The sequence below is a fragment of the Trinickia diaoshuihuensis genome (assembly GCF_003390925.1).
GTDB classification, from domain to species: domain Bacteria; phylum Pseudomonadota; class Gammaproteobacteria; order Burkholderiales; family Burkholderiaceae; genus Trinickia; species Trinickia diaoshuihuensis.
This window is the reverse complement of sequence record NZ_QUBS01000087.1, coordinates 1-56,007: the sequence shown is the minus strand read 5'-3', so window position 1 is coordinate 56,007 and position 56,007 is coordinate 1. Positions and strand designations below refer to the sequence as shown.

The window sequence follows — 56,007 nt, the reverse complement described above, 5'->3', positions numbered from 1 at the left end:
CTTGCGGCCGGCGACGGCCGCCACCGGCAATACGCAAGAGCGCACGGCAACGCCGTCGAGGTGCACCGTGCACGCGCCGCATTGCGCGATGCCGCAGCCGAACTTCGTTCCGGTCAGGCCGACGACGTCGCGCAATACCCAGAGCAAAGGCATGTCGTCGGGAACGTCGGCGGTACGGACATCGCCGTTGATAGTGAGGGTGACCATTCAGTTTCCGGGACGGTTAAAGGGAAGCCGCGTGCCGCGCGTCTACGACTGGATGAACGCGAGCAGATCGGCGTTCACACGATCGGCATTGACCACGCACATGCCGTGCGAGCCGCCCTCATAGACCTTCAACGTCGCGTTCTTCACGATCTTGGCCGATAGGCGGCCCGAATCGTCGATCGGTACGATTTGATCGTCGTCGCCGTGCAGAATCAGCGTGGGCACGTCGATCTTCTTCAGATCTTCCGTGTAGTCCACTTCCGAGAACTCGCGGATGCATTCGTATTGGCCATGGATGCCGCCGGTCATGCCCTGCGCCCAAAACGCGTCGATGGTGCCTTGCACGACTTTCGCGTCCGGCCGGTTGAAGCCGAAGAATGGGGTCGCCAGATCGCGATAGAACTGCGATCGATTCTCGGCCACCCCTTTGCGAATCGAGTCGAATACGTCGAGCGGCAAGCCGCCCGGGTTGGCATCGGTCTTCAGCATGATCGGCGGTACGGCGCCGATCAGCACCACCTTGGCGACGCGTTTCGTGCCGTGACGGCCGATGTAGTGCGCCACTTCGCCGCCGCCCGTCGAATGCCCGACGAGCGTCGCTTCACGCAGATCGAGCGTATCGAGCAGCGCGGCCAGATCATCCGCGTACGTATCCATGTCGTTACCGGCGAACGGCTGGCCCGAGCGCCCGTGCCCGCGCCGATCGTGGGCGATCACACGGTAGCCCTGCCGCAACAGGAACAGCATCTGCGCATCCCATGCATCGGCGTTGAGCGGCCAGCCGTGCGAAAACACGACCGGGCGGCCCGTACCCCAGTCCTTGTAGAAAATTTGCGTGCCGTCTTGCGTGACGATGGTGCTCATGATGATCCCTTGGTGGATGGAGTCGATACGGGTTGGAGACGTCGTAGCTCGGACGCCGGCGAACGAATATCGCCGCTGCCGAGCCTATCGATCAGTGCCCCGGGTAACGCTCCGTCAGGTTGTTCGTCAACGAAACGACGCCGTCGAGACCTTGTACGCTCGTTTGCGCGAGCTGGATCTGCTGGCTTTCCGGCACCGTGCCCACGAGCGTGACCGCGCCCTTACGGGCGAGCACTGTGATGTCGGATACGTCGAGACCCTTCGTGTGCGTCAAAGCCACCCGGACCTTCTTTTCGAGCGCGCGATTCGCCGCGCGGTCGGCCTTGCGCTCGGGGCTCCGGAATCCGGGTTTGGACACATGCTGTTCGACCGGGGGCGTGTAGCCCGAATCGGCCGCTTGCGCCGTGACGCCGAATGCAAGCGCGCTTAAAGAAAGAACGGCTACGAGGGTCTTTTTCATTTTTTACTCCACTTGGGTTGGTGATGATCGACCGCGGCAAAGAACCGCAAATCTCAATGCTCACGATAAAGACTTTTCGAGCCGTGTCCCAGCCGTCGAACAAGAAAACAGTTTTAACGATGGACACAAGATTCGAGCCGCATCGCGATTGCTCGCCGACGCGACGGCTATACCGCGGTATAGGTCGACCAAACTCATTGGCTGCGGCTCCCCGTGCGGGAAGACGATTCTCGGCGCGGCGATGGCTCGGTATATTCGTCCAACCCGACCATGAGGAGAAGTGCGAAATGCCAGAGAAGACCTTGACCACCGCGGCCGGCGCGCCGGTGGAGGACAACCAAAATTCGATGACGGCCGGCGCGCGTGGCCCGATCGTGCTGCAGGACGTTTGGCTGCTCGAGAAACTCGCGCATTTCGATCGCGAAGTCATTCCGGAGCGCCGCGTTCATGCGAAAGGATCGGGGGCATTCGGAACGCTCACGGTGACGCATGACATCTCCCGCTACACGAAAGCGAAGGTATTCGCCGCGGTCGGCAAGCAGACGCCGCTGTTCATGCGCTTCTCGACGGTCGCCGGCGAACGCGGCGCGGCCGACGCCGAGCGCGATGTCCGTGGCTTCGCGGTGAAGTTCTACACGGAGGAAGGCAACTGGGACATCGTCGGCAACAACACGCCCGTGTTCTTCGTCCGCGAACCGCTCAAGTTCCCCGACTTCATTCACACGCAAAAGCGCGACCCCCATACGAATTTGCGCAATAACGTCGCCGTCTGGGACTTCTGGTCGCGCCATCCGGAATCGTTGCATCAAGTCACCATTCTGATGAGCGATCGCGGGATCCCGAAGAATTATCGGCAAATGCACGGTTTCGGTTCGCACACGTATTCGTTCATCAACGCGGCGGGTGAACGCTTCTATGTGAAGTTCCACTTCAAATCGTTGCAAGGGATCGAGAACTATACCGACGCCGAAGCCGCGCAAGTGATAGCTCAGGATCGCGAGAGCGCTCAGCGCGACCTGATCGCCAACATCGATCAGAAAAACTTCCCTCGCTGGAAATTTCAGATCCAAGTCATGCCGGAAGCCGAAGCGGCTTCGTACCGCTACAACCCGTTCGACATCACGAAGGTATGGCCGCACGCCGACTATCCGTTAATCGACGTTGGGATCGTCGAACTGAACCGTAACGCACAGAACTACTTCGCCGATGTGGAACAAGCGGCTTTCACGCCCGCGAACGTCGTGCCGGGAATCGGCTTCTCGCCCGATCGACTGCTTCAGGGACGATTGTTTTCATACGGGGATACGCAACGTCACCGTCTCGGCGTCAACCATCATCAGATTCCGGTGAATGCGCCGCGCGTGCAATGTCCGCACACGTTCCATCGCGACGGCGGCATGCGCGTGGACGGCAACCAAGGCGGCAACGTCAATTACGAGCCGAATCGCTTCGGCGACTATGCGCAAGACCCATCGGCCGCCGAACCTCCGCTTGCGGCCGGTGCCGTCGAGCGCTACGACCACCGGGACGACGACGATTACTACAGTCAGCCTGCGCAGCTCTTCCGTCTTTTCGACGAGGGGCAGCGCGCGCGGCTGTTCGGCAACATCGCGCGCTCGATCCGAGGCGTTCCGCAGTCGCTGGTCGAACGCGTACTCGAGCATTTCGAGCGGATCGACCCGGCATACGCCGAGGGAGTACGCCGGGCGATCGCGCAAATCTAACGATTCCCGGCCTGCTTCGCATGCGCGGCCTCGCGCCGCGCCGTTCAATCACAGCTTAGACAATGAAATGAGCGATCTCCGAAAATACGAGTATCTGTTTCTCGGCGGCGGCAAGGGCGGAAAGTCGCTGGCCATGGACCTGGCTCGCGCGGGCAAGCGCGTGGCGATCATCGAGCGCGGCATGATCGGCGGCTCTTGCATCAATGTCGCCTGCATCCCCACAAAGACACTGATCCGCAATGCGGGCCGTCACCACGACTGCGCATCGCACGGTCCCAGCGATGCGCGCGGCGCCGACATGATCGCGGTCGGTCACAACGTTGCATCGGTCGTGAACGCAATGGTCGAGATGAACCGGCAGGCGTTCGATGCGTCCGGCTTGGACCTCGTGATCGGCACGGGCCGCTTTGCCGGCCCTCGCCAAATTCGCGTTCATGCGGAAGACGGCACCGAGCAGCTATTCGAGGGTGAAAACGTCTACATCAATACCGGTACCATTGCCGTCGTTCCCGACGTCCCGGGCTTACGCGATCTTCGCCCGTTGACGCACGTCGAAGCGCTGAAGCTGACCGAGCTGCCGTCGCATCTGATCGTGATCGGCGGTGGATATATCGGGTTGGAAATGGCGCAGGCCTTCCGGCGGCTGGGCAGTAAAGTGACGTTGATCCACGACGGACCTCGGCTCGCGATGCGCGAAGACGAGGACATCGGCGCCGAAATCCTGCGCGCGTTCGTCGACGATGGAATCGATGTGAAGCTCAACGCGCGGCTGACCGAGGCGAGCGGCGCTCACGGTACCGCGGTTTCCCTCACGCTCGACGATGGCACCATCGTCGAAGGAACGCACATTCTCGTCGCCACGGGCCGCAAGCCCGTGACGGACGATATCGGCCTGGAGCTTGCCGGCGTGGCGCGCGACGCGCATGGGTTCATCGAGGTGGACGATACCTTGAAGACGAGCGCCGAGCGCACGTGGGCCATCGGTGAAGTGGCGAGAACGCCGATGTTTACGCATGCCTCGTTCGACGACTATCGCGTCCTGAAGGCCGGGATCGAGGGGCGCGTAAGAAGCACGCGCTCGCGCACGGTGCCGTACGCGCTTTTCATCGACCCCGAGCTAGGGAGAATCGGCCTCAGCGAAACCGAGGCCAACGCCCGTGGGCTGCGTTTTCGCGTCGCGAAGCTGCCGATGGCGTCGGTGCCGCGCGCGCGAACCAACGGCACGACACGGGGATTCATGAAGGCGCTCGTCGATTCCGATTCCGCCCGCATCATCGGCTTTGCGATGCTCGGCTCCGGCGCGGGCGAAGTCACCACGGCGGTTCAAATGGCGATGCTCGGCGATCTGCCCTACACGGCCGTGCGTGACGCGATCATCGCGCACCCGCTGATGTCCGAGGGGCTCAATCTCTTGTTTGCGACGTTGAAGTGATGTCTCGTCTTCCGCAAATATATCCCGTCCTGAACGACGCCGAAGTCGCGCGCATCTCGCGCTTCGGCGAGACCCGCCATTGGGGTGACGGCGCCCGCATTTTCAGTATCGGTGACCCCGGTTTCGGAATGTATGTGGTCCTCGGCGGCAAAATCAAAGTCACTCGACGGGACGCGTTCGGCCGCCGGATCGTAATCAACGAACAGGGCACCGGCCATTTCATCTCCGAGGTCGGTCAGCTTTCGAGCGGACGCTGCCTCGTCGATGGCGATGCCGTTGGCGACGTGCAAGCGATCCATGTGCCGCCTGTGAACCTGCGTGCGCTCTTGATCGCCGAAGCCGAGCTTGGCGAACGCATATTGCGCGCGCTCATTCTGCGGCGGGTCGGGTTGATCGAAGGCGGCAGCGGCCTTGTCGTCGTAACCAATGAGAACAACGCGCGATTGACCGCGTTGCGCAGCTTTCTCGCCCGCAACAACGTGCCGCATTCCGTCGTCGATACGGCGTCCGACGCCGACATCGCGCAATACGTCGGGCAATGGGCTGCCGACGAATCCGACTATCCGCTCGTGCTGAGCCCGGACGGCACGATCCTGCGGGCACCCGGTGAGTCGGAGTTGGCCCACGCGCTAGGCTGGTTGCCCGAGTTCGAGCCGGACGAAGTGTTCGACGTCGCGGTCGTCGGTGCGGGCCCCGCGGGCCTGGCAACCGCCGTCTACGCCGCTTCCGAGGGGTTGCGCGTCGCGGTGTTCGACCACCGGGCGCCGGGCGGACAAGCGGGCGCCAGCGCGCGCATCGAAAACTTCTTCGGCTTTCCCACCGGCATTTCGGGTCACGCGTTGACCGCGCGCGCGTTCGTCCAAGCGCAAAAGTTCGGTGCCCGAGTAGCGATACCCGCGCACGTCGAGTCGCTCGATTGCCGCACCTCGCCGCTGCGCCTCAATCTACAGAACGGCACGCGGATCGATGCGCGCACGGTAGTCATCGCATCAGGCGCCGCCTATCGGAAACCGCAAATCGAGGGGCTGGAGCGATTCGAGGGACGAGGCGCCTATTATTGGGTGTCGCCCGTCGAAGCGAAAGCATGCGCCGGGAAAGACATATTGTTGGTCGGCGCCGGCAACTCCGCCGGGCAAGCCGCGGTTTATCTGGCCTCGCACGCGCGACGCGTAAGTATGCTCGTTCGGGGCCCCGACCTCAAATCCAGTATGTCGCAATACTTAATCGATCGTATCGCCTCTTTAGAGAACGTCGACGTCCAGTTCAACACGCAAATCGTCGCGGTCGACGGCGGGCAAAACATCGAATCGGCGACGCTCTCTCGCGACGGACAACGCCTCATCCGCCAGACCGAACATGTGTTCTTGTTTATCGGTGCGTCGCCCAATACGGGCTGGCTCGCGGGATGCGGCGTGGCGGTCGAACGCAGCGGCTTCGTGCTGACGGGACGAGCAGCCGCGCCGCAGGCCAGCGAACACGAAACGAGCATCCCCGGCGTGTTCTGCGCCGGCGACGTTCGCTCAGGCTCGACGAAACGAGTCGCGGCGGCTGTCGGCGATGGGGCTGCCGTCGTTTCGCAAATCCATCAGTACCTTGCTCGGGCAAGTACGCAAGCCTAACGCGATCTCGCCGACCGCTCGAAGCGTACGCGGCCCGCCGACCGCGCAAACCGCGTACGCCTACGGTGCTCAGAACCCTTCGAGCACGATTTTTCCCAACGCCTTGTGGCTTTCGATCAACGCGTGCGCCCGACGCAAGTTCGCGGCATCGATCGTCCCCATGTGCTCGCCAAGCGTCGTCTTGAGCAGGCCGTCATCGATCAGCGCCGCGAGCCGATCGAGCAACGCATGTTGATTGATCATGCTCGCCGTGCGGAACATCGAGCGCGTAAACATGAATTCGAGGTGCAAGGAAATCGATTTGCGCTTGAGCGGCATCGCATCGAGCGTTGCCGGATCGTCGATCAACGCGAGATGACCTTCGGGCTTGAGCAGCTCGATCAGTTGCGAATAATAGCTATCGGTATGCGTCAAGCTGACGACATAGTCGATTGGCCCGATTTCCGCCGCGGCCAGTTGCGGTTGCAAAGGCCGACCGTGATCCACGACGTGGTGGGCTCCCAATTCGCGTACCCAGCTCTGCGTCTCGGGTCGCGATGCCGTGCCGATCACCGTCAAGCCTGTCAGCTTGCGCGCAAGCTGAACGAGCATCGAGCCGACACCGCCGCCGGCACCGATCACGAGCAGCGTTTCGCCGTTGCCGCCGCCTTCTTCGATGCCCAAACGGTCGAACAACAGCTCCCAAGCCGTGATGCCGGTAAGCGGTATCGCCGCGGCTTGAGCCGCGGGCAGCGACGTCGGCCGATGACCGGCGATACGTTCGTCGACGAGTCCGAATTCGGCATAGCTGCCGGGGCGAGTAATGTCCCCGGCATACCAAACGCGATCGCCCGCTGCGAAGAGTTCGACCTCCGCGCCAACCGCCTCGACAGTGCCGACCGCATCCCAGCCCAGCACGCGGGGTCCGTTTGGCTGCACGCCGAGACGCAGTTTAGTGTCGACGGGATTCACCGAGATGGCTTCGATCTTCACCAGCAAATCGCGCGGGCCGGGCTCCGGCTTCGGCAGTTCCACGTCGTACAGCGCCTGCGGATCGTCGATAGGCAGGCCTGCTTGTGCGTAAACAACGGCTTTCATCGCGTCTCCATTGTGAAAGGAAATATCGCTTAGCTCAGCGTGATCTCGTGCAGATCGATCGACACGACGAGCGGCTCGGGCATCGCCTGTCCCTCGGGGGTTCTCGGATAAATGCGGCGCTTCGTGGGAAAGCGGACACCAGAGACGGTCGTATAGTCGCTGACGTAATGCGCGCCCGGCGTGTTGCCCGCGATCTCGACGTCGTAGTCGAGACGGCGTATCAAGTTGTCCGGGCCGACGTAAATCGTCTGCGCCTTGCTGAATACTTCAAGGTTTTCGGGGTACCGCACGCGGATCTTTCGCCATACCTCACCCTGCTCTTGCCATAGGCCGTCGTCTTCGCAATGCACACCCTCCCATGCGAGCACGAACGGCGCGTTCAGATACGTCCACATGGCACAGCCGGCGAAGAACGCCAGTTGCAACGGGTCCCAAGGCGTCTCGAGCGTATGCCCGCTGAACGACTCGCGCGGCTGCACGCGTTCCTCGATGACGCGTCCGGCTCGATCGAGCAGCGCGATACGCTCGCGCGTGAAATCGCTGCGCGCGGCGAGCGAACCGAAAGGCGCGTGCGAAGCCCACTGGCGGTCCGTCGCGACGGTGACGGTCGTGTTCTCCAACACACCGGCTTGGCCCTTTAGGCCCCATAGCGCACCGCCCTGTACGAGCCGCGCGCTCACGGTACGGAAATTGCGCCACTGCGCGAGACCGCCATGGGCCCCGATGATCGATTCCGCGATTGCGTTCATGCGTTCACTCCGGCGTTGTCGGAATTCATGACCAGTACGGCGCGAAAGCGTACGTCCGCGCGCATCATGCGGTCGTAGGCGGCTTGCGCCTGCTCGAGCGGAAACGTCTCGATCAGCGGACGAACGTTCTGCAAGCGAGCGAAGGCCAACGTTTGTTCGTTATCGGTGACGGTGCCCGTCAACGCGCCCACGACCGAACGACCGCCGAAGACGAGGTCGACCGCCTTGAGCGCGATCGGCTCGCCCGGTACGGCCACCACCACGAGCTTGCCTCGGGCGGACAGCCCCGCCACCGTCTCGGCCATGCCCGCGCCCGTGGGCGCCGTGCCGAGCACGACCTTCGCACCGCCCAATGCACGCAGCGCGGCGGCCACATCCTCGGCTTGCGCATCGATGTAACGATGGGCGCCCAATTGCAGCGCAAGCTCGGCCTTGTCCGCGCCGCGCGCGATCGCGACCGTGTGAAAGCCCATCTTGTTGGCGAATTGCACGGCAAGATGCCCAAGCCCGCCCAAGCCATGAATCGCCACCACGTCGCCGGCGCGCGCGCCCGCGTTGCGCAGCGCGTTGAACGTGGTCAGGCCCGCGCAAAGCAGCGGCGCGGCTTGCGCCGCGACAAGATCGTCGGGTACGCGGACCAGCCCGCGCGCCTCGGCCACCATCAGCTCCGCGTAGCCTCCATCGGTCGTCATGCCGGTAATCACGGGGTTTTCGCAGTTGACGATGTCGCCTTGCCGGCACGATGGGCAGGTGCGATCCTCTCCCGCTAGAAAACCCACGCCGACTCGCTGGCCGATGTGCCAACCTTGCACGCCGTCGCCGAGCGCCTCGATGCGCCCCACCACCTCATGGCCCGGCACACGCGGTGCGACGCCGCTCGGGGAGGCGGGACGCTCGACGGTCGCGCTATCCGAGTGACAGACGCCGCAGGCCTCGACGCGGATACGCACTTGTCCGGGCGCCGGCTCCGCGACGGGCAGGTCGACCAATTCCAATTGGCCCGGCGCTTTGACTACGGCCGCTCGATAGGTTGATCGAATCGTCATGGCTTGCTCGCTACTCCAAATAAACGCAGGATGAACCGATAGCGGCCGCCATCGGCGCCGATCGCATCGGTAGGAAAACTTCTTTTCATTCGCACTCCTAATTTTCTGCTCGATGAACCGGCAGTCGAAGAACTTTCATTACGGAGGATCGGTCGCCTTAAGCGCTAACGCCGACGAACGCGGCGATATGTTTCGCGCTGGCTTGCGGATACTGCAGATGAGGGCCATGCCCCGTGCGCGGCAAAGTCACGAGATGGAGCGTCGGAAGCTGGGCGTTCAATGCGTACCAATTCTCGACCGGGAACACGATGTCGTGATCGGCGCCCAGGTGAAGGACTGGAATCTGCGTCGATTTAAGCGCTTGGAGCACGGCGTCCGCCGGAAACATCGGATTGCGCGGACGGTCGCCGAGCTGCTCGGCCGCCCACTCCAGCGGCACCGAGGGGCTAAGGTCGTGCTTGCGCTCGCTCGTGCGCTTCAGCGATTGCTCGGCCGCCGCGCGGCTGGCCGGCGAAGCAGGCTCGAAGAATACCGTCACGAGATCGTCGAAGTCGTTTTCACGCCGAGCGAGCGTATAGAACAATTGCTCGCCTGGTTTGACGAGCGGCCCCGGCGGCGTCGTCGCGATCAGCACCGCATGCGAGACGAGCGCCGGCGCTTTGGCCAATACGATTTGCGCGGCCATTCCGCCGACCGACCACCCCCCGATCACCACGTCTTTGAGATCGAGAGCGAGGATCAGATCGATGGCGTCCTGGGCCAACGCGGCCGGATTATAGGTGCGCTCGCCCGTGGATTGCCCGAGCCCGCTGTAGTCGAAGGTGACGACCCGAAAGCCCTGCTCGGCGAGGCTGTCCAGAAAGAGCGGATCCCAAGTGTCCATCGTCCCCCTGAACCGCACGCAGAGCACGAGCGGCTTGCCTCGACCGACGCTACGGTAGGCCAGACGCCGGCCGCCGACGTCGACGAATTGGGTCGGTGCACTATGGCTCGACGAAATATTATCCATAAGAGAGGTCATCCTTTTAATCGGTTCCGAATGTCGCCAGATGCCGCGAGCGTTCAATCAACAACCGGTCAGCGCCCTTTCGATCCACTGAGCAAGCTCCTCGGGATCGAACGGCTTTTCCAAGACGCATAGCGCGCCGTAACGTTGAGCCTCGGCGAGGCGCGTCGAGGTGAGCTGTCCCGTCACGAAAATAAACGGCACGACGCTACCTTGCGCGCGCAGCGAGGCCAGCAGTTGCAGGCCCGAGATCCGCGCCATTTGAATGTCGCAAACGACGCAATCGAACGGCAAATCAATACCGCGAGCCAGAAAGGCCTCCGCCGATTCGTACTCGCGCGCCTGACTGCCCATCGAGCGAACGAGCGACTCCAGCGATTGCCTGACGGCAAATTCATCGTCGATTATGCAAACCGTCTTATCGCGCACGGACTCTCTCGCGTGACGCCAAGCTCGCGGGCCGAGTCTTAGAGCGTAGCTGTTGAGCGATAGCCTATTCGCAGAGCCCGTTCGGCCGCAACCATCCCGAGGTATGGTTACGCCGATACCTTGCAGCGCTCGATGGCCGCCGCGTGAATCATGCGATCCCAATTGCAGGGGACGGCCTTTCCGCGCAAGCGCGGCCGGTAGACACGATCGCCGCGCTTGATCGGGACCCCCGTCAGCGCACAGCGCGCGCGTTTGCGCGCCACGCCGCAGTGCCAGACCTGCTCGCCCATATGCCCCGAGCGCGGATCGCTCCAGCACAGGGTGACCGCCGTCTGCGACAACACCTCGATGATCCGTATCCGCGCCCCCGTCGGCACGACCGCGTTTGGCTCGGGACCGGCCGCAGCCGATTCCTCCGATACGGCCAACGGTCCGGTCCACTTCGACGTGCGGCCGTAGGCGGCAGCGATTTTCGAGGGGTACAGCAGGCGCAGCAGCGCGCCCTCGAACACATCGTCCCTTGCATGAGTGAGTTGCGTCATCAGCATGTACCTCGCGTTGGATAGAACGCCCGTTGGCCGCATAAGGCCCGCGGTTAATCACGCGTTCAACGTATATTCGGCCGCGGCCGCCTTCCATGCGTTCGGATCGGCATATGGCTGCGCGGGCCGGGCCGGTGCCCCGCATTCCAACCGGTGCGCGACCCATTCGACGAAGGCACGCAGCGACATCGGCATATGCCGGCGCTGTGGATAAACCGCGACGATAGGCAATGGTGCGGGCCGAACGTCGGCAAGGACCTCGATCAGATCGCCCGCCTCGATTTTCTCGGCGACCAGCGGCAGCCCCACCTGGGCGATGCCGAGCCCCCGTACCGCGTAATCGACGACCAGATGAACGTCGCTTGCGAGCGTGCGCTCGCGAAGCTTCAGGGGTTGGGTACCCGCTGCCCCCTCGAACCGGGGCTGCCGCGCCGCGCCGAATGGTTTCGGTGCGTGATGCACGAACTCGTGCGTATGCAACGCCCCGATATCGCGCGGCACGCCGTTCTGTTGGAGGTAGGCGGGACTCGCGACCGTCACCGCCCGATACGTTCCGACTCGGCGGCACTGCAAGGACGAATCGGGCAAATGCCCGATCACGACCGCGCAATCGACACCGTGTTCGATCAGCCGCTCCCCCGCTCCGCCGAGCTCGATACGTAATTCGAGCTCGGGATGAAGGCGCCGGAAATCGGCAAAAGACGAGAGCAAGTCGACGCCCGCCTCGTGATCGATCTCGACCGATAGACGCCCCCTCACTACCCGGCTTGCGCCGCTCAGATGCTCTTCCATCTCGCGAATTTCACAAAGGATGTTCAGGCAATGATCGAGGTATTGCTTGCCCTCGTCCGTCAGCGACATCGACCTCGTCGATCGTTGCAACAGCATGACGCCCAGCCGTGCCTCCAATTGGCGCACCAGCGTACTGGCCGACGGCGCGGTAATACCGAGCGATTCCGCGGCGGCAGTGAAACTTCCGAGGCGGACGACGTGCGTAAATACGGTCATCGCGTGCAGTACCCTGTCCACCATCACCTCCACGATTGTTTCGATGCGATCCATGTTGGAATCGAGTGTAGTGGCGCGCCGCCTCTCGATCTATCAGCCCGTAGTCGGTCGAGTGCTATACCAAAGTGTGAGATGCCAAGCTCGCGTATAGTTGGAGTTGTCTTTATCGGCCTCGCATAGTCCTTCAATGTCGACATCCATGGATCCCGTTCCCGACCGTCTCGCGTATGTCGATCTGAGCGAGAGCGAGTTTTTTCTCTCGGCGCCAATTCCGATCCTGATCGAAGACTGGTCGCGCGTATATGAGGCCGTCAAACAGTTGCAGGCCGCGGGGATTACCGATATCGACCGCTATTTCGACGAGCACCCCGAAGCGGTCGAAGCGCTGCGCTCGCTGCATGCCTTCGTGGCCGCCAACGACGCGGTGCTCAGCCTGTTCGAAGCGCAATCGAGGGAGCAGTTTCTCGCCCACGCAAAGGATCTGCTGCCGGCCAATCGCACGAGCAACAGCGCCGTGCTGCGCGCGATATTCGAAAACAAGCCGGCTTGTCAGGGCGAGCGCACGTTGCGCACATTCACAGGGAAAACAGTGCCGATCGTGTGGCGCTGCTCGTTGCCGAAAAGCGAGGAAGGCTATCGGCGCCTGCATTTCTACGCGTTCGACGTGACGCAGCAGAAGGAAAGCAACGATAGGCTGCAAGCGTTGCGTGCCGAAATGGCGCGTGCCTCGCGCGTTTCGCTATTTGGTGAAGTGTCCGCGTCGATCTTGCATGAAATCAGCCAGCCGCTCTCCGCTGCGCGCGCATCCGCCGATGCCTCATTGCGCTGGCTCGGTCGCGATCGCCCCGAAATCGAGGAGGCGATGAGCGCGATTCGCGATGCCGCACGCTGGGCGCGCGATGCGACTGAGATCTGTCGAAAAATCCGCAGTTTCGTCGGAAAGACGCCCGTCCAATCGATACGCTTTCCCGCGATCGAATCGGTGAACTCGGCGCTGTTTCTGATATCCCCCGAGGCCAACGCGAAAGAGATCCGAGTCGAGAGCCTCGTCGATCCGACGATCGACGTGCTGGCGGACCCCGTTCAAATTCAACAAGTGCTTGCTAACCTGCTGTTGAACGGGATCCAAGCGATCGATTCAGGCCCCGCACGCGAACGGAGGCTGACGGTCACGGTCCGGCGCGATGGCGCCGAGGCCGTCTTCGAAGTGCGCGACACGGGGCCCGGCATCGAGGCAGACGAGATCGAGTTGCTGTTTCAGCCTTTTTATACGAGCAAGGCCGATGGTATGGGCATGGGTCTGCCGGTGGCGCGCTCCATCGTCGAGGCGCACCACGGAAGGATTTGGGCGCAGAGCGAACCCGGCGCGGGTACCTGCTTCGGCTTCACGCTGCCTGTGGGCGCCGAGAGCTTGCCGGCGTAAGCGAATGAGACAGCTCAAGCCGCCGGTAGTTGCACGCCGATCGCTTCGGCCTTGCGTACCAAATCGGCTAGCGACGACGCGTTCATTTTGCGCATGACCGATGCGCGGTGCAATTTCACCGTAATGACGCTGAGCCCCAAGTAGGATGCGATCTGCTTGTTCAATGCCCCGCTGATCACATAGGCCAATACCTCGCGCTCGCGTCGCGTCAGAAGCTCGAACGACTGCTGAAGCCTATCGCGCGTATCGTTCTCGGCGCGGCGCTTTGCGTCGAAAGCAAGAGCGGAATTCACCGCGTCGATCAGTTCTTGATCGGCGAAGGGTTTGACGAGGAAATCCACGGCACCTCCCTTCAACGCCTTGCGGCACACCTCGACGTTGGCGAATCCGGTGATAAAAACGATCGGAATTCGAGGACGATCTTCGGTCTGTTGAAACACCAGCCCGCTCTCGCCTCGCAGACGGACATCGAGCAGCAAACAGCTCACGACGTCTTCCGATTGCGCGGCTCGAAACTCGGCAATACTGCCAAAGCAAATCACGCGCAGTCCCACCGATCGCAGCAGCGTATCGAGCGATGCTCGTATTGCCGCGTCGTCGTCGATCACATAGACGACGGGGCCCACATCGGCATCATTGGCTGCGTTCGACATCTCTCCTGCTCCACAATCGTTTTCTGCCGCCCGTGTCAAAACATAGGCAACTCGCTCAATAGAACGATCGGAACAGATCGATGGCCATTCTTATTCCTGGCCTGCCACGCCAATGAGGCCGGGAAACGTAGTGAGGTATTGTTCCCGATCGATACCTGCCCGATCACGGGAAACATTCTATTGGCCGGGAAAACACTGAGACGGACGCAGTTCCCTCGTTTCGCGCCATCTTGGCGCGAGGCCCCGAAGCGGCGGCTGACGCGCGCTACTCGTCGCTCGCGCCGGCGCGCTGCGCTTTCCCCTGCCGCCGCAATGCCTGCGGCGGCTCACCGAATGCGCGAATAAACGATCGCCGCATTCTTTCGGGATCGGCGAAACCAGTCTCTCGCGCAATCGTGTCGATGGTCCAGGACGAACTCGTCAGCAAATCCTTCGCGGCCTCCAATCGCATACGCTCGACCGCTTTCGCGGGCGGCAGTCCCGTTTCGTCCTTGAAGCGCCGAGTGAATTGGCGATTGCTCATTCTTGCGACATCGGCCAGTTTTTCGACGGTCAAGTCCGTGGCGAGATTCATCCGTATATAGGTAATGACGTCGTGTATCCGATTGGTGCGCGCGGGATGCTCGATCAACACGGATGCCTGCGGTTGCGCGCCCGAGCGCCTCCAGCGCTCCATGACGAGGTCTTTCGCCACTTGCACGGCGACGTCGGCGCCCAAATCGTCTTCGAGCATGCCGAGCGCCATATCGACGGCCGTCGTCATCCCGGCCGAACTCCAGACGGTGCCGTCGCGCACGAAGATCGCATCTTTCACGACCGACACGTCCGGGTAACGCTCGCGGAACCGTTCGAGAAACGCCCAGTGCGTCGTCGCGCGGCGGCCGTCGAGCAGGCCCACTTCCGCCAAGAAGAAAGCGCCGAGGCAAATGGAAGCCATCCGCTCGGAATTCTCGGCAAGGTGCAGCAACAGTTCGCGCATGCGCTCGGTGAGCGGCGGAGTGGCGAGCGATGCGCCCACGAAGACGGTGTGGAAATCCAGCGCGCGGGCGGGCGTCGTGGAGGCGCGCATGCCGAACGACGCTTCGACGGGCTCACCGTCCTCCGAAATGACGTTCACTTCGTAGAGGGGCCGGCCTGCCCGGAGGTTGGCAAACTCGAAGACCGACAAAACGAGCAGGCTGACCACTTGGAACTGTGGGACGACGACGAGTCCGATGCGACGCATATTACCCTCACAAATCAGCATCGCTCCGCGCACTAGCAATGCCGCCTTCAACGAGCACACGGGGCACGACGGCGGACCCGCCCCTTGCCTTTTCGATGCTACATCAACGTTGCCGCCATCCCATGTTGTTTCAAAATGAAACCACATGGGATGCTAAAACATTCAGTGCTATATCGCAACCACTTATTGAGCTTGATTTCCATCCGGAATACTCCTACTCCCAAACTCGGCGCTCACCTTGCGACTCGCCCCCCTTGCTGCGATGGCGCTCTCGCGACAAACTACCTCCGAGCCATACACTCTCTCGCATCCTGCCCACCGTAGCGAATAAATGGATTTACTCGAAGACCTCCGGGCACTCGTTCTGGTCGCGGAGCACAAGAGCTTTTCGCTTGCGGCGAGACGCATCGGCACGTCGCCCTCCGTCATGATCAAGCGCGCTAACGCCGCGGAATGGCGGCTCAAGGTTCAGGTATTGAAGCGCACGACGCGTCGCGTGACGCTGACAGACGCCGGGCAACAAGTCATGCCGCGCCTTCAGACGCTCGTCCAAGATTTCGACGCCCTGCTTGCGTCTCTCGGCCAAGAAAACCTCGAGGCGACCGGTTTCATTCGAGTGAAGGTACCGTCCGAGCTTTCCGCTCCCTTCGGCTCGATGCTCAGCCGGTTTCTGCGGAAGCATCGCGGCGTGCGGATGGAAGTAGCCCGCCTGAACCGCGCCGTGAATCCGGAAGCGGAAGGCTTCGACCTCGCGATCGATATCCAGTCGCTTACGTTTCCGAACGTCACCGAGATCCCGCTGTTCAACCTTGAACTCGTGCTGTGCGCGGCACCGTCGTATCTGTCGTCGCACGAACCGCTCACTCATCCGCGCGAGCTGCAAAAGCACCGAACGCTCGCACTAGAGGTGCTGGGAAAGAAATGGAGTTTTCGCGGGAGGGACCGGAACCTCACAGTCGACGTTTCTCCCCGGCTCCTTTCCGCGGACGCCGATGGCATGCTCGACGCCGCGATCAACGGCGCGGGCATTGCACTACTGCCTGCCTACCTTATCGAAGAGGCGTTGAGAGCGAATCGGTTGTTGCCGGTCATGAACGAATACGCACCGGTCGAGGCTTGGGCGACAGCCCTCGTGCCCGATTCGAAACTCAACGTACCCCGCGTCCGGAGCCTGATCGACTGGTTGCGGGAGCGCCAGACGCTACATGGCGCTGATGCGTGACCGTGCATTCCAGCCGCTACGCGTTGAGCGCTGGCCCGACGCTCATCGACCGATGTCGGACAGTTCCTCCTTCAATATATCGAGCAGCGATCTCAAGGCCATATCGGAAGCCCGGTGCACGGGGATAACAGCTCGAATTTCACTCGGCGGGACTTTCCAGTCCGGCAGGACATGCACGAGTTTGCCTTCCTGCAATGCGCGACCGGCCACATAGTCCGGCAGCAAGCTCAACCCATTGCCCTCCAGCGCGGCGGTCAACAGGAGCAGCAGATCGTTCGACGAAAACTTTGGACGAAGCATCATCCGGATCGAGGCGCCCTTCTTTTCAAACCGCCATTCGGGCTGCGTGGAGGAGAACGTCATGCAGTCGTGCTCCGGCAACTCGCGCGGATGGAGCGGCATACCCTTGCGCGCGACATAGTCGGGCGATGCGCACGTCACGAGGCGAAGTGGGCATAGCACTTCTTCGATGACACCGCCCGGGTGCAGTTGAACGACGCCGATCGCGAGATCGTAGCCGTCCTCGACCGGATCGATCTGCCGGTCGAGCAACGCGATCTCGAGGTCGACCTTCGGGAACATCCTTTGGAATCGCGCAAACGCGGGCCGAAGCCGCGTGGCCGCAAGAGCTGTCGGCGCCTTCACCTTCAAACGGCCCACGATATCTTCCGAGCGTGCCGAAGGACCGCCGATCAATTCGTCGAGCTGGCAAAGCAACTCAGCGGCCCGGGACGCGTGAGCCGAGCCTAGCGATGTCGGCGTAACCGATCTCGTCGTGCGCTCGAACAACGGCGCACCGATGCTTGCCTCGAGTTCGTTGATCCGTTTCGTCACCACCGACGGAACCACGTTGAGCTCGCGTGCTGCGGCCGAAAACGAACCATGCCGCGCCGTCGCGACATACGCCCTCAAGCTGAGAATCTTGTCCACAATTATTCTCTTTTATTCATAAGTGATCGCTCGGTTTGCTAGATTCTCGCCGATTCATGACGGAATTACCATGCTCGTCAAGACATCTCGGCCTCTGCGGGTCAACTGCGAGGCGCGGGATTCCCCAACCCATTCGATCGCAGCCCGCTTAGGGGCTCAAAGGATAAAAAATGATTGCCGTGACCGGTGCCAATGGACACCTCGGCCGCCTTTCGATCAAGGCACTTCTAGAGGTCGTTCCGCCCGCCCAAATCGTTGCGGGAATTCGAAACCCGGACAAAAGCGCCGACCTGCGCGACTTGGGGGTGCAGGTGCGGACGATGGATTACGATCGTCCGGATACGCTCCTCGAAGCGCTCGAGGGCGTGGACAAGCTGCTGCTGATCTCGGCGGTCGTGCCGGGGGAACGCCTCAGGCAACATAAGGCCGTGATCGATGCGGCCAAGAAGGCCGGCGTGAAGTCTGTTGCCTACACGAGTATGCTGCGTGCCGGCACGTCCACCCTGATGCTCGCGGGCGAACACAAAGCGACCGAGGAATATTTGAAGGCCTCGGGACTCGAATACACACTATTGCGCAACGGCTGGTATCTTGAGAACACGACCGCGGCGCTCGCTCAAGCGCTCGAACGAGGCGTCATCGCCGGCAGCGCCGGACAAGGGCGATTTGCGTCCGCCACACGCGCCGATTTCGCCGCCGCCGCTGCCGCCGTGCTTACGCAGCCCGGTCATGCAAACAAGACCTATGAGCTTGCGGGCGACCATTCGATCTCGATGACCGAATTCGCGGCGGAGGTCTCCAAGCAGGTTGGCCGGCCGATCGTCTACCAAGATCTGCCGCCGGCGCAATACGAGGCCGCGCTGCTCGACGCAGGGCTACCGAGGATGATCGTCGACGTGATCATCGACGCGGACGTGAAGGCTGCTTCGGGCGAACTCGATAGCGCCTCGAAGGACTTGTCGCGGCTGATCGGCAGGAGCACGACGTCGGTCTCGGAAGCCATCAAGGCAGCACTGCCGGCCTGATTGCCGGAGCGAACGGCAAGCGTTCCATCTTCAGCGAGGCCGCTTGCGTGCCGCCTCGTCATCGAGCAGAGCGAGGGCCGCGCGCAACGAGGCGGTATCCGCGCCGAGCAGTTCGCTCGCTCGAATCGATGCTTCCACCATCGGCCTTCGCATCTTGCGCAACAAGATCTCGTCGACGCGCGAGCGCGGCCCCGCGAGGGTCAACGCGCCGGCAAGCGGCTGCCCGGCGGACAAAACCGGCGTGGAAATGCCGGCTGTTTCCGCATCGCGCTCTCCAATCGAGATGTAGTAGCCCTCCCGCCGGATCGCTTCATACACACTGCCCCGTGCGCCGCTGAACGCCATGAGCACACGTCCGCCCGATCCCTTGTCCATCGGCAGCACGTCGCCCTCGCGGACGTGATCGCGGATCGTATGCGTCGACTCCACCCGGTGCAGACAGACGCGCAAGTGCTGCTGCCTCACGTAGAACGAAACGCTTTCGCCGCATTCGTCGCGTAACGCGCGCATCAACGGCAGAACGACGTCGCCGAGCCGCAGGCCGCGTTGATAGAGGGCGCCGAGCTGCAATGCGCCGGGGCCCACGAAGTAACGGCCGTCGTCGGAGCGCAGCAGCATGCCGTGATGGATCAGCGAAGCGATCAACCGCAAGATCGTGCTTTTATAGAGACCGGTGCGCGCGGCAAGCTCGGCAAGCGAGAGGCCTTTATCGTCAGGACGAAACGCAAACAGGATCGCGAACGCGCGATCGAGCGCGGCCACGCCATCGGGCGACGGCAACGGCGCGGCGACAGCGTCGGTGGATCGACGGTTGGAAGAAGCAGCCATGGATAGCGAAGAAAGTAGCGGCGCCATTTTACCGCTAAGCCCCCCGCTCGCTCCAATCGGCGCGCAACACCGATCCGCTGCTCGAATCCGTGATGAAAAGCGTTTGCCCCCCCGGCCCACCGAACGCGACGTTGGTAATCGTGCGGCCCGCGCACGATTCGATCTTCGCGATGCCTTCCCCATGCGGGTTGAGAACGAAAACCGCGCCAAGCGACGCATGCGCGACAAACAGATTGCCCTGAGCATCCAGCGTCAAGCCATCCGGGCCGCTGATGCCGTAGAACTGCGCGAACCGCCCGACCTTACTCGTGGTGCCGTCGCCAAGCAACGGCAAGCGCCATATCGCGTTGTCGCGCGTCATTGCCACGAATAGCACCTTCTCGTTCGCATCGAGCACGAGACCATTGGGGCTCGGGCCGTTGTCGATGAGGCAATCGAGCCGGCCGCTAGCGGTTAAGCGAAATACACGCCCGGTCGGGTCATGCAGCCCCGTCTGCCCTTGATCGGTGAAATAGATGTCGCCGTTGCGCGCCACGATGAGATCGTTGACGCCTTTGAAACGTTCGCTGTTACGCCGCGTGAGCAGCGGCTGCACGTCCCCTCGTTCCGGATCGAGCTTCATCACGCCGTTCTTATAGTCCGCGATGATGAGCCGATGCTCGGGGTGCCACGCGAGCCCGTTCGGCTCGCCGTCGTAATCCGCGATCACGCGCCATTCGAGGTCGGGGGAAATCCGCAAGATGCGCCCATGCGGGATATCCACGACATACAGATTGCCGCGGGAATCGAAACAGGGCCCTTCGATGAAGCAGTCGATTGCCGCGCCGCCCTTGTTGGCGCGCGACCACTCCGTCACGACGCCATGCTTGCGCAATGCGTCCGGCATCGCCGTATGAATGCTCGTTTCGACCAGCCGAGGTGCGGGATACCAGCTCATTGATCGTCTCCCGGGTAATGACGCTCGGGCTTGCCGGTATATCGATACGGCATCTGACGAGGCATCGGGCCTTTGTTGCGTTCGGCACGTCCGCGTTGTTCCCATGCGTGCGACAAAATGCCTACCGCTCGCGAAAGGCAGAAAACACCGCGGGCCAGCTCGGGCTCAAAGCCTAGCTCGGCATAGATGACCGCCGTCGCCCCGTCGATGTTCATTGGGATCGTCCGCCCCTTGCGCGCTTTCAAGTACGCCTCGATACCGCATGCTATCGCGGCGTACCGTCCCGTCACGACACCGGCCGCCGCCGCTTCATCGACCATCGCCAACAGCCGACCGGCACGCGGATCGACGGGATGGAATCGATGCCCGAAGCCCGGCAGATACTTGCCATGAACGGCGACGAACGCATCGACCGACCGCGCGACGGCTTCCTCGAGCGTCGCACCTTGCGTTTGTTCGCGATCGATCGCGTGAAAAAGTTCGACGGCTTGCTGCCCGGCGCCGCCATGCACGTCATCGAGCGTATTGAGTGCCGAAGCCATCGCTCCATTCAACGGCAAGCCGCAACTGACGGCCATCCGCGAAATAGCGATCGACGGCGCATGAGGACCATGATCGACGGACGCCACCAGCGCGGCCTCCAATAATCGCGCCTGGCCCGGCGAGGGCAATTCCCCACGCAGCATCAGCCAGATCATTTGCGCAAAGCCGATTGTGCCGATCAACTCCTGAATCGGGTAGCCGCGCACACGGATCGAGCCCGGATGAATGTCGACGATCGACGTGCTCCAATAGTCGGCGGCGAGCGACTCGAGGTCGCGGGTATCTGTCATTTCGGGTTCCAAATCAAATCAGCGATTGATGTCTTCGAGCGCGAGGCCCTTCGTCGACGGTCCCATGGCCCCGATCAGCAGCATGACGGAAACCATGCAGCCGGTAATCAGGTAGAAGACACCCGTCGCGCCGAAATCGCGCAAAAAGAATGCGACGACAAACCCTGAGAAAATCGCGCTTAGCCGGCTCCATGAATAGACGAAGCCGATCGCGCGTGCGCGGATTTCAGTCGGATAGAGTTCCGATTGATAGGTTTGGAACGAGTAGCTCATGATCGTGAGCGCAAGATTCATGCAGAGCCCGAAGGCGATCAGACCCGAAGGGCTCGTTTGATTCGCGAACAACAGACCAAACGCTGCAACCGCCCCGGAGGCTCCGACCAGGCTCCATTTGCGTTCGACCTTGTCGGCAAAATAGAAGAACAATGCCGGTCCCAGCGGCAGCGCAAGCGACATCATGAAGGAATATTGCAGGCTGTGAACCAGGCCGAAGCCCTTATTCGCCAGCAGCGACGGAATCCAATTGCTGAATCCATAAAAACCGATGACCTGGACGGCGTTGAACAACGACAACATGACCGTGCGTTTCAGATACGGCGCCTTCAGTACGTCGCGAAACCTTCGCTCGATCATCGGCACCTCGTATTCTTGAGGCGCAGGCTCGGGCAATGCCCGGCCATACTGCCGTTCGACGATCCGCTCGATGTGTGCCGTCACACGCCCGGCATCATCTAGACGGCCTTGAGCGACCAGCCAGCGCGGGCTTTCCGGGATACCGAGGCGAATCAGCCAGACCACCGCCGCGCCGAGCGCACTCGCAAGCACGACCCAGCGCCAACCGTCCATGCCCAGAGGGTGCATCGGCACGAGCCACCAAGACATCAGCGCGACAGCGGGTACCGCGCAGTACGGCACGATTTGAGTGATCGCGAACGCGCGGCCTCTCAGATTTTTCGGTATCAGTTCGGCGACATAGGTATTGATCGTCACCATTTCGACACCCAAGCCGATGCCCGCCAGCAGGCGGCACACATTTACGCCGAGTGCGCTGTGCTGCAACGCCATCAGCACACTGGCCGCGGTATAGGCGAGCAATGCCACGACGAAGATGCGGCGCCGCCCGAACCGATCGGCTAAAAAGCCAAGCCCCAACGTGCCGATAAACAGCCCCGTGAAGGTTGCCGCGACGAATGCGGCGATGCCGTTCATCGCGAAGATCGATGTCGATGTCTTGACGAACAATCCGCTCGCCGTGAGACCCGGCGCGATGTACCCCGTCATGAACAAGTCGTAAAACTCAAAGCAGCCGCCCAGCGATAGTAAGAATACGATGCTCCAGATATGGCGCGTGGCGGGCAGTCGATCCAGGCGGGCGACGATCGCGCGCGCCTGCGGATGGTGATCGACGGTCAACGGCGTTTCGTGCGTCGATTCACTGGATACAGGCGGAATCGCTCCCGCAACAAGTGTCGTTTTCATGTCTTCCTCCAATCAGGTGTCTAGACGCACCGTGTCAAATCGTCAGATTGCGCCTTCGTCCCTGAGCCGCGCGATTGCGCTTGCATCGAACGCGAGCCGCTCTAGACGCGCGTGCGTGTGCTCGGATAAATGGGGTGCGCGCTTGACGGGTCCGCCGGAGATCGGTTCGCCCTCGGCATCGAGCAAGCGAAAACCCGCTCGGGTGACGCGCTGCACGGTCGTACCGTCGTTGAATTCGTGAATGAATTGGCGCCCAGCGATTTGCGGTTGGGAAATCGCATCGGGTACGCTCAAAACCAGTCCCGCCGGCACGCCGGCGGCGATGAGGCGCGCTTCCCAGTTCCTCGCGCTATCGACACGCAGTGCGTCCTCGATTTCGTGCTTGAGCGCGGCACGGTGCCGCTTGCGCGCGTCGCGTTCGCTAAATCGCGCGTCTCGCGCAAGTTCGGGACGGCCGATGACCTCGCACAGCGCCGTAAATTGTTTGGTTTCGTTTGCGGCAATATTCAAGGTGCCTTCCCCGCAAGCAAAGCTGCCCGACGGTGCCGCGGTGAAATTCTCGTTGCCCATGGGTACGGGTTCGACACCCGCGTTAAGGTAATTGGAGACGACCCAGCCCATGGTCGAGATGGTCGCCTCGAGCATCGACACGTCGATGATGGTTCCTTCGCCGGTGCGTTGCGAAGCGAGCACCGCCGCGCAGATAGCGAGTGCCGCGCTCATGCCACCGACGGTATCCGCGACCGGATAACCCACGCGCAACGGTGCAGTCTGGGCATCGCCGGTGACGCTCATCGCACCCGACATGCCCTGAATGATCTGATCGTATGCCGGCCGATGCGCGAGCGGCCCATCAGTGCCGAACCCGGAGATCGCGCAGTAGACCAGGCGCGGATTGAGCGCGAGCAACGATTGCGCGCTCAACCCTAGGCGCTCCATCACGCCCGGGCGGAAGTTTTCGACCAATACTTCTGCCTCGGTCACGAGCCTACGCAGGATCTCCTTGCCGGCCTCGTGCTTCAGATTGAGCGTCATCGACTCCTTGCCCGCGTTCACCGCGACGAACGATGCGCCCATATTGCGCGCCGACGCCGTGGGATCGGCCCCTAAGCGGCGAGCGAGATCGCCGCCATCGGGATTTTCGATCTTGAGGACGTCGGCACCGAGTAGTGCGAGCTGGTAGGTGCAAAACGGCCCCGAGAGGACATTGGACAAATCCAGGACACGAATGCCGGAAAGCGGTAGTGAACCCATAAGCGTCTCATTGCGATTCGTTCTACTGTACAGAACGACGTTCTATAAAAATCACAACGAGATGCTAGGGCGTGTCACGACCCGAGAGGTATCGGGGATTACCCGCGCGTGTAATACGATATGGGGATGGATGAGTGACGCCGCCGTGCCGCGCGCAACGTACACTTTTGGAAACACAGCAGGAGACAACGGATGACCCCGAACCTCGACGCCGTAAATGCCGCGTCGCATGACAAACCCGCGGCCCAGGCTCAACGAGCGGCGATCGGTAGCTTCGTCGGCGCCGTCGTCGACTGGTACGACTTCCTGCTCTACGGCATCGTTGCGGCGCTCGTCTTCAACGCCGCATTCTTTCCGAAAGTCAGTCCGACCATGGGGACGCTCGCGGCCTTCGCAACGTTCGGCGTAGGTTTCCTCTTTCGTCCGTTGGGCGGCATCGTATTCGGTCACTATGGCGACCGGCTCGGGCGCAAGCGGATGCTCGTGCTGACCGTCATGATGATGGGCTTGTCCACTGTCGCGATCGGGCTTTTGCCGACGTTTTCGACGATCGGGTGGTGGGCACCCGTCCTGCTCGTGACACTACGAGCGGTCCAAGGCTTTACCGTGGGCGGCGAATGGGGGGGCGCCGCACTAATGGCGGTCGAGAGCGCGCCGCGCGGCAACAAAGCGTTCTACAGCAGCGGCGTGCAGGTGGGCTACGGCGTAGGCCTCGTGCTTGCCACCGGCTTCGTCTCGTTGCTGAGCCACTGGCTCGGCGACTCGGCGTTTCGCTCGTGGGGGTGGCGCCTGCCCTTCGTCTTCAGCATCGTCTTGGTCGGGATCGGGCTATGGGTACGCGCGAGCACGGACGAGTCGGCGGAATTCGTCGAAACAGTGGAGCATCAGCATCGCAAGTTGAAACTGCCTGTCATCGAAGCGCTGACGCGCCATCCGAAGGCATTCGCTTACATCGTCGCGATGCGGCTGGCGGAATTGTTCTCGATGTATATCGTCACGACGTTCGCGTTAAGCTACTCAACGACGCGCCTCGGCATGTCTCGCGATTTGTTTCTGAATATCGGGTTGCTCGTCGGTGCAATCAGTTGCGTGACGATCCCCTGTTTCGCTTGGCTCGCCGATCGGCATGGACTCAAGCGAATCTATTTGATCGGAGCCGCGATCGGCTTGATAGGCGCTGTTCCGTTCTTCGCGGCATTGGAGGCGCGCGCAACGATTTGGATCGTGATCTTCTCAGTGTTGCTTGCCAACATCGGGCACGACATGGTGGTGAGCGTGCAGCAGCCGCTCTTCACCGAATTGTTCGGCGCGCAATACCGCTACAGCGGGGCCGGCGTCGGATACCAATTCGCGAGCGTGGTCGGCGGCGGCTTCACCCCCTTCATCGCGGTGGCGCTCACGAGCCTCGCGGGCGGTTCGTGGCATCTGGTCGCCGGCTATCTAGCGATAGGCTGCCTGCTTTCGCTGATCGCCGGCGCACGAATCAGGTCTTAGTAGAGAACCATGCGGATTTAATATGACCGAGCCTCGGCTGACATTTCTTGACCAGAACGAATGGGAAAACTGGTTGAGGTTAAACGGCGGCGCCTCTGCCGCGATATGGTTGCGCTTCGCCAAAAAAGGCGCCGGGCAAAAAACCTTGACTTATGAACAAGCGCTGGAAAGCGCCCTTTGCCATGGCTGGATCGACGGTCAAAAGCAAACTGAAAACGAAGCGTACTGGTTGCAGCGTTTCACTCGACGTTCCGCTAAAAGCAGCTGGTCTAGACTGAACAGAGATCGAGCCGAAGCGCTGATCCGCGCAGGCAGAATGCTTGACTCGGGCATGCGAGAAATCGAGAAAGCCAAAGCGGACGGCCGCTGGGAGGCGGCCTATACCTCACCCAGCAACTCGGTCGTACCGGAGGACCTGCAGGCCGCGCTCGACGCCAATCCCACGGCGAGTGCCTTCTTTGCGACGCTGAGCGGCCGAAACCGCTACGCGATCCTGTTTCGGTTACAGAACGTCAAAAGGCCTGAAACGCGCGCCCGCAAGATCGAAGAGTTCATCGGCATGCTCGATCGCGGCGAAACCATTCATGCCTAGCCTGGATCATAGTTGCGCTTCGATTGCGCTTTTGTCGATCACGGACCACACCTGTACGATCTTTCCGCCGCGAAACGCGTAGAACACATTCTCCGCGAAGGAGATTCGCTTACCGCCGACGTGCAATCCGAGGAACATATGCTTGGGGCTGCAATCGAACCGAAGACGGCTTGCAACGAAAGGAGGCTCGGTCACAAGCAGTTCGATATCGAAGCGCAAGTCGGGTATATCGTCGACGTCTCGTTCGAGCATGTTGCGATAGCCCGATAAACCAATCGCCCGACCGTTGTGGCTGACATCGTCGTCGACGAAACGGCCGAGCGAGGCCCATTCCCGGTTGTTCAGGCAATCCAGATAGCTTCGATAAATGGCGGCTAGGTCGCCATCGGGCATCAGAACCTCCTATTTCCGTCGACAGTCCATCCGTCCGGCACGCCTGCGTCCCGTGAAAGGCACCGATCACAGATCGCCGCGCACTTCCCCGGTCCCCAGTGCGGTCCGCCGCCGATTGACTTCGGCCCAAAGCTCATCGCTGTCGTCGTGGCGAAGCACAATCACGCAGTCGAGTTGATCGTCGGTCACGCCGAAGTAGTCGAGGAGTTCCCTACGAACGGTGTCCATGAACTGCGCGAATTCGGGCGTGGTTTTCGCCTCGGCATGCAACGCATCGTATTGCGCGTCGTCCGCGCCGCCGCCGTTCTCCTCGATGTAGCTCGAGATCCACTGGTCTCGTTCACGATCGTAGTCGGCCTCGGCGCGCAGCGCCTGCATGGCCGTATCGAAATCCAGTTCGGCAAATGCGGCAATCGCCGCCGTCGTTTCCTCGTCGAAAGTAGTCGTCATCGTATCGCTCATGTGTCCATCGCATATCATCGAACTGCTCGACAATATAGTCGATGATCCAAGCGGCGCCGTCAAACGACCGGCCGGCCGATACCTCGGGCGGTATCGGCCGGTCATCGATTTCACGGCTTCAAGAAGCCCGTAAAACGTTCGTCGATGACACGATTGAACTCCGCCGATCTGTACGCATTCGCGATGTCCTTCACGTAGGGCTTGTTCAGATCGGCCGTGCGCACCGCGACGAGGTTCAGATAGTACGGTGGGATTTTTTCGAGCAACAGCGCATCCTTGAGTTTCAGGCCCGAGGCTAGCGCGAAGTTGCCGTTGACGAAGGCGTAGTCGACGTCGTCCAGCGAACGCGGCAACTGTGCGGCTTCGAGCGGCAGCAATTTGAGCTTGTGGGGATTGGCATCGATATCGCGTTCCGATGATTTCACCGGATTGATGCCGGCCTTGAGCGTCACCCAGCCAAGTTGCTGCAGCAAGATGATCGCGCGCGCCTGATTGGTGACGTCGTTCGGCAGGGAGACGCTGGCGCCGTCCTTCAGTTCGTCGAGACGCTTGTGCTTGTGACTATAAAGCCCGATGGGTGCCGTGGGCACCTTCAAAACCTCCGACAACGCGAGCTTGTGATCCGCCGAGAACCTCTTTAGGTAGATCTCGTTCTGAAAGGCATTGGCGTCGAGCGCACCATCGGCCAGCGCGAGATTCGGCTGAACGTAATCGCTGAACTCGACGATCGTCACCTTGTAGCCCTCCTTCTCCAACTGAGGCTTGATGCCGTAGCGGATCTGATCGGCGTACGGTCCGGCCGTTGCGCCGAAACGGATTTCTTTCTTGTCGGGATCGGCGGCATGGGCGGTCAAACTCAATGCGACCAATGCGCCAAGAGCAACGGCGGCCAAACGCGACCACGCGTGGTAAAAAACTTTCATGAGGTTCTCCCCTGCGCCGTTACGCCTGTAATCGGCTCCGGCGACGGTTTATCGGTTGTCGGCATGCGAGCTTACAAAAATGTCAACGCTTGCCAAACCAACAAATCAATCTTTGTTTCTTCCGGGAGCGAATACGGGTGGCCAACCATTCAAGCGACAGGGCTTTGCCTTCGACAATGAGATCGTTCGTCGAGGTAAGATAATTGATTTTTATGCCATAGTCGGCGACCTCGTTCTGAGCGAATCCCCGCCATCTCACATCGATGCCCCTCGACTACCCTACCCTCGATGCGCTGCGCACGCGCCATCCCGCCTGGCGCCTATTGCGCTCAGACCACGCGCCGCTCGCTGTGAGCTTTCTTCATCGCGTATTCGTGGCGCCGAACGTACGCGTGCTGGCCGCGCCGGTTCTCGCTGAAGCGCTCGAGGACGAGCTTTACGCATTGCGAGAACAACTAGGCGACGGCGCGTTCCCGAAGCGCGGGCTCGAGTACTTGAACGACTGGGCCAGCGCCGAAAAGGGATGGCTGCGCAAGTTCTATCTTCAAGGCTCCGATGAACCGCAGTTCGATCTGACTCCCGCCGCCGAGAAAGCAATCGCATGGCTCGCCACCCTCACGGAACGCAGCTTCGTCGGCACGGAATCGCGGCTCCTGACGCTTTTCGAGCTGCTTCGGCAGATGGGCGAAGGTAGCGAAACAGACCCCAACAAACGTTTGGCTGAACTCCATGCACGGCGCAGCCAGATCGACGAAGAAATTGCTCGCGTAGAGGGAGGTGACGTTCGGTTGCTCGATGATGCCGGACTCAAGGACCGCTTCCAGCAATTCGTGCAGATGGCACGCGATCTCCTGACGGATTTCCGTGAGGTCGAGCAAAACTTTCGGCTGCTTGACCTTCACGTACGCGAGCGGATCGCGCTGTGGGACGGATCGAAGGGTGAGCTCATCGAGGAAATCATGGGCGAGCGCGACGCAATCACCGACTCGGACCAGGGCAGCAGCTTCCGCGCGTTTTGGGATTTCTTGATGTCGAGCCGCCGTCAAGAGGAACTCTCGGAACGGCTCGACCGCGTGCTTACGCTGCCAGCCATCGTGGAAATGAGACCCGACGCGCGCACGCGACGCATCCACTATGACTGGCTGCAGGCCGGCGAGCATACGCAACGCACGGTCGCGCAGCTCTCGCAACAGCTCCGCCGCTTTCTCGACGATCAAGCTTGGCTGGAAAACCGCCGCATCATGGACATCCTGCGCGGCGTCGAAACGAAAGCGCTCTCACTACGGGACGCGCCACCGCCAGGCGCCGTCATGGAGATCGACACTGCATCGGCCGATATCGAGCTGCCGATGGAACGCCCGCTCTATCAGCCGGCGCTGCGCCCGATCATCGCCAACGTCGCGATTGAAACCGGCGAGGCGGACCTCGATGATTCTGCGCTCTATACACAGATCGTCGTCGATCGTGCGCGCCTCGCAAGCCACATCCGCCGGTGTCTCCAAGATCGGAAGCAAGTGACGCTTGCAGAACTGACTGTTTCGCAGCCAATCACACATGGGCTGGCAGAGCTCGTTGCCTACCTGGAGCTGAGCGCCGAAACCGGATCATTTCGCGCCGCGGTCGATGAAACCCTCGCTGATACGATCGAGTGGCAAGCAATCGACGCTAACGGAACAACAATCGCCAAGCGCGCAACGATGCCACGCGTGATTTTCACAAGGTTGAAATGACGGAAGAACAGCAAACCTCGCCACCGGCCCCGGCGGACTTATCGACGGTCGCCATCGCGCTGCTCAAAGGCGTAATCTATCGTGACGGAAACGAGCGCCTCTGGGCTGCATTGGTCGAATTGCAGGCGCATGCACGCGACTATATCGCCGTGCTCGGTCTCGAACTCGTCATGGATGAAGCGGAAGGCTACGCTTTCGCAAAAAGCCGCTCAGAAGAGGACGCTGAAATCGACGAGGACCAACCCAAGACACCCCGGCTCATTGCCAGACGCCCGCTCTCGTTCCCTGTGAGTCTGCTGCTTGCTTTACTGCGAAAGAAACTGGCGGAATGGGATGCCGGCGGCGGGGATACGCGGCTCGTTCTGACTCGCGACGAAATCGTCGAGATAGTACGGGTGTTTCTACCTGCGAGTACCAACGAGGCACGCCTGGTCGATCAGATCGATACGCACGTCAACAAGATCGTGGAACTTGGTTTCCTACGCAGAATGAAGAATACAAGCGGACCACCCGCGTTCGAGGTGCGGCGTATTCTCAAGGCATTTGTCGACGCACAATGGCTGCTCGATTTCGACGCGCGCCTCGCAAGCTATCAGGCGCATCTTCGAGATTCGGCAGCGTCGGGCCCACAGGAGAGTCGAGATGAATGAGCCTCGCACACTCGGCCTCGATTTCGCGGCTGACGACACTCTGACCGGTTTCCGCCTCGAACGTCTGGAGGTTTTCAACTGGGGAACGTTCGACGAACGCGTCTGGGTGCTGCGCGTCGACGGCCGAAACGGCTTGCTGACAGGAGATATCGGTTCGGGCAAGTCCACGCTCGTCGACGCCATCACCACCCTACTCGTACCGGCACAGCGCATCGCCTACAACAGAGCGGCAGGTGCGGACAGCAAGGAACGTACGCTGCGCTCATACGTCCTCGGCCACTACAAGTCCGAGCGCAACGAGGTCACGGGAGCCGCCAAGCCTGTGAGCTTGCGCGACCAAAACAGCTACTCCGTGATTTTGGGCGTGTTTCGTAACGCCGGATACGATGTCGTTGTCACACTCGCACAGGTGTTTTGGATGAAGGACGGGCAGGCTCAACCCGCGCGATTCTTCGTCTGTGCCGAACGCGACCTGTCTATCGCAGCCGACTTTTCGCGCTTCGGTACAGATATCGCACAGTTGCGCAAGAAGCTGCGTGGGCTGGGCGCCGAGATCGAGGATACGTTTCCTAAATACAGTGCGTGGTTCCGACGACGCTTCGGAATCGAAACCGAACAAGCGCTCGAGCTCTTTCATCAAACGGTATCAATGAAATCGGTGGGCAATCTCACCGATTTCGTACGCAGCCACATGCTCGAGCCGTTCGACGTCCCACCGCGCGTCGACGCCCTGATCTCTCACTTCGACGACCTGAATCGCGCGCACGAGGCGGTACTGAAAGCCAAACGCCAGGTGGAACTGCTGACCCCGCTCGTCGAGGACTGCGACAGCCACGGTAAGCAAGGGCATCAGCTCGAAGCACTCCGGGCGTGTCGAGAAGCACTGAAACCCTACTTCGCCGGTCTCAAGCTCGGTCTTATCGAGCGCCGCCTGCAATTGCTCGACGAGGATCATGCGCGGGCGATCTCGCGAAGAGCTAAGCACGAAGAGGCGCGCGATCACTCGCGCGGGCGCGTGGATGATTTGCGTCGCGCCGTGGCTGACAGAGGCGGCGACCGTATTGCGCAGCTCGAGGCCGACATCCGCGAGCATGAGCGGGAAAGCGTGCGTCGTCGCGATCGCGCGCAACGCTATGGCGCCATCGTTACGTTGCTGGGCGAAGCCGAGGCCACGGATGAAGCCGCATTCGTCTCCCAGCGACAACGTCTCGCCGAGCGGCGCAGCTCGCTTGTCGACGATGAAGCGCAAAAGCAAAATTCGATCACCGAATGGAGCGTCGCCCTCCGCGAAGGGAAAGCGCGGCACGATTTGCTGGCGGACGAAATCGCGAGCCTGAGAGCTCGGCGTAATAACATCCCGAAAGAGCAAGTCGCGATGCGCGCGAGCCTGTGCTCGGCACTCGGCCTAGAGGAGGACGACCTGCCGTTCGCGGGCGAACTTATTCAGGTACGTGAGGATGCAAGAGATTGGGAGGGAGCGGTCGAGCGTGTTTTACGTAACTTCGGCCTGTCGCTGCTCGTACCCGACACGCATTATGCGAGCGTCGCGGCGTGGGTCGATCGCACCCATCTCCGAGGGCGGCTCGTCTATTTTCGCGTGCGCTCGGGCCGCCCTACGCGTGCCGAGCAGACCATCGAGCTCCACCGTGACTCGCTCGCGCATAGGCTCGCGATCAAACCGGATTCGCCATTCTATGGCTGGCTCGAAAACGAAGTCGAGCGTCGTTTCGACTATGCGTGCTGCGATACACAAGAGCAGTTCCGGCGCGAAACACGTGCTATCACGCGAGCCGGTCAAACGAAAGCGCCTGGCGAGCGCCACGAGAAAGACGATCGGCACGCGCTTGACGACCGGAGCCGCTACGTACTCGGTTGGAGCAACACAGCCAAGATCGCCGCCCTCGATGCGCAACTGCGAGCGCTAGAAGCCCGCCTCGGCGAGATCGGGCAAAGACTCGGGGAGGCCCAAAGCGAGCACGCCAAGGTGCGTGAGCAGCTGGAAGCGCTTGCGCGGGCGGGCGAGTTCGTCGACTTTCGAGAAATCGATTGGTCCAGCTGCGCCATCGCCATCGCGCGGCTTGCCGACGAAAAAGCGCGACTCGAATCGGCAAGCGACGCCCTCGCGGAACTGACAGCTCAATTGGAGTCGGCGCAAGCAGCTTTGAAAGCGAGCGAAACGGCAATTTCGGAAGCCGACACGGAACTAGGAGGCGTCCGCGCCAAGCGCGAGGCAGCGCAAGCGTTGCGCGAGGAGACGCTTGCATTCGCTGCGCAAGTGGATGAAGAACTAGCCGCAAGAATAGCGGCGTTGCGCGCGGAAATCCTGGGCGAACACCAGCTTTCCGTCGAATCGTGCGACAACCGGGAGCGGGACGTACGAGAAGCATTGACGACCCGCATCGACAACGAAACGAAGTCGCTCGGCCGCCTTGCCGAAAGAATCGTGAGAGCTATGGCGGCCTTCAAGGACACCTACAAGCTTGAAACCGCCGACTTTGATGCCAGCCTCGACGCAAGTTCAGAGTATCGCGCCATGCTCGGACGGCTACAAGCGGACGATTTACCGCGTTTCGAAGCACGTTTCAAAGAATTGCTCAACGTCAACACGATCAATGAGATCGCCAACTTTCATGCGCAGCTCGCACGCGAACGGGAAACGATCAGGGAACGCATCGAACGCATCAACGAATCGTTGCGGCAGATCGACTACAACGCAGGCCGATACATCGTGCTTGAGAGCCAACCATGCCTCGATACGGAGATCCGCGAGTTCCAGGCCGACCTGCGAGCTTGCACAGAGGGCGAACTGACGGGCTCGGACGATAACCAATATTCGGAGGTCAAGTTCCTGCAAGTCAAACGGATTATCGACCGCTTCCGTGGGCGTGAAGGATTGACCGAGCAGGACCGGCGCTGGCGCGCCAAGGTGACCGACGTGCGCAACTGGTTCCTCTTCGCTGCCAGCGAGCGTTGGCGCGAGGATGATTCCGAATACGAGCATTACTCGGACTCCGGCGGCAAATCAGGTGGCCAAAAGGAAAAACTCGCCTATACGATCCTTGCGGCGAGTCTCGCGTATCAGTTCGGCCTCGAGTGGGGCACTGTGCGATCTCGTTCGTTCCGCTTCGTCGTCATCGACGAGGCCTTTGGCCGAGGCTCCGACGAGTCGGCGCAGTACGGTCTCACGTTGTTTCGAAAACTGAATCTGCAACTGCTGATCGTCACGCCGCTGCAAAAGATTCACATCATCGAGCCATTCGTTTCGAGCGTCGGCTTTGTTCAGAACGATGGCGGACGCGCCTCGAAGCTACGCAACTTATCGATTGCGGAGTACCGGGCGCACAAGGCGGAATTCGGCCAATGAGTTGGACGACGACCGCCGATCTGCGAGCCCGCCTCCAGCGTTTATGGGAGCGCGGCGAGTGGCTGCGAACCCTCACGGACGCCAACGCGGAATTACTCCCGCTACGTCTGCCGATAAAAGGCCCCGGTTCGGCTGAGTTGGCCGAACGTTTCGATGCGGTACGCGCGTGGATCGCTGACATTGCCGCGACATCACACGTCCGCATCGAATGGCGCGAATTCAATCATCGAATTCTCGGCCAGCAGCGTTTACCGCAAGCAGTTTGGATCGACAGCTTGGACGATGCGCTCGCTCTCATGGGCAAGCGCCGCGATGCAGCGCAGTTCCAGCGGCTGCTCGACATTACACGCTCCCGTCAGCCGAAGCTTATCCCATGGCTTGCGCAACAACCGCTGCAGGCGCTTGAATTCGTTGAAGATTGGGAACGACTACTGGCAGTAGTCGAATGGCTGCAAGCACATCCGCGGCCAGGCGTATATCTTCGGCAAGCGGAAATCGCCGAAGTCGACACCAAATTTATTGAAAGGCGGCGCGGTGTCCTGTCCCAATGGCTTGATCTCCTACTGCCGCCCGAGGCGATCGATAACAGCCGGACAGGCGCGACCCAATTCGCCGCTCGCTATGGCTTCCGAGAGAAGCCGTCTCGAATTCGTTTTCGCGTGCTCGATGAAGCGCTCGTGACTGTGCCGGGCGTGGAACGGCCCGACATTGCACTAGACACCTACAGCTTCGCACGCCTCGCCCTCCCGTGTCGCCACGTGTTTATCACCGAAAACGAAACGAATTTTTTGGCGCTCCCCGATGCTCCGCTGTCGATCGTACTCTTCGGGGCAGGCTACGGGTGGGAGCTTCTAGAATCGGCACGATGGCTCACGGACTGTGCGATCCACTACTGGGGCGATATAGACACGCACGGTTTCGCCATCCTGGACCAATTGCGGTGCCGATTCCCGCACGTCAGGTCCTTTTTGATGGACCGCGCAACGCTGATAGCGCATGAAACCTTCTGGGGAAGCGAAGCCGATCAGGTTGTACGCGATCTGCCGCGCCTCACGACGCAAGAGCGCGCACTATTCGACGATTTGCGTGATAACCGGATTCGGCAAGGGTTGCGGCTCGAACAGGAGCGCATCGGGTTTGGATGGGTCAGAGCCGCGCTACAAGAGCGAGTTCGCGTTTCGCCAGGCGGCTCGTCCCATTAAGGGACATGCGGTGCTACCACCTTCATCCAAGTGGTGATTTCAATCGGCCGATCGTCGGCAATCCGAATGTCGTAGAGCACATCTTTGCCCGCACTCACGTAGCAAGGCGTGAACGCTCGACGTGGATCACGACTGTTGTCCATCAGGCCGACTGCATCCGCCACCGGCAACGCGTGCCGAATCGCCTGTTGAGTGCGAGGAAACCGCTCTTGGAGCTTCCGATAGGCGACGTCGTGGCCGCCTTGCGCCTTACGTGTGAGCACTCTCCCAACAGACAGAGCTGAATTCGTCAGCCCTACGACTTTCCTGAGCCATTGTGCCCCGCAAGTATAATTGCGAGCGGCTTTCCCGAATTTCGTGCGCGAGCGGCGATATCAGCGACGGACTGATTAATCGTTCTTATTTTTGCCATCTATTGCTTACGCCGCCACTGCATCTACCCTGAACTCGCCGCGAACGAAGTATCCGACCTCCGACTTGCCATTCAGTTTCCGGATGACTCTGCTCGGATCGTGTGGATCAGCGGTGAACACGGGAACGTCCCGGGCCCGCTTGATTTCAACCCCGGGGGTCAACAAACGCTTGCCCAGCTCCCTGATGACCTTCGCGCTGGCTTTGACGCCTTTCTGGATGGCCTCATCGGTAGGTTGCGTGACAATGACTGAGACTTCGCCGAACGTTACGCTCAGCTTGCCCTCCATTCTCGCCACGTTCGGGGCCGCCGTCCGCTGCTTAGCTTTCGCTGACGCAGGTTGCATCCCGCCAGTTCTTGCTGCCGATCCCTTGCCACCTCGTTTCGCGACGGTAACTTTCGTTTGGCTGGACTTTGGCACGACGGTCTCCGGAGCATGTTGCTATAGCACATTGTACAGCAGCACAGAGACCTAAACTGCGCCCGATCAGCGTGTTCACCGAATTTAGGGACAAAACGTCCGTGCAGCCTTCCGGAATTCAATGCCTCGACTATGACCAGGCACTTCGGAGGACCGTTATGCGGTGTGACGCCGATATATCGCCAGAGACCCCGCGAGCGCAACTAGAACAGCGCCGCAGGACCGTTCCAACCAAAGCGCGCCCGATTCCTTCAGTAGCCGGATTGCTCGTGCGCCGAGCAGCGAATAGCCGAACATGATCAAGCAATCGAGCGTTGCGAACGTTGCAGCGAGCGCAGCGTACTGCGGCGCAAGCGGCGCCGACGGCGTGACGAACTGGGGCAAAAATGCGGAGAAGAACAAATACCCTTTCGGGTTTGTGACCGCGGTGAGGAAGCTCTTTAGAAAAATCGCCGAGTTGTTCCCACGGCTTGTTTCACCATCCGTCGTGGCGACGCTGAGCGCCCCCTTCGACATCAACAGCTTGACACCGATGTAAGCAAGATAGACCACACCCACCCATTTGACGACGTTGAACCAGAACGCCGATGCTGCGAGCAGCGCGCCAAGACCCAGTGCCACAGCGAAAATCAATACGAAATCGGATGCCACCGCTCCGGCAAACCCGTATGCGGCACGACGAAGACCGTAACGGGAGCCATTGGTCAACGCCAGTAGAACTGTCGGCCCGGGCGTTGCGATACCTACGAAGGCTACAGCGGCAAAGATCAGCAACGTACTTTCACGCATGGTGCTCCTCTCAGGGGAATGGGCCGACTAGCTCACGTGGCCACAAAGTATAGCTTCCGCCTCTCCACTACGCTTGCTAGCCGATACCCACGCCGAATCGACCACCGGCAAGAACACAACGCCGGACATGCGCGACTCGGACCCACTATGAGCAGTATCCGATCAACCGCGAGCGGGCACTGCCTGACGCCTGACCGCGGATACGTGTCGACAACGACGAGCCACGCTTGAGCAAAAAATCCATCAGTAGCTGCCGATAGTTGGCCGGAGCTGCTGCGCGCACAGACGGCCGTTCGCCGAGCCGTTGCCGCCACCCGCTGACGTTGTCCAAGCCGGCGAAGAACCCGAAATCGCCGATCTGCTCGAACACGTCAAAGTAGCGGAACACGGGCCCGAAGGCAGCATCCACGATGCTGAAATGCTCGCCTCGAAAATACGGACCGGCGCCCAGCGTACCTTCGAGTTGCCGGAATCGCTCGTGGATGTCCTTGGCTTTCGCGGCCAGCACCGATTCGTCCGGGGCCGTGTAGAACCCCCAGATAGCATTCAATAGCGCCGATGCAAACTCGATCCAAGCGCGATGCTGCGCCCTTTCAAGCGGCGCATCGGGGTGCAGCCGAGGCTCGAGCGTCTCGTCGAGATAGTCGCAAATCACGGCCGATTCGAAGATTGGCTCGCCATCAACAACTAGTACAGGCGTCTTGCCGAGCGGCGAAATGTTGCGAAACCAGTCCGGCCTGGCGCTTAGGTCGACGTCCGTGCGTTCGAACGGCACGCCCTTTTCAATCAGCACGATGACTGCGCGCTGCACATACGGGCACAGCACATGGCTGACGAGGTGATAGATCGGTTGATTCATATCAGTACCCATTGCAGGGATTGCAAGTAGGTATTGAATTTATCATTGCATATGCGCTCGTATAATATGCACGATCGAAATCGCCGAATGCAAAAATACAATGCCAGGGAGACGTGAAAATGCACTACAAGCTCGACGCGGCAGATCTCGAAACGATCCTCGCGCTCTCACGCGCGGGAACACTGGCTCAGGCCGGCGAGAGGCTCGGTGTCGATGCTTCGACGGTGTTTCGCAATCTCCGGCGGATTGAACGCGGCCTGGAACAGCAACTGTTCGAGCGAACCCGTGCGGGCTATCGCGCGAAGGAAATCGCGCTGACTTTGGCCGAACACGCGGAGCAGGTCGAGGTACAAGTGGAATCGGCCCGCTCGATTGCACAGCAGGCGCCCGAGCAAGTGGCCGGCACCGTTCGCATCACCACGACGGACACGATCCTGCACGGACTCGTCGCGCCTTCGCTCAAGCAGTTGGAAGTCATCCACCCGCTGCTCGCCTATGAGTTGCAAACCGGCAATGAGATCGCGGACCTTGGCCGCCGAGATGCCGATATTGCGGTTCGTGCTACCAAGCAGCCGCCGGAATACCTCGTGGGCAAGCACATCGGACCCATCCACGTGGCCATCTTCGCGTCGGCGCAATACGCTGCCGCCGGCAGTTATGAAGACGTCATGGCTGGCAAGGCGCGTTGGATCGCTCCTGACGATGCGCTCCCCGGGCACCCTTCCGTCATGTGGCGCAAACGTCATTTCCGCAAGGTCGTTCCGCACTACAAGGTCAACAGCATCTTGACCGTCATGGAGCTGGTTGCCTTAGGTATGGGAGTGGGTATTCTCCCAACGTTTCTGACACGAGGCCGCGCCGATCTCGTGCAACTTACCGATGTCCTGCCCGAGTGTCAGACCGAGCTGTGGGTGCTGACGCATCGGGAGTCACGACATCTCCGGCGAGTGTCGACGGTATTCAAGTTCTTATCCTCGGCGCTGAAGATCTGAGGGGTCGTCTCTCGTTGCGAATGCCGGCCGTTGCCGCTCAGGCCTCGTACCGCTCGTCATAGGCTGCCTGTGCCTGCTCGATTTCATGCAGATGCTTGATTGACCATTCATACACCGCACCGAATGGAACCTGCAGCGTACGTCCGAGTTCGGTGATTGAGTATTCGACGGCAACTGGCGAGGTATCGAGCACCTTCCGCGCGATCAGTCCGTTGCGCTCTAAACGTCGCAAGGCTTGCGTAAGCGCCTTGTGCGTTATTCCTTCCAGCCTTCGTCTGATTTCGTTGAAGCGCGTCGGCTTCTCGGTGAGCAACGTGAGGATCATGACCGACCATTTGTTGGCCACCTGATCGAAGAAAGAGCGTGCAGCGCAGTCCGCGAAGAACACAGCATCAACCTGGCAGGTCATGTCGATATCTCCCTGTATATCTACGCACTTTCAGGTGCGTAATTGACCGTAGATGTCCCTATGGCCCATCGACCGATCCGGCATACAAGCGCTGGCACGCAAGGCGCGTCCAAGGTATGCCGCCGCACGTCGTACGCGAATCGTTCGGCCCGCTGTTCTTCGGATCCGACCAAGTTGGCCTGGGGGAAGCGAGTGAGAAATTCTGCCGCCGCCTAACCATTCGCTTCTACCACCTCTGTCTCGATGTCGACCAAGCCGATCGCATGCGCGCGTGGTTCATGCATCCGAAATCGAAAGTCGAAGCCTGGGCCGATGCGGGCCACTGGATCATGCTCGACCATAAGGACGACGTGAACAACGTCATCACCGCGTGGATCGACGCACTCTAACGCGAGAAACCCTCTTAATCCCGAGATATCCGATGTCCGATCTTGACGTTCTATTCCGCCCCTATCGGCTGAACGCCCTCGCCCTGCCTAATCGAGTCGTCATGGCTCCGATGACGCGCTCCTTTTCTCCGAACGGAGTTCCGACCGCCGAGGTCGCTGCGTATTACCGACGCCGCGCGGAGCACGGCGTCGGTCTCATCATCACTGAGGGGACGGGAATCGCGCGACCGGCTGCGCTGAATGAACCGCATATCCCTCACTTCCACGGCGAAGCGGCGCTTGCGGGCTGGAAGAAAGTCGTGGATGAGGTTCATGCCGCAGGCGGGCGCATCGCCCCGCAACTTTGGCACGTAGGAAGCAAGCGCTCGAATACCGCTGCCGACTGGACACCGCCGGCGCCCTATGAAAGCCCTTCCGGCCTTTCCGTCACAGGCGAGCCGTTCGGCCAATCGATGAGCGAGACCGACGTGGCCGACACCATCGACGCATTTGCACGCGCAGCGGCCGATGTCGAGCGACTGGGTTTTGACGGCGTCGAACTGCACGGTGCGCATGGTTATCTGATCAATCAGTTTTTCTCGGAAGACTTGAATTTGCGCGGCTCGCCGGCACTCCGCAGGTGCTCGAGCAGTGGCTCGGGGTGCTAGTCGACGCCGGTGCCGATGCATTTCATCTCTCCCAACCGGCCTTTTGGCAACCCGCGTTTCCCGAGTTTGACGAGCAACTCAATCTGGCAGGCTGGGCCAAAAAACTCGTGGGTGTGACAGCCATCACGGTCGGCTCCGTGGGGCTAAACGCCGACGTCTATCAATCCTTTGCGGGGAAGAGAGCGCGCGCTGCATCGCTGAACGCGCTTGTCGCACGACTGGAGGGTGACGAGTTCGATTTGGTCGCAGTCGGACGTCCGTTGCTGCAGGATCCCGCATGGCTCGAGAAGATTCGGCAAGGGCGCTACGATCAGATCGCCGACTTCACCCCGGCAGCGTTTTCGACCTTGAGTTAGCTGGCTATCGGATGAAATCCCGGTCGTAGGCATCAGCCGACAACACGTTCGCCAGCACCGATCACGAGAATGTTTCGAGAAGTGGCGTTAGGATCTGTTTGCTTCATCGTGTAGCCTATCAAGCAATGCGTTGCGGCAGTCCAATCGCGCGTTGGATTCCGGGACCGCCAATCTTGATTGAGACTTTCGATGGAACTCCGACAGTTACGATATTTCGTCAGCGTCGTCGAGCACGGCAGCATGGGCAAGGCCGCGCTTGAGCTGGGCGTCGTCACGTCGGCGCTCAGCCAGCAGATCAGCAAACTCGAAAGCGAGCTTTCTACGCGCTTGCTCCAGCGAACCTCGAGCGGCGTCGTGCCCACCGATGCGGGACTCGCATTCTGGCGTCAGGCGCAACTAGCACTACGCCACATCGACGATGCCGCCCTTGCCGCCCGCCAGGCTCGCCTATCGGGCCACGTCAGCGTGGGACTCGCGCCGAGCACGACAGGCGTGCTCGGACTCGCGTTCATGCAGGCGATGCGCGCGCGCTATCCGGACGTGCGGCTACGCATGGTCGAAAGCCTCTCCGGTTATCTGGGCGCGATGCTCGGCGCACGGCAAATCGATCTAGCGATCCTGTTCCGAGAAGAGCCCGCGCAACGCTGGAGCGTCATGCCCCTGCTCGACGAGCGCCTGTTCGTGATCGGCGCTGCGACGCTACCCGGCATGCCCAAGCGATCAAGAACGTCGTTCTCGAAGCTGAGCGCCCTGCCGCTGATCCTGCCAAGCGGCACACATGGCCTTCGCGCATTGCTCGACGCCGCATTCAAGCGCGCCGGCTACGCGCCGTGCATCGCCGCCGAGGTCGATGGCCTCGCCATGCTCTTGGACGCCGTGCGCGGTGGGCTCGGCGCGACGATCCAGCCAGGAGCGGCGCTCGCACGCGCCGAGAACGCTTCCTTGGCGAGCGTGCCGCTCGTCGACGCGGACGCGGTCAGGCCAAACCTGATCGCGAGCGTCTCCGACGACGAACTGTCGCCCGCCGGGCTTGCCGCACGTGTCGTTTTGGCTGACGTCGCGCGCGACATGATCAACGCGGGCCGCTGGCCAGGCGCCACGCTGCGCCCCTCCACCCTTCACGGAACCTGAAGACCCCTTGCCGCCCTCGTGATGGCGGAGGCTGCCGGTGGTTCTTATAGTTGTCTCAAAGGAGACAACTCAGATGGTCGACGTTCTTGTGATCGGCGGAGGCAACGCGGCGCTGTGCGCTGCATTGATGGCGCGCGAAGCCGGCGCCTCCGTCCTGCTTCTCGAGTCGGCGCCGCGCGAATGGCGTGGCGGAAATTCCCAGCACACCCGCAATCTGCGCTGCATGCACGACGCGCCGCAAGACGTGCTCGTCGACGTTTATCCGGAAGAGGAATATTGGCAAGACTTGCTCAAGGTGACCGGCGGCATCACGAATGAGGCACTCGCGCGCCTCGTGATCCGGGCATCATCGACATGCCGCCCGTGGATGCGCAAGCACGGCGTGCGCTTTCAGCCACCGCTTTCCGGAGCGCTGCATGTCGCGCGAACCAACGCGTTCTTCATGGGGGGCGGCAAGGCGCTCGTGAACGCCTACTACCGGAGCGCAGAGGCGCTCGGCGTGCAGATCCGCTACGACACGCCTGTCGACGCGATCGAACTCGATGCGGACCGCTTCGTCGCGGCGCACAGCGGCGAGCAACGCTTCGAGGCGCGCGCCTGCGTGCTCGCGGCCGGCGGATTCGAATCGAACCGGGAATGGCTGCGGGAAGCGTGGGGACGAAACGAGCGCGGCGAATGGCCCGCCGACAATTTCCTCATTCGCGGCACGCGCTTCAATCAAGGTGTGCTGCTCAAACATATGATCGACTCGGGCGCGGATGCGATTGGCGATCCGTCGCAGTCGCACTGTGTCGCCATCGACGCCCGCGCGCCGCTCTACGACGGCGGCATCTGCACGCGTATCGACTGCGTGTCGCTCGGCGTGGTCGTCAATCGCGAGGCGCATCGATTCTACGACGAAGGCGAGGACTTCTGGCCGAAGCGCTATGCGATCTGGGGACGACTCGTCGCACAACAGCCGGGCCAGATCGGCTACTCGATCATCGACGCGAAGGCCGTCGGCCGTTTCATGCCACCGGTCTTTCCGGGCACGAAGGCCGACTCGCTGCACGAGCTGGCGCGTCACCTGAAATTGCCCGAAGCAGCGTTCGTCGAGACGATCCGCGGGTACAACGCCGCGTGCCGCGCCGGCACGTTCGATCACACGGCGCTCGACGACTGCTACACCGAAGGCCTCACGCCGGCGAAAACCCACTGGGCACGGCCTATCGATACCCCCCCCTTCTTCGGCTATGCATTGCGGCCGGGCATCACCTTCACCTATCTGGGACTCAAGGTGAATGACCGCGCCCAAGTCCATTTTGGCGGACGCCCAAGCGAAAACCTTTTTGTAGCGGGAGAAATGATGGCCGGCAACGTACTCGGCAAAGGTTATACGGCCGGCGTCGGCATGTCGATCGGCACGGCATTCGGACGCATTGCCGGCACACAGGCCGCAATAGCCGCCGCTCATCATGGAGTTCAATGTGCAGAAGCTTGAAGCACTGACCCGCGAGGCGCGGGAACTCGCCTCGCCTTCCAGCGCCGCCCGCCACACCGCCCCGAGCGAGCCCACGACGTCGATCATCCGCGTGCTCCCTCTCACGCAGAATGAAGCGGAGGTGTCGCGGCAGATGCAAATCTGCAATGCTTGCCGTTACTGTGAAGGATTCTGCGCAGTCTTTCCCGCGATGACTCGGCGCCTCGAGTTCGCCAAGGCGGACGTCCACTACCTCGCCAACCTTTGCCACAATTGCGGTGCGTGCTATCACGCCTGCCAGTACGCGCCGCCACATGAGTTCGCCGTGAACGTGCCAAAGGCGATGGCGAAAGTCCGCGTCGAAACCTATACCGAGTATGCGTGGCCCGCGCCGATGGGCGCGCTCTACAAGCGCAATGGATTGACCGTCGCGCTTGCGCTCGCCATCGGACTCGCCCTCTTTCTGATGCTTGGCATCGGCTTGAGGGGTTCTCTGTTCGGAGACGCTCTAGGCGGCAATTTCTACGCGATCTTCCCGCATAACCTGCTCGCGGCGATGTTCGGCGCGGTCTTCGCGTTCGCGATGCTCTCGCTCGGTGTCGGCGTGGCGCGATTCTGGCGTGACGTGTCGGCGGGAACAGCTAGCGCGCCGGCCATGGCCGAGGCCGCGAAGCACGCGCTCACCCTGAAGTATCTGGACGGAGGACACGGCGACGGCTGCAACGAGTCGAATGATGCCTTCACGCTCGCTCGGCGGCGTTTCCATCATTTGACCTTCTATGGCTTCATGCTGTGCTTCGCGGCAACTGTGGCGGCCACGTTCTACCACTATGCCCTCAACCTACATGCGCCTTACCCGGTTCTGAGCCTACCCGTGCTACTTGGCACGATCGGTGGAGTGAGTTTGCTCGTTGGGCCGGCCGGCCTGCTCTGGCTCAACCTGCGTCGCGATCCGGGCCGGGGCGATCCGAAACAGCGCCCGATGGACCGCGGATTCATCGCGCTGCTGCTCTTGACTAGCGCTTCGGGCCTTGCGCTCCTTGCATGGCGCGACACCACTGCGATGGCCTGGCTCCTCGCTTTGCACCTCGGTGTCGTGATGGCGCTCTTCGCCACGCTGCCTTACGGCAAATTCGCTCACGGGATCTATCGCTGCGCTGCGCTCCTAAAGTCATCGATCGAAAAGCGGCAGACGGGCCGCCTGCAACTCGGCTCGGATTGAGCGGACTGACGTCTGTCGTAACGACACCTCCGATCGCCGGGACACTTATATAACATCCATGGAGACAACTCATGCATCCCTCATCGCTCAATGCCGAGGATGGCGCGCACGGTCGCACCTCGAAGGTTGGCGCGGTCCTGCGCGTAACCAGTGGCAACTTTCTGGAGCAGTTCGACTTCTTTCTGTTCGGCTTCTATGCGACCTACATCTCTCGCATCTTCTTTCCATCCACGAGTGAGTTCGCCTCATTGATGCTGACCTTCGCGGTGTTCGGCGCGGGTTTCCTAATGCGTCCGCTGGGGGCGACCGTGCTTGGCGCATACATCGATGAAGTGGGTCGCCGCAAAGGGTTGATCGTCACGCTTTCGATCATGGCGAGCGGCACGATCCTAATCGCCTGCGTACCCGGATACGCAACGATCGGACTTTTGGGGCCTGCCCTCGTCCTGCTCGGGCGCTTGCTGCAAGGCTTTTCCGCGGGCGCCGAGCTTGGCGGCGTCTCCGTCTATTTGGCTGAAATGGCGACGCCCGGACACAAGGGCTTCTATACGAGCTGGCAGTCCGCAAGCCAGCAGGTCGCCATCGTGGTCGCAGCCGCCCTTGGCTATTTGCTCAATGACCTATTGACGGCCAGCGAAATCGGCGCATGGGGATGGCGGATTCCATTCTTTATCGGTTGTGCGATCGTGCCGGTTATTTTTTTACTGCGACGCACGCTGCAGGAAACGGATGAATTCAAGGCGCGTACCCACCATCCGAGTGCACGCCAAGTGTTCGCCACGATGCTGCAAAACTGGCGAACGGTGCTCGCGGGCATGCTGCTCGTCGCCATGACCACGACCACGTTCTACCTCATCACGGTCTACACGCCGACCTTCGGCAAAACGGTGCTGAAGCTCACCACTGCGCATAGCCTGATCGTCACGCTTTGCGTGGGTCTCTCGAACTTCGTTTGGCTACCGATCGGAGGCGCAATCTCGGACCGCATCGGGCGCAAGCCGATTCTCATTGCCATCACCGTGTTAGCCATCTGCACTTCCTATCCGGCGCTCTCCTGGCTGTCATCGGCGCCGAGCTTCGGCCGTATGCTCATCGTGCTGCTGTGGCTCTCGTTTTTCTTCGGCATGTACAACGGCGCGATGGTCGCGGCGCTCACCGAGGTCATGCCCGCCGAGGTCCGCGTGGCTGGATTCTCGCTCGCGTTCAGTCTCGCCACCGCGGTTTTCGGGGGCTTCACGCCCGCCGTCTCGACGTACCTTATCGAGATCACCGGCGACAAGGCCGCGCCCGGCTACTGGCTGAGTTTCGCCGCCGCATGCGGGCTTTGCGCGACCCTCGCGCTGTATCGCAAGGGCGGCACTGCCGAGCGGGCCGCATCGCTCGCCTGAAGGTTGCTTCTATGTCTGCTGCGGCAGGCGCGATGAGTCAGGGATGAGAATTAACTTGCCGCGCGCGTAGCCGCTTTGGCTAATGCCCAGGGCGGTACGCCAGTCTTCGAGCGGAAATGTACGTGCAATCGGGATACTGAACCGCCCTTCGCCGGCGAGCTGTGCAAATTCGCCGAGCACGGCATGGCGCAGTTCGCTTGCAAGTTTGGCTGCTGCCTGTGCATCGAGTGTCGGTCTGCCATTCTCGTCAATCGACGCGCCTTCGTTATTGTCGAAACTGGTTCGCACGCCGAGCTTGGCGGCACCAGCGAAGTCGACGATGGTCAGCACTCGGCGCGGATCACCACCGACAGCCCGGATCAGCTCGGGCAATGCACCAGCCACCGTATCCGCCACGTTCACCGGCGCCGTATCGAGGGCCAGCTCCACGGGGCCGCCGGCCAGCGTCAGCACGCGGTCGGCGATGCCGTCGCCATAGGCGGTCACTTTCGCGCCCAATGCGAGCAACTGCTCTGCGTACGTATGACCTGCCGTTGCAAATACCCGTGCGCCACGCAGCAGCGCGATCTGCACGGCGGCAAATCCAACTGTCGTGCCCGCGCCATGAACGAGAAGCGTTTTCCCGGCCGTCACGCGAAGTTGATCGAGACTGCGATATGCCGTTTCCACAGCCATCGGCAAGCTGCTGCTTGCGAATAGCCGAGGTGACGGAGCGGACGTTTTTCCGGCACTTTCCAGATAAACGCGAAGTACTGTTCGGTAATGAGGCTCAGCTCATCGAGCTACTGACGAACGCGATCAAGGACGCGCCACGCGAGTTGGGGCCGTGGGACACCTTGCTTCGCGCGCTCATGACAGCCGAACCGGTGTTTATCGAAAATCAAGCGTCCTTCGAGCCGCTACGAAGGATCGTTGCCAGCAGTCCTGCGTTACAAGAGCGCCATCTCGCGAAAGTCCGTGCAATGACACTGGCTTTGGTGGCAGCACTCGTTGAACGCGGGGTTGCCGATCGGCAAGCCAGTTTGGCGGCACAAATGGGGATGACAGCCATCGGCCACGCCGTTACGGCATGGCATGAAGATGGATCGGGAACGCCAAACGACCATCTCATGCAGGCCTTCGACGATATGCGCGCGCTGTTTGCACGCTAGGGCTTTCCGCACGTGCAATTACACGCTTGGAAAGCGCGCCGCAGCCCCATCCTTATATGCCCTCCAGCAACCGGGCAATAACTTCGGGCGACGGCAACTGGTCTTTCAGCTTCTTCGGTAGTGTCTTGGTGATTTCATAGGTCGCCACGCCGATGGGCTTGCGCGCGTCGCGTAGCGCGTATTCGACGATCGTGCGAGTTCTCTCCTTGCAGAGGATGATGCCGATGGACGGGTTCTCGTCCTCCTGCCGCACCTGCGCGTCCAGCGCAGCAAGGTAGAACTGCATCTTGCCGACGAACTCTGGCACGAACTTTCCGATCTTCAATTCGATTGCCACCAGCGCACGCAGCCGCCGGTGGAACAACAAGAGATCAATGAAAAACTCTTCGCCATCTACCTCCAGTCGATATTGGCTACCCATGAAAGCATACTTACCGCCCATCGCGCGCAGAAAATCCTCGATGCGGGCGATCAGCGCGCGCTCCAGCTCGCGCTCGCTGTGTTGTTCACCCAGTTCGAGGAAGTCGAAGGCGTACTCGTCCTTCACGGCCAGCTTGGCTTGCACGCGTAGAGACCCTGTCAGCGTTTGATCGAAATTGGTCTGACCGAGCAGCGACTTCTCGTAGCTCTGGTTATCGATCTGGTGCGCGAGCACGTTCTTCGACCAGCCGAACTTGCGCGTCATACGCAGGTAGAACTCTCGCTCCAAGTTGTCTTTGCACCGCTCCAGAATCAGCAGGTTGTGGCTCCAGCCAATTTCTCGCACCAATGGTGCGAGTTTTGTCGTGTCGTTGTACGTTTCGAAGAAACCCTTCATGCGCCACAGGTTCGAGGCCGAGAAACCGCCCGTACCCGGATAGTCTGCCTGAAGGTCTGCGGCAAGCTGCGCCACCACCGCCTTGCCCCAGCCTTCGGTCTGCTGCCGCTCGACGATCAGCCGCCCAATGTCCCAATACAGACCGACCAACTCCCTGTTAACCGCGCGCAGCGCCGCGTATTGCGCGGACTGGATGCGCTCCTTCACTTCGGCCAGCAAGGCCGGGTAGTCCTTCGACGGGGCAGCCAGAGCCGCGCCAGCTTTCCGCAACGCTGCCTTGGTTGCGCGGGTAGAAGTTTTCTTATTCGTCGCCATCACAGCGATTTTTGATAGCTGGCGATAGACATCAAGAGGCGTAAATTCACTCCCACTCGATCATCAACGAGTCACGCAAGTCCGCGTGATTAAAGGGATTGGCTTTGATCGACATGGGCCTTTACCGTCGCTTTTACCGTCAGAAAAACACGTCCTTTGCTGACGCGGGTTTGCGCGGCATCGGCTCATCATCAATCAGCTTCCATCATACCGGACTGGCGACCGCACTTCAGCTCCCGAAGTCGATGCACTCCGACATGCCCACGATGGGCAGCCTCACGGGTTGTTCGGTCGGATAGCCATTTTTACTGCGCAGCGAATCATGGCCGTTGCTGTGATCGGTCTGCCACAAGGCGCCTTTGATTTGGAATTGTTTATCCAGTCGTAGCCAGACTACGACAGCGACAACTTTCCCAAGAACACTCGGGACGCCCCCTCAACGCCTCGCCCAGCACAGCGGCAGGAAGCACACCTGCTGCCCTTCCCTGTTTTTCCTCGACCGCCCCGCCGAATACGCGGGCATACAGGCAGGAAATGCTGCTGCCAAGATGTCAGAAACTGGTGTATCATTTCTCTGTCCGAGAGGTGCCCCATGAACACACTACCCGAAACCATCTTGCAACAAGCTCGCTCGCTTCCCGAGGGGGGCGTGCTGTCGCCCAAGGAGTTTCTGCACCTGGGAAGCCGGTCGGCGGTGGATCAGGCGTTCTCCCGACTGGCCCAGGCCGGCAAGCTGCTGCGCGTGGCGCGGGGCGCCTACTCTGCCCCGGTTTCCAGCCGGTTCGGCTCGCGCGCTCCCGCACCCGAGAAGGTCGTCCAGGCACTGGCCGAGCAAAGCGGCGAAATCGTCGTGCCGCACGGTGCCAGCGCGGCCAATGCCTTGGGCCTGACGCAGCAAGTACCCATCCGCGAGGTCTATCTGACATCCGGCCGCACCCGCAAGCTCAAGCTCGGCCGTTCCGAAGTGCTGGTAAAGCACGCGCCGCGCTGGATGCTGGCGCTGGGCGCGCGGCCGGCCGGCGCAGCCGTGCGCGCGCTGGCCTGGATCGGCCCGACGCATGCCGGCCCCTCGCTGGCGTCGCTACGCCGCACCCTGCCCCGCGCCGAATGGCAGGCACTGGCTGCAGCACGTGCGACGCTGCCCGGCTGGATGGCGCAAGCCATCGGCGAGGAAGCCGCGCGTGGCTGAATATTTCTTCGACCTGAGCAAGGAAGATCAACGTGAGGCGCTGGAATACGGGCGTGCCGAAACTGGCCGCCCCGCCCACCTGCTCGAAAAGGACGTGTGGGTGGTATGGACGCTGCGCACCCTGTTCGAGTCGCCGCTCGCGGCCGATCTGACCTTCAAGGGCGGCACGTCGCTGTCCAAGGTTTACAAGGTCATCGACCGCTTCTCCGAAGACATCGACCTGACCTACGACATCCGCAAGCTGATCCCGGACCTGATCGGCGCAGGTGGCGACCTGCCGGCCAGCCGCAGCCAGGCCAGCAAATGGACGCAAGCCGTGCGGCATCGGCTGCCCGACTGGATCACGCAAAACGTGCAGCCGGTGCTGCAAGCAGCCTTGACGCGCGAGCGTCTGGATGCTCGGCTCGAACTCGGCGGGCAGGAGAACGACAAACTGCTTCTTCACTATCCTGCCCTGACGCAAGGAACTGGTTACGTGGCGCCCATCGTCACACTGGAGTTCGGGGCGCGCGCCACCGGCGAGCCGCATCAGGTCTTCCAGGTGACTTGCGACATCGCCGAACACTTGCCTGACGTGTCGTTCCCCACTGCCTCGCCGCTGGTCATGAGCGTCGCGCGCACCTTTTGGGAGAAGGCCACCGCTGCGCACGTGTTCTGCGCGCAAGGCCGCATCCGCAGCGAACGCTATGCGCGACATTGGCATGACCTGGCTGCGATCGCCCGAAGCACGCACTTCATCGCCGTCATGGCCGATCGCGCGGTGGCAACCGCCGTCGCCCGCCACAAGTCCTACTTCTTCATCGAGAAAGACGCCGACGGCCAAGTGATCGACTACCTGCCTGCAACCACGGGGCATCTGAAAATCGTCCCCGAAGGCGAAGCCAAGACGGCACTTGCCAAAGACTACGCCGCCATGCTGGCGGACGAAGTGATGGTAGGCAATGCCGTATCCTTCGACGAGCTGTTGAAAGCATGTGCCGACCTTGAAACCAAGGTAAACAAGACTGCCGTGTAGCGACAACGAGATCAACAAGGATTGCTTGGGGGAGCCATGCGTGTTTCAAGATTGCAGATAGAGAACTTCCGCGGCATCAAGAAAGCGGAACTTCACTTCTCAGGACATACGCTCTTGATCGGCGGCAACAACGTCGGCAAGAGCACGATCTGCGAAGCACTCGATCTCGTGCTTGGGCCGGATCGCCTGAATCGAACACCCGCCGTTGAGGAATTCGATTTCCGCAATGCCGGCTATCTGAACGAAGACGGCGAAACGCCCGTTCCAATTCGCATCGAAGTCGTCCTCGTCGATCTCACCGACGACATCAAGAAGCTCTGCGCCGCCAACCTAGAGTTTTGGCACAAGGCCGACAAGCGGGTTCTCGGCGAAGGCGAGATTGGCAACGCCGACGATCCCAACGTCGAACTCTGCCTTCGCCTGATTACCGTCGCCCAATACGACATCGAAGAAGACCAGTTTTTCGCCAAGACGATCTATGGCCGAAGCGATGATGATGACGACGCTGATCCCAGGTCAATTCCCACCAAGGTCAAACGAGCGATAGGCTTTCTTTACCTGCGTACCATCCGTACCGGCTCGCGTGCGTTGATCAGGCGCACCAGCGGCTTGGTGCGGCTGATGTCCGATGGCGGCACGACGAGGTACAGCGAGACGGGATGCTCGGACGCGATCAGGTCGGCGATGCGCCAGTCGCAACGCGACGTGACTTCGGCCACCGTGGGATCGCGGTACAGGCCGAGGAACGACATGGCCGTGGACAGCACGCCCGACCGCTCGTTGTCCGACTTGTTCAACACCTCGCGCGCCGCGGACGCGACGACGGGATGCGGCACGTCGCCCAGGTGCCGCGTCGTCATCATCCGGTGTAGCGTCAGCTCGAACGGGCCCGCGGGATCAGACAGGAAGTTGGCGACGCCGCGCAGCGTCTTGTCCTCGCCCGCGTACAGCACATGCAGGATGGCGCCGACCAGCAGCGCGTGCGAAGTCTTCTCCCAATGGTTGCGGCGTTCGAGCGCGCCTTCTGGATCGACCAGAATGTCTGCGATGTTCTGCACGTCGCGCACTTCATGCACGCCGCGCCGCACCTCCAGCAGCGGGTTGTACGCTGCCGACTTCGCATCGGTCGGGTTGAACAGCAGGCAGTGCGAGAAGCGTGAGCGCCAGCCGGCGGTGATCTGCCAGTTCTCGCCTTTGATGTCGTGGATAACGGCGGACGCCGGCCAGCTCAGCAGCGTCGGCACCACCAGGCCGACACCCTTGCCGGAGCGCGTCGGCGCAAAAGTCAGGACGTGTTCCGGGCCTTCGTGCCGCAGGTATTGGCCGCGGTGCAGTCCGAGGAACACGCCGGCCGGCCTGTCAAGGCCAGCCTTGCGAATGTCAGCGGCTACGGCCCACCGTGCCGAGCCATAGGTCGTGACCAGCTTCGATTGCCGCGAGCGCCACACCGATAGGACGATGGCAACCGCCACGGCAACGAGTCCGCTGCCACCTGCTATCGCACCACCGATGTTGAAGATGCGCGGCGCATAGGCGTCGTAAGCGAACCACCAAGGGAACAGTTGCCACGGGTGATAGACCGGCGTTCCGAACCAGTCGAACCACTGCGAGCCAAGGCGTAGCTGGTAGCCCAAGGCGGCGGCCGTCCATTGCGTCGCGGCCCATACACCGGCGATCACAATGCCGAAAACAACGGCAACGTGTCCAAACAGCACGCCTTGACCTTGCATCTCGGCCTCCGATTTTTCCTGTGCGATCCGTGGCACAAGGGCGTGCCGTACACGCGAGGATCGGAGTCAGGTCGAGGGCCGGTCAAAGACCGTTATCGGGAGAAATGTCGAGGAAAAAGCAAGATTTCGCGCAGGGGCGAACGAACGAAAAACACCGCAAGCGATGGCGCATTGCGGCGTATTGAGTTAGGAAATCGAAGTTTCGCGCGAATCTACAACGGTCAGAACTTCGGTTGTTCCTTCGGTGGTGTGTACGGCGTCTTGCCATCCCCTAAGAAACGCCGATTTGTCGCCTCGGCCACGCGATTGCAGAGTTCATCGCCCAGCTTGGCGCGATCCGTCTTGCACTGCTCGCGCAGCTCCTTCAACCGTTCCGGGTTGGCGGCAAGTGCTTCCACGGTCTCGGTTGGCGGCGCCTTGCTGCAGCCGTTCAGTACCACGACAAGGGCAAGCAGCATGATCTTGTTCATGGTTCGCTTTCCTCAGAAGCATCGAGGTCAGGCAGTACGGCAGGCATCTTCGCAGAAGGCAACTCGATGGCGTTTATCCTTTCGACAAAGCGAGCCAGTGCCTCGGTTGGCTCGTAAGCGTTGCTCCGAGACCGTATTGACGGCAGCTTACTTTCCGCCCCAGCGATTCCAAGCCATGCGCAACAGCGCAGCGTTCACTGCACGACGATCGAATAGTTCGGCATTGAAGTCGTTTCCGACCCAGCGACGGTAATCGTTGGCCTCTTCGCTGTCCGGATCGTCGGCGAGCGTATCGAGGAACTGCTTGTAACCGAACGGACCGCCGACGTCTTCCGGAGGGCAAGCACGCGCTCCGTCGACGATATGCGCGCAGCCCCTGGGCTCGCCTTCGATGAACTGGACTTTCTCCACGACGATGTCGTGCTCCCAGCCATCGCCGAAGTCGTACTTGTAGACGAACTTGGCACCGGGATAGACGGCTTTCTCCAGCTTGGCTTTGCGATCATCGAACGTATTGTCCGGGTCCATCGATTCAAGGACATCATCGAGATCGAACATTGCGTAGGTTTTGTCGTCGACCTCGAACTCGTGCAGGTGAGAATCGGTCCAGCCGAACGCAGCCTGCAGCGTGTGATGCAGTCTGCGCATTGAGGCGAATCCTTCGATCTGAAGGGGGCGCCAGATCGGTGGGTTGATGTCGCGAATCTGTGCGTGAAGGGTGTACAGTCGGAAGGACTTAGCCATGAGATCGGCGGGAAGCAAAGGGCAAGCGGTATTATCGCCTGCCTATGCGCCGGCCTTTACGTTCCACGGCAGCAGTTCATCGATACGGTTGATCGGGTGCTCTGCGATGCGTGCAAGCACGTGATGCAGGTAAGCCTCGGGATCGATACCGTTCAGTTTGGCCGAGCCTATCAAGCCGTAAATCGCGGCGGCGCGTTCGCCCCCGGAATCGGCGCCTGCAAAGAGGTAATTCCGGCGTCCGATCGCAACCCCGCGCAGGGCGCGCTCGACCGGCAGGTTATCGATCTCAAGTCGTCCGTCATCACAATAGCGCGTCAATGCCGCCCAACGGTTGAGCGCGTAGAGAATCGCGCGGCTTGTATCGGATTTGCGCGAGAGCGTATCGAGCACGTCGCTCAGCCAAGCATGAAGCTGATCGAGTAACGGCTTGGCTTGCGTCTGGCGATAGGCTCGGCGTTCATCGGGAGGCTTGCCGCGGATGGCCTCTTCGATTTTATAGAGTGCGCCGATTCGCTCGAGCGCTTCCGTATTGAAGGCGTTCGGCCGGGAGGCGTGCAGCTCGTAAATCTGTCGTCTCGCGTGAGCCCAACAGGCTGCTTCGACTACGCGTCCGGTTTCGTAAATGGCTTGATAGCCGCCGTAAGCATCGGCCTGCAGCGTGCCGGCAAACGATGCGAGATGTTGTTGCGGATGAATGCCCTTGCGGTCAGGCGTGTAGGTGAACCATACGGCCGCGGGCGTCGCGTCTCCTGACGGTCGATCGTCGCGTACGTACACCCATAGTCGTCCGGTCTTGGTTGTGCCGTTACCCGGCGCGAGCACCGGCACCGGCGTGTCGTCAGCATGCAACTTGAATGCTGCCATGACGTGGCGCCGAATCGCTTCGACCAACGGTTGCAGCAGAGCCGCGGTATGGCCGACCCACTTGGCCAGCGTCGAACGCTCCAGTTCAACGCCTTCGCGCGCATAGATGGCCGATTGCCGGTAAAGCGGCACATGGTCGGCAAACTTGGAAACGAGTACGTGCGCGAGCAATCCCGGGCCGGCCAAGCCACGTTCGATCGGGCGGCTCGGCGCGCTCGCCTGTGCGATGTGATCGCAACATGAGCATGCGAACTTCGGACGTACGTGCCGGATCACTCTGAAGCTCGCCGGTACATACTCGAGTTGCTCAGAAACGTCTTCGCCCAGTTGCTTCATCGCAGCACCGGATTGCGCGCAACGCTCGCCTGATTCCGACAGATACGTGCGCGTGTCGCGTGGCAGATGTTCCGGCAACGGTTTGCGTTGTGGTACTTCCGGCGCGGTGCGCTGCGTCTTCGAGATCTCGATGGGCGCCGCACCTTCGTCGGCCTGCAGATCCTCGAGACGAAGCTCGAGCTGCTCAATCTGACGGTCCAGCTTCTCCGATTTGCGGCCGAACTGCATCCGGCGAAGCTTGGTAATGAGCAGCTTCAAATGTTCGACCTCGGCGGCGCGCGAAGCCAGCGCCGCTTCTTGCGACTCCACTCTCTCTTGCAGTATGGCGACCTGCGCGTCACGCTCTTGAAGCGTCGCTGCCTGCTCAAGCAGCATGGCCTGGAGCGTTTCAACGTCGTCGGGAAGTGGGATCGCGCGCGTCATGGGCGCAGTTTACGCGCCCGCGACGACGTTTACAACGCCGAGGTCGGTCGTGCCGTTCGCGTGGGCTGCCGCCAATCGATGCCTTCGAGCAGCATCGACAGTTGTGCCGGAGTCAAGCAAATCACGCCGCCGTCGGCCTGCGGCCATATAAAGCGACCCTTCTCGAGTCGCTTCATTAACAAGCACATGCCGTCACCGCTCCACCACAACAGCTTGAGCAAATCGCCACGCTTGCCGCGAAACACGAACACGTGGCCGCAGAAGGGATCGCGCTCGAGGACCGTCTGCACCTTCGCGGCGAGACTGTTGAAGCCGGCTCGCATATCGGTCACGCCGGCAGCCAACCACACGCGCGTTCCCGATGGCAGGCCAATCACGACGGCGACCGCAGCGTGGCCAGTACCGTGCGCAGTATGCTCAGATCGAGCGGACCGTCGAAGCGCACCCGCACGGCGCCACACTCGACAACGAGGCTCGAAGACAGTTGCGCCGGCACGGGCACACGGACAGGAATGAACGTCTCGGCAGGCTGAGCATTCGTAGTCGATTTGGCACGCTCATGAGCGCGACGCCAGCGCGCGACCATGTTGGCGTTCAAACCGTGCTCCTGCGCCACATCCGCGATCGAGCGGGCCGGATCGTTTGATTGCGCTACGACCATCGCCCGGAATTCCTTCGGGTAGTTCTTGGACCCGAGTCGCCGGCCCACTGCCTTCGATTCCATCGTTCTGATTCCCACTTGATCTGGTGGGAATCAGATTGCCGACTATGCGAACCTATGAACAGACGGTGGTGAGGCAACGCTTACGTTGGCTCGTTGTCCAAGCGCAGCAGATATGTGGTCAGCACCGGCATTCGGCCAGCTAGAGGTCGAGCCACCACGCCGGCCTCGCGGCTGTTGGCGATTTGCGAGGCGCCAGCCAAGCCCAAAGCGAAGCCTGCGGCTACCAGCGCCATCATCAGATCGGTAGAAACCACTCGTTCGGCGATCAATGGCTCTTGATCGGCCTTCCGCAACACGCGCTCTATCTGACGCACATAACCTTCGCACATCTGCGGATCACCAAGCACCAATGGATAGCGCAGCAGTTCCTCCAGAGGGATGCGCTTGTATGTCAGCAGAGGATGACGAGCAGGAACCACCACCACCAGGGGATCAGTCCAGACGGCTTCGGCAATGATGCCGTCGCCGACTTCATCCGATCGTGCGAACCCTACGTCGTACAAGTCTTCGTGCAGTCCTTTGATCTGCTGTGCCAATGGAACTTCGGACAGGCGTATCTCGATCTCCGGCTCCTCTTCGCGGCACAACGCCAGGAAAGTCGAGAAGCGCGACGGCGGGATGCCGTCCGACAGCGCAACACGCAATTGACCATGAAAGCCATTGGCGGCAGCCTTCACACTGTCGCGTGCCTGCTGCAACGCAGTGAACACGCGCGGCACATGCTCCAGGAATAGCGTGCCTGCACGAGTCAGGCGAGTGCTGCGCGTGGTACGCACAAAGAGCTGAACGCCAAGATCTTCTTCCAACTCTTTGATCGCCCTCGAAAGAGGCGATTGTTCAATATGTAGACGCTCCGCCGCCCGCGCAAAATGCAGTTCTTCGGCAACTGTCACCTTCCGGCATAAAGGAGCCGGGTATTTCCGGCATATAGGCGCCAGTAGAAGTGGGTAGAAACGAGCATCTTTGCGGTTCA

The 56,007-nt window shown here is 61.1% G+C and carries 56 protein-coding genes and 2 pseudogenes (1 of these 58 only partly in view); 24 read left to right on the top strand and 34 right to left on the bottom strand.

What is annotated here, in order from left to right; genetic code table 11:
* From DXT59_RS24835 to DXT59_RS24825, 3 genes are all read right to left on the bottom strand, one after another.
* Positions 1–207, bottom strand: partial view of a (2Fe-2S)-binding protein gene (locus DXT59_RS24835; RefSeq protein ID WP_116140221.1) — the 5' end (the start) only. The gene continues 249 nt to the left of window position 1, outside the view; 207 of the gene's 456 nt are visible here — the first part of the coding sequence; its start codon is at positions 205–207; the stop codon falls past the left edge of the window.
* Positions 208–249: 42 nt separating this feature from the next.
* Positions 250–1,071, bottom strand: a complete 822-nt coding sequence (locus DXT59_RS24830; protein WP_116140219.1) for an alpha/beta fold hydrolase — start codon at positions 1,069–1,071, stop codon at positions 250–252.
* A gap of 91 nt (positions 1,072–1,162) precedes the next feature.
* The gene (locus DXT59_RS24825; RefSeq protein WP_116140217.1) at positions 1,163–1,531 is read right to left on the bottom strand and encodes a BON domain-containing protein; all 369 of its coding nucleotides are present in this window, start codon (positions 1,529–1,531) and stop codon (positions 1,163–1,165) included.
* Positions 1,532–1,818: 287 nt separating this feature from the next.
* On the opposite strand from DXT59_RS24825, the gene DXT59_RS24820 reads away from it, so the two are divergent.
* From DXT59_RS24820 to DXT59_RS24810, 3 genes are all read left to right on the top strand, one after another.
* Positions 1,819–3,255, top strand: a complete 1,437-nt coding sequence (locus DXT59_RS24820) for a catalase (RefSeq protein WP_116140215.1) — start codon at positions 1,819–1,821, stop codon at positions 3,253–3,255.
* Positions 3,256–3,322: 67 nt separating this feature from the next.
* Positions 3,323–4,687 (top strand): FAD-dependent oxidoreductase, encoded by a 1,365-nt coding sequence (locus DXT59_RS24815; protein ID WP_116140213.1) that lies wholly within the window; start codon positions 3,323–3,325, stop codon positions 4,685–4,687.
* The gene (locus tag DXT59_RS24810; protein ID WP_116140211.1) at positions 4,687–6,306 is read left to right on the top strand and encodes an FAD-dependent oxidoreductase; all 1,620 of its coding nucleotides are present in this window, start codon (positions 4,687–4,689) and stop codon (positions 6,304–6,306) included. The genes DXT59_RS24815 and DXT59_RS24810 overlap by 1 nt, the downstream gene beginning before the upstream one ends.
* Before the next feature lie 69 nt (positions 6,307–6,375).
* Here DXT59_RS24810 and DXT59_RS24805 read toward each other — a convergent pair whose 3' ends face one another.
* The 7 genes from DXT59_RS24805 to DXT59_RS24775 form a co-directional block, all read right to left on the bottom strand.
* Complete coding sequence (locus tag DXT59_RS24805) at positions 6,376–7,383, bottom strand: zinc-binding alcohol dehydrogenase family protein (protein WP_116140209.1); 1,008 nt, start codon at positions 7,381–7,383, stop codon at positions 6,376–6,378.
* Between the two features lie 29 nt (positions 7,384–7,412).
* Positions 7,413–8,132, bottom strand: coding sequence for a hypothetical protein (locus DXT59_RS24800; protein ID WP_116140207.1), 720 nt, complete (start codon positions 8,130–8,132; stop codon positions 7,413–7,415).
* Positions 8,129–9,178, bottom strand: a complete 1,050-nt coding sequence (locus DXT59_RS24795; RefSeq protein WP_116140205.1) for an alcohol dehydrogenase catalytic domain-containing protein — start codon at positions 9,176–9,178, stop codon at positions 8,129–8,131. The genes DXT59_RS24800 and DXT59_RS24795 overlap by 4 nt, the downstream gene beginning before the upstream one ends.
* Before the next feature lie 157 nt (positions 9,179–9,335).
* Positions 9,336–10,187, bottom strand: a complete 852-nt coding sequence (locus DXT59_RS24790) for an alpha/beta fold hydrolase (protein ID WP_116140203.1) — start codon at positions 10,185–10,187, stop codon at positions 9,336–9,338.
* 57 nt (positions 10,188–10,244) lie between these two features.
* On the bottom strand, positions 10,245–10,613 hold the full coding sequence (locus DXT59_RS24785) for a response regulator transcription factor (protein WP_116140201.1): 369 nt from the start codon (positions 10,611–10,613) through the stop codon (positions 10,245–10,247).
* 107 nt (positions 10,614–10,720) lie between these two features.
* Entirely contained in the window at positions 10,721–11,161 is a 441-nt protein-coding gene (locus DXT59_RS24780; RefSeq protein ID WP_240324665.1) for a DUF3331 domain-containing protein, read from the bottom strand.
* Positions 11,162–11,212: 51 nt separating this feature from the next.
* Positions 11,213–12,217 (bottom strand): LysR family transcriptional regulator, encoded by a 1,005-nt coding sequence (locus tag DXT59_RS24775; RefSeq protein ID WP_240324664.1) that lies wholly within the window; start codon positions 12,215–12,217, stop codon positions 11,213–11,215.
* Between the two features lie 133 nt (positions 12,218–12,350).
* Between DXT59_RS24775 and DXT59_RS24770 the strand changes: the two genes are divergently transcribed.
* Positions 12,351–13,586: a sensor histidine kinase gene (locus DXT59_RS24770; RefSeq protein WP_116140199.1), complete on the top strand. Its 1,236-nt coding sequence runs from the start codon at positions 12,351–12,353 to the stop codon at positions 13,584–13,586.
* A 14-nt stretch (positions 13,587–13,600) separates the two neighbouring features.
* Here DXT59_RS24770 and DXT59_RS24765 read toward each other — a convergent pair whose 3' ends face one another.
* Both DXT59_RS24765 and DXT59_RS24760 read right to left on the bottom strand, forming a co-directional pair.
* Complete coding sequence (locus DXT59_RS24765) at positions 13,601–14,239, bottom strand: response regulator transcription factor (RefSeq protein ID WP_116140197.1); 639 nt, start codon at positions 14,237–14,239, stop codon at positions 13,601–13,603.
* Between the two features lie 265 nt (positions 14,240–14,504).
* Positions 14,505–15,464, bottom strand: coding sequence for a GlxA family transcriptional regulator (locus tag DXT59_RS24760; RefSeq protein WP_116140718.1), 960 nt, complete (start codon positions 15,462–15,464; stop codon positions 14,505–14,507).
* 331 nt (positions 15,465–15,795) lie between these two features.
* Between DXT59_RS24760 and DXT59_RS24755 the strand changes: the two genes are divergently transcribed.
* Positions 15,796–16,686: a LysR family transcriptional regulator gene (locus DXT59_RS24755; RefSeq protein ID WP_116140195.1), complete on the top strand. Its 891-nt coding sequence runs from the start codon at positions 15,796–15,798 to the stop codon at positions 16,684–16,686.
* Between the two features lie 42 nt (positions 16,687–16,728).
* Here DXT59_RS24755 and DXT59_RS24750 read toward each other — a convergent pair whose 3' ends face one another.
* Positions 16,729–17,616: a LysR family transcriptional regulator gene (locus DXT59_RS24750; RefSeq protein ID WP_116140193.1), complete on the bottom strand. Its 888-nt coding sequence runs from the start codon at positions 17,614–17,616 to the stop codon at positions 16,729–16,731.
* Positions 17,617–17,786: 170 nt separating this feature from the next.
* On the opposite strand from DXT59_RS24750, the gene DXT59_RS24745 reads away from it, so the two are divergent.
* A complete protein-coding gene (locus DXT59_RS24745) occupies positions 17,787–18,641 on the top strand; it encodes an SDR family oxidoreductase (RefSeq protein WP_116140191.1) in 855 nt (284 codons plus the stop codon).
* 30 nt (positions 18,642–18,671) lie between these two features.
* On the opposite strand, the gene DXT59_RS24740 is transcribed toward DXT59_RS24745, so the two are convergent.
* The 5 genes from DXT59_RS24740 to DXT59_RS24720 are packed head-to-tail and all read right to left on the bottom strand — an operon-like array spanning position 18,672 to position 23,972.
* On the bottom strand, positions 18,672–19,469 hold the full coding sequence (locus DXT59_RS24740) for an IclR family transcriptional regulator (protein WP_116140189.1): 798 nt from the start codon (positions 19,467–19,469) through the stop codon (positions 18,672–18,674).
* 34 nt (positions 19,470–19,503) lie between these two features.
* Positions 19,504–20,406: an SMP-30/gluconolactonase/LRE family protein gene (locus tag DXT59_RS24735; RefSeq protein WP_116140187.1), complete on the bottom strand. Its 903-nt coding sequence runs from the start codon at positions 20,404–20,406 to the stop codon at positions 19,504–19,506.
* Complete coding sequence (locus DXT59_RS24730; protein ID WP_116140185.1) at positions 20,403–21,239, bottom strand: citryl-CoA lyase; 837 nt, start codon at positions 21,237–21,239, stop codon at positions 20,403–20,405. The genes DXT59_RS24735 and DXT59_RS24730 overlap by 4 nt, the downstream gene beginning before the upstream one ends.
* An 18-nt stretch (positions 21,240–21,257) precedes the next feature.
* Complete coding sequence (locus tag DXT59_RS24725; protein ID WP_116140183.1) at positions 21,258–22,718, bottom strand: MFS transporter; 1,461 nt, start codon at positions 22,716–22,718, stop codon at positions 21,258–21,260.
* Positions 22,719–22,760: 42 nt separating this feature from the next.
* On the bottom strand, positions 22,761–23,972 hold the full coding sequence (locus DXT59_RS24720) for a CaiB/BaiF CoA transferase family protein (protein ID WP_116140181.1): 1,212 nt from the start codon (positions 23,970–23,972) through the stop codon (positions 22,761–22,763).
* Between the two features lie 192 nt (positions 23,973–24,164).
* Here DXT59_RS24720 and shiA point away from each other — a divergent pair, with 192 nt between their 5' ends.
* Positions 24,165–25,466 carry a shikimate transporter gene (gene shiA / locus DXT59_RS24715; protein WP_116140179.1) on the top strand — a complete coding sequence of 434 codons (1,302 nt, stop codon included), beginning with the start codon at positions 24,165–24,167 and terminating at the stop codon, positions 25,464–25,466.
* Positions 25,467–25,488: 22 nt separating this feature from the next.
* Complete coding sequence (locus tag DXT59_RS24710; RefSeq protein WP_116140177.1) at positions 25,489–26,058, top strand: YdeI/OmpD-associated family protein; 570 nt, start codon at positions 25,489–25,491, stop codon at positions 26,056–26,058.
* 6 nt (positions 26,059–26,064) lie between these two features.
* Here the strand turns inward: DXT59_RS24710 and DXT59_RS24705 are convergent, their stop codons facing one another.
* The 3 genes from DXT59_RS24705 to DXT59_RS24695 all read right to left on the bottom strand — a co-directional run bounded on the left by DXT59_RS24705 (position 26,065) and on the right by DXT59_RS24695 (position 27,836).
* The gene (locus tag DXT59_RS24705; RefSeq protein ID WP_116140174.1) at positions 26,065–26,451 is read right to left on the bottom strand and encodes an ester cyclase; all 387 of its coding nucleotides are present in this window, start codon (positions 26,449–26,451) and stop codon (positions 26,065–26,067) included.
* A 66-nt stretch (positions 26,452–26,517) separates the two neighbouring features.
* On the bottom strand, positions 26,518–26,901 hold the full coding sequence (locus DXT59_RS24700) for an ATP-dependent protease (protein WP_116140716.1): 384 nt from the start codon (positions 26,899–26,901) through the stop codon (positions 26,518–26,520).
* 122 nt (positions 26,902–27,023) lie between these two features.
* Positions 27,024–27,836, bottom strand: coding sequence for a MetQ/NlpA family ABC transporter substrate-binding protein (locus tag DXT59_RS24695; protein ID WP_116140172.1), 813 nt, complete (start codon positions 27,834–27,836; stop codon positions 27,024–27,026).
* A 263-nt stretch (positions 27,837–28,099) separates the two neighbouring features.
* Between DXT59_RS24695 and DXT59_RS24690 the strand changes: the two genes are divergently transcribed.
* Genes DXT59_RS24690 through DXT59_RS24675 form a run of 4 tightly spaced genes read left to right on the top strand, consistent with a single transcriptional unit; the run spans position 28,100 to position 34,782 of the window.
* Complete coding sequence (locus DXT59_RS24690; RefSeq protein ID WP_116140170.1) at positions 28,100–29,566, top strand: DUF3375 domain-containing protein; 1,467 nt, start codon at positions 28,100–28,102, stop codon at positions 29,564–29,566.
* Positions 29,563–30,216 (top strand): DUF4194 domain-containing protein, encoded by a 654-nt coding sequence (locus tag DXT59_RS24685; RefSeq protein ID WP_116140168.1) that lies wholly within the window; start codon positions 29,563–29,565, stop codon positions 30,214–30,216. Before DXT59_RS24690 ends, DXT59_RS24685 begins: the two co-directional genes overlap by 4 nt.
* Positions 30,209–33,580, top strand: a complete 3,372-nt coding sequence (locus DXT59_RS24680; RefSeq protein ID WP_116140166.1) for an ATP-binding protein — start codon at positions 30,209–30,211, stop codon at positions 33,578–33,580. Before DXT59_RS24685 ends, DXT59_RS24680 begins: the two co-directional genes overlap by 8 nt.
* Positions 33,577–34,782: a DUF3322 domain-containing protein gene (locus DXT59_RS24675; protein WP_116140164.1), complete on the top strand. Its 1,206-nt coding sequence runs from the start codon at positions 33,577–33,579 to the stop codon at positions 34,780–34,782. Before DXT59_RS24680 ends, DXT59_RS24675 begins: the two co-directional genes overlap by 4 nt.
* A 419-nt stretch (positions 34,783–35,201) precedes the next feature.
* On the opposite strand, the gene DXT59_RS24665 is transcribed toward DXT59_RS24675, so the two are convergent.
* From DXT59_RS24665 to DXT59_RS24655, 3 genes are all read right to left on the bottom strand, one after another.
* The gene (locus DXT59_RS24665; RefSeq protein WP_116140714.1) at positions 35,202–35,483 is read right to left on the bottom strand and encodes a hypothetical protein; all 282 of its coding nucleotides are present in this window, start codon (positions 35,481–35,483) and stop codon (positions 35,202–35,204) included.
* A gap of 288 nt (positions 35,484–35,771) precedes the next feature.
* Positions 35,772–36,404 (bottom strand): LysE family translocator, encoded by a 633-nt coding sequence (locus DXT59_RS24660; RefSeq protein ID WP_116140162.1) that lies wholly within the window; start codon positions 36,402–36,404, stop codon positions 35,772–35,774.
* Positions 36,405–36,549: 145 nt separating this feature from the next.
* Positions 36,550–37,263, bottom strand: a complete 714-nt coding sequence (locus DXT59_RS24655) for a glutathione S-transferase family protein (RefSeq protein ID WP_116140160.1) — start codon at positions 37,261–37,263, stop codon at positions 36,550–36,552.
* A gap of 119 nt (positions 37,264–37,382) precedes the next feature.
* Here DXT59_RS24655 and DXT59_RS24650 point away from each other — a divergent pair, with 119 nt between their 5' ends.
* Positions 37,383–38,255 (top strand): LysR family transcriptional regulator, encoded by an 873-nt coding sequence (locus DXT59_RS24650; RefSeq protein WP_116140711.1) that lies wholly within the window; start codon positions 37,383–37,385, stop codon positions 38,253–38,255.
* Between the two features lie 37 nt (positions 38,256–38,292).
* Here DXT59_RS24650 and DXT59_RS24645 read toward each other — a convergent pair whose 3' ends face one another.
* A complete protein-coding gene (locus DXT59_RS24645; RefSeq protein WP_116140158.1) occupies positions 38,293–38,664 on the bottom strand; it encodes a winged helix-turn-helix transcriptional regulator in 372 nt (123 codons plus the stop codon).
* A gap of 116 nt (positions 38,665–38,780) precedes the next feature.
* Here DXT59_RS24645 and DXT59_RS24640 point away from each other — a divergent pair, with 116 nt between their 5' ends.
* The 7 genes from DXT59_RS24640 to tcuC all read left to right on the top strand — a co-directional run bounded on the left by DXT59_RS24640 (position 38,781) and on the right by tcuC (position 45,256).
* Complete coding sequence (locus DXT59_RS24640) at positions 38,781–39,053, top strand: alpha/beta fold hydrolase (RefSeq protein ID WP_205417476.1); 273 nt, start codon at positions 38,781–38,783, stop codon at positions 39,051–39,053.
* Positions 39,054–39,085: 32 nt separating this feature from the next.
* Positions 39,086–39,700 (top strand): oxidoreductase, encoded by a 615-nt coding sequence (locus DXT59_RS31295; protein WP_240324663.1) that lies wholly within the window; start codon positions 39,086–39,088, stop codon positions 39,698–39,700.
* Positions 39,673–40,056: a beta/alpha barrel domain-containing protein gene (locus DXT59_RS31290; protein WP_240324662.1), complete on the top strand. Its 384-nt coding sequence runs from the start codon at positions 39,673–39,675 to the stop codon at positions 40,054–40,056. The genes DXT59_RS31295 and DXT59_RS31290 overlap by 28 nt, the downstream gene beginning before the upstream one ends.
* Positions 40,057–40,245: 189 nt before the next feature.
* Complete coding sequence (locus DXT59_RS24630; protein WP_116140156.1) at positions 40,246–41,187, top strand: LysR family transcriptional regulator; 942 nt, start codon at positions 40,246–40,248, stop codon at positions 41,185–41,187.
* Between the two features lie 73 nt (positions 41,188–41,260).
* Positions 41,261–42,667, top strand: coding sequence for an FAD-dependent tricarballylate dehydrogenase TcuA (tcuA, locus tag DXT59_RS24625; RefSeq protein WP_116140154.1), 1,407 nt, complete (start codon positions 41,261–41,263; stop codon positions 42,665–42,667).
* Positions 42,654–43,868, top strand: a complete 1,215-nt coding sequence (tcuB, locus tag DXT59_RS24620; protein ID WP_240324661.1) for a tricarballylate utilization 4Fe-4S protein TcuB — start codon at positions 42,654–42,656, stop codon at positions 43,866–43,868. The genes tcuA and tcuB overlap by 14 nt, the downstream gene beginning before the upstream one ends.
* Before the next feature lie 71 nt (positions 43,869–43,939).
* Positions 43,940–45,256, top strand: a complete 1,317-nt coding sequence (tcuC, locus tag DXT59_RS24615; protein WP_116140150.1) for an MFS transporter — start codon at positions 43,940–43,942, stop codon at positions 45,254–45,256.
* 9 nt (positions 45,257–45,265) lie between these two features.
* On the opposite strand, the gene DXT59_RS24610 is transcribed toward tcuC, so the two are convergent.
* Complete coding sequence (locus DXT59_RS24610; RefSeq protein ID WP_116140148.1) at positions 45,266–45,931, bottom strand: zinc-binding dehydrogenase; 666 nt, start codon at positions 45,929–45,931, stop codon at positions 45,266–45,268.
* Between DXT59_RS24610 and DXT59_RS24605 the strand changes: the two genes are divergently transcribed.
* Positions 45,913–46,407: a TetR/AcrR family transcriptional regulator gene (locus DXT59_RS24605; RefSeq protein WP_116140146.1), complete on the top strand. Its 495-nt coding sequence runs from the start codon at positions 45,913–45,915 to the stop codon at positions 46,405–46,407. The two genes, DXT59_RS24610 and DXT59_RS24605, sit on opposite strands and share 19 nt — an antisense overlap.
* 52 nt (positions 46,408–46,459) lie before the next feature.
* Here DXT59_RS24605 and DXT59_RS24600 read toward each other — a convergent pair whose 3' ends face one another.
* Positions 46,460–47,539 (bottom strand): PDDEXK nuclease domain-containing protein, encoded by a 1,080-nt coding sequence (locus DXT59_RS24600; RefSeq protein ID WP_116140144.1) that lies wholly within the window; start codon positions 47,537–47,539, stop codon positions 46,460–46,462.
* A 592-nt stretch (positions 47,540–48,131) separates the two neighbouring features.
* Here DXT59_RS24600 and DXT59_RS24595 point away from each other — a divergent pair.
* The 3 genes and pseudogenes from DXT59_RS24595 to DXT59_RS31285 form a co-directional block, all read left to right on the top strand.
* Positions 48,132–48,728, top strand: coding sequence for a DUF6088 family protein (locus tag DXT59_RS24595; RefSeq protein WP_116140141.1), 597 nt, complete (start codon positions 48,132–48,134; stop codon positions 48,726–48,728).
* Complete coding sequence (locus DXT59_RS24590; RefSeq protein ID WP_116140139.1) at positions 48,721–49,743, top strand: nucleotidyl transferase AbiEii/AbiGii toxin family protein; 1,023 nt, start codon at positions 48,721–48,723, stop codon at positions 49,741–49,743. The genes DXT59_RS24595 and DXT59_RS24590 overlap by 8 nt, the downstream gene beginning before the upstream one ends.
* Before the next feature lie 36 nt (positions 49,744–49,779).
* Positions 49,780–49,968 (top strand): annotated as a pseudogene (locus tag DXT59_RS31285) (AAA family ATPase); the annotation flags it as partial.
* A gap of 365 nt (positions 49,969–50,333) precedes the next feature.
* On the opposite strand, the pseudogene traG reads toward DXT59_RS31285, so the two are convergent.
* From traG to DXT59_RS24545, 7 genes and pseudogenes are all read right to left on the bottom strand, one after another.
* A pseudogene (traG, locus tag DXT59_RS24580) lies at positions 50,334–51,473 on the bottom strand (IncP-type conjugal transfer protein TraG); the annotation flags it as partial.
* Between the two features lie 221 nt (positions 51,474–51,694).
* Entirely contained in the window at positions 51,695–51,943 is a 249-nt protein-coding gene (locus DXT59_RS24575; RefSeq protein WP_116140137.1) for an EexN family lipoprotein, read from the bottom strand.
* 147 nt (positions 51,944–52,090) lie between these two features.
* On the bottom strand, positions 52,091–52,687 hold the full coding sequence (locus DXT59_RS24565) for an IS1096 element passenger TnpR family protein (protein WP_116140135.1): 597 nt from the start codon (positions 52,685–52,687) through the stop codon (positions 52,091–52,093).
* A 42-nt stretch (positions 52,688–52,729) separates the two neighbouring features.
* Entirely contained in the window at positions 52,730–54,310 is a 1,581-nt protein-coding gene (tnpC, locus tag DXT59_RS24560; protein WP_116140133.1) for an IS66 family transposase, read from the bottom strand.
* A gap of 29 nt (positions 54,311–54,339) precedes the next feature.
* Positions 54,340–54,660, bottom strand: coding sequence for an IS66 family insertion sequence element accessory protein TnpB (gene tnpB, locus DXT59_RS24555; RefSeq protein ID WP_420823429.1), 321 nt, complete (start codon positions 54,658–54,660; stop codon positions 54,340–54,342).
* A 23-nt stretch (positions 54,661–54,683) separates the two neighbouring features.
* Entirely contained in the window at positions 54,684–55,034 is a 351-nt protein-coding gene (tnpA, locus tag DXT59_RS24550; RefSeq protein ID WP_116140128.1) for an IS66-like element accessory protein TnpA, read from the bottom strand.
* A gap of 80 nt (positions 55,035–55,114) precedes the next feature.
* A complete protein-coding gene (locus tag DXT59_RS24545; RefSeq protein ID WP_116140709.1) occupies positions 55,115–55,927 on the bottom strand; it encodes a LysR substrate-binding domain-containing protein in 813 nt (270 codons plus the stop codon).
* Between the last annotated feature and the right edge of the window lie 80 nt (positions 55,928–56,007).

Excerpts from the sequence above, each read along its gene's own strand:
- DXT59_RS24830 (WP_116140219.1), bottom strand. The coding sequence starts at position 1,071 with ATGAGCACCATCGTCACGCAAGACGGCACGCAAATTTTCTACAAGGAC.
- DXT59_RS24825 (WP_116140217.1), bottom strand. The coding sequence starts at position 1,531 with ATGAAAAAGACCCTCGTAGCCGTTCTTTCTTTAAGCGCGCTTGCATTC.
- DXT59_RS24820 (WP_116140215.1), top strand. The coding sequence starts at position 1,819 with ATGCCAGAGAAGACCTTGACCACCGCGGCCGGCGCGCCGGTGGAGGAC.
- DXT59_RS24815 (WP_116140213.1), top strand. The coding sequence starts at position 3,323 with ATGAGCGATCTCCGAAAATACGAGTATCTGTTTCTCGGCGGCGGCAAG.
- DXT59_RS24810 (WP_116140211.1), top strand. The coding sequence starts at position 4,687 with ATGTCTCGTCTTCCGCAAATATATCCCGTCCTGAACGACGCCGAAGTC.
- DXT59_RS24805 (WP_116140209.1), bottom strand. The coding sequence starts at position 7,383 with ATGAAAGCCGTTGTTTACGCACAAGCAGGCCTGCCTATCGACGATCCG.
- DXT59_RS24800 (WP_116140207.1), bottom strand. The coding sequence starts at position 8,132 with ATGAACGCAATCGCGGAATCGATCATCGGGGCCCATGGCGGTCTCGCG.
- DXT59_RS24795 (WP_116140205.1), bottom strand. The coding sequence starts at position 9,178 with ATGACGATTCGATCAACCTATCGAGCGGCCGTAGTCAAAGCGCCGGGC.
- DXT59_RS24790 (WP_116140203.1), bottom strand. The coding sequence starts at position 10,187 with ATGGATAATATTTCGTCGAGCCATAGTGCACCGACCCAATTCGTCGAC.
- DXT59_RS24780 (WP_240324665.1), bottom strand. The coding sequence starts at position 11,161 with ATGCTGATGACGCAACTCACTCATGCAAGGGACGATGTGTTCGAGGGC.
- DXT59_RS24775 (WP_240324664.1), bottom strand. The coding sequence starts at position 12,217 with ATGGATCGCATCGAAACAATCGTGGAGGTGATGGTGGACAGGGTACTG.
- DXT59_RS24770 (WP_116140199.1), top strand. The coding sequence starts at position 12,351 with ATGTCGACATCCATGGATCCCGTTCCCGACCGTCTCGCGTATGTCGAT.
- DXT59_RS24765 (WP_116140197.1), bottom strand. The coding sequence starts at position 14,239 with ATGTCGAACGCAGCCAATGATGCCGATGTGGGCCCCGTCGTCTATGTG.
- DXT59_RS24760 (WP_116140718.1), bottom strand. The coding sequence starts at position 15,464 with ATGCGTCGCATCGGACTCGTCGTCGTCCCACAGTTCCAAGTGGTCAGC.
- DXT59_RS24755 (WP_116140195.1), top strand. The coding sequence starts at position 15,796 with ATGGATTTACTCGAAGACCTCCGGGCACTCGTTCTGGTCGCGGAGCAC.
- DXT59_RS24745 (WP_116140191.1), top strand. The coding sequence starts at position 17,787 with ATGATTGCCGTGACCGGTGCCAATGGACACCTCGGCCGCCTTTCGATC.
- DXT59_RS24740 (WP_116140189.1), bottom strand. The coding sequence starts at position 19,469 with ATGGCTGCTTCTTCCAACCGTCGATCCACCGACGCTGTCGCCGCGCCG.
- DXT59_RS24735 (WP_116140187.1), bottom strand. The coding sequence starts at position 20,406 with ATGAGCTGGTATCCCGCACCTCGGCTGGTCGAAACGAGCATTCATACG.
- DXT59_RS24730 (WP_116140185.1), bottom strand. The coding sequence starts at position 21,239 with ATGACAGATACCCGCGACCTCGAGTCGCTCGCCGCCGACTATTGGAGC.
- DXT59_RS24725 (WP_116140183.1), bottom strand. The coding sequence starts at position 22,718 with ATGAAAACGACACTTGTTGCGGGAGCGATTCCGCCTGTATCCAGTGAA.
- DXT59_RS24720 (WP_116140181.1), bottom strand. The coding sequence starts at position 23,972 with ATGGGTTCACTACCGCTTTCCGGCATTCGTGTCCTGGATTTGTCCAAT.
- shiA (WP_116140179.1), top strand. The coding sequence starts at position 24,165 with ATGACCCCGAACCTCGACGCCGTAAATGCCGCGTCGCATGACAAACCC.
- DXT59_RS24710 (WP_116140177.1), top strand. The coding sequence starts at position 25,489 with ATGACCGAGCCTCGGCTGACATTTCTTGACCAGAACGAATGGGAAAAC.
- DXT59_RS24705 (WP_116140174.1), bottom strand. The coding sequence starts at position 26,451 with ATGCCCGATGGCGACCTAGCCGCCATTTATCGAAGCTATCTGGATTGC.
- DXT59_RS24700 (WP_116140716.1), bottom strand. The coding sequence starts at position 26,901 with ATGACGACTACTTTCGACGAGGAAACGACGGCGGCGATTGCCGCATTT.
- DXT59_RS24695 (WP_116140172.1), bottom strand. The coding sequence starts at position 27,836 with ATGAAAGTTTTTTACCACGCGTGGTCGCGTTTGGCCGCCGTTGCTCTT.
- DXT59_RS24690 (WP_116140170.1), top strand. The coding sequence starts at position 28,100 with ATGCCCCTCGACTACCCTACCCTCGATGCGCTGCGCACGCGCCATCCC.
- DXT59_RS24685 (WP_116140168.1), top strand. The coding sequence starts at position 29,563 with ATGACGGAAGAACAGCAAACCTCGCCACCGGCCCCGGCGGACTTATCG.
- DXT59_RS24680 (WP_116140166.1), top strand. The coding sequence starts at position 30,209 with ATGAATGAGCCTCGCACACTCGGCCTCGATTTCGCGGCTGACGACACT.
- DXT59_RS24675 (WP_116140164.1), top strand. The coding sequence starts at position 33,577 with ATGAGTTGGACGACGACCGCCGATCTGCGAGCCCGCCTCCAGCGTTTA.
- DXT59_RS24665 (WP_116140714.1), bottom strand. The coding sequence starts at position 35,483 with ATGGAGGGCAAGCTGAGCGTAACGTTCGGCGAAGTCTCAGTCATTGTC.
- DXT59_RS24660 (WP_116140162.1), bottom strand. The coding sequence starts at position 36,404 with ATGCGTGAAAGTACGTTGCTGATCTTTGCCGCTGTAGCCTTCGTAGGT.
- DXT59_RS24655 (WP_116140160.1), bottom strand. The coding sequence starts at position 37,263 with ATGAATCAACCGATCTATCACCTCGTCAGCCATGTGCTGTGCCCGTAT.
- DXT59_RS24650 (WP_116140711.1), top strand. The coding sequence starts at position 37,383 with ATGCACTACAAGCTCGACGCGGCAGATCTCGAAACGATCCTCGCGCTC.
- DXT59_RS24645 (WP_116140158.1), bottom strand. The coding sequence starts at position 38,664 with ATGACCTGCCAGGTTGATGCTGTGTTCTTCGCGGACTGCGCTGCACGC.
- DXT59_RS24640 (WP_205417476.1), top strand. The coding sequence starts at position 38,781 with ATGCCGCCGCACGTCGTACGCGAATCGTTCGGCCCGCTGTTCTTCGGA.
- DXT59_RS31295 (WP_240324663.1), top strand. The coding sequence starts at position 39,086 with ATGTCCGATCTTGACGTTCTATTCCGCCCCTATCGGCTGAACGCCCTC.
- DXT59_RS24630 (WP_116140156.1), top strand. The coding sequence starts at position 40,246 with ATGGAACTCCGACAGTTACGATATTTCGTCAGCGTCGTCGAGCACGGC.
- tcuA (WP_116140154.1), top strand. The coding sequence starts at position 41,261 with ATGGTCGACGTTCTTGTGATCGGCGGAGGCAACGCGGCGCTGTGCGCT.
- tcuC (WP_116140150.1), top strand. The coding sequence starts at position 43,940 with ATGCATCCCTCATCGCTCAATGCCGAGGATGGCGCGCACGGTCGCACC.
- DXT59_RS24605 (WP_116140146.1), top strand. The coding sequence starts at position 45,913 with ATGCCGTTTCCACAGCCATCGGCAAGCTGCTGCTTGCGAATAGCCGAG.
- DXT59_RS24610 (WP_116140148.1), bottom strand. The coding sequence starts at position 45,931 with ATGGCTGTGGAAACGGCATATCGCAGTCTCGATCAACTTCGCGTGACG.
- DXT59_RS24600 (WP_116140144.1), bottom strand. The coding sequence starts at position 47,539 with ATGGCGACGAATAAGAAAACTTCTACCCGCGCAACCAAGGCAGCGTTG.
- DXT59_RS24595 (WP_116140141.1), top strand. The coding sequence starts at position 48,132 with ATGAACACACTACCCGAAACCATCTTGCAACAAGCTCGCTCGCTTCCC.
- DXT59_RS24575 (WP_116140137.1), bottom strand. The coding sequence starts at position 51,943 with ATGAACAAGATCATGCTGCTTGCCCTTGTCGTGGTACTGAACGGCTGC.
- DXT59_RS24565 (WP_116140135.1), bottom strand. The coding sequence starts at position 52,687 with ATGGCTAAGTCCTTCCGACTGTACACCCTTCACGCACAGATTCGCGAC.
- tnpC (WP_116140133.1), bottom strand. The coding sequence starts at position 54,310 with ATGACGCGCGCGATCCCACTTCCCGACGACGTTGAAACGCTCCAGGCC.
- tnpA (WP_116140128.1), bottom strand. The coding sequence starts at position 55,034 with ATGGAATCGAAGGCAGTGGGCCGGCGACTCGGGTCCAAGAACTACCCG.